Source organism: Yimella sp. RIT 621 (genome assembly GCF_004146205.1).
GTDB classification, from domain to species: domain Bacteria; phylum Actinomycetota; class Actinomycetes; order Actinomycetales; family Dermatophilaceae; genus Yimella; species Yimella lutea.
This window is the reverse complement of the sequence record NZ_SEIP01000002.1, coordinates 283,335-328,720: the sequence shown is the minus strand read 5'-3', so window position 1 is coordinate 328,720 and position 45,386 is coordinate 283,335. Positions and strand designations below refer to the sequence as shown.

General features: G+C 68.0%; 40 protein-coding genes, 4 pseudogenes, 1 riboswitch and 1 other annotated feature (1 of these 46 only partly in view). Of the genes and pseudogenes, 26 read left to right on the top strand and 18 right to left on the bottom strand.

Translation table 11 applies throughout. The features are described 5' to 3' along the window. Positions 1-620: 620 nt before the first annotated feature. Positions 621-1,487: an AfsA-related hotdog domain-containing protein gene (locus tag EU513_RS03420; RefSeq protein WP_129624485.1), complete on the top strand. Its 867-nt coding sequence runs from the start codon at positions 621-623 to the stop codon at positions 1,485-1,487. A gap of 3 nt (positions 1,488-1,490) precedes the next feature. Here the strand turns inward: EU513_RS03420 and EU513_RS03415 are convergent, their stop codons facing one another. Beyond that, positions 1,491-2,093 carry a ScbR family autoregulator-binding transcription factor gene (locus EU513_RS03415; protein WP_129624484.1) on the bottom strand — a complete coding sequence of 201 codons (603 nt, stop codon included), beginning with the start codon at positions 2,091-2,093 and terminating at the stop codon, positions 1,491-1,493. Positions 2,094-2,744: 651 nt separating this feature from the next. Between EU513_RS03415 and EU513_RS03410 the strand changes: the two genes are divergently transcribed. The 6 genes and pseudogenes from EU513_RS03410 to EU513_RS03380 all read left to right on the top strand — a co-directional run. Further along, complete coding sequence (locus tag EU513_RS03410) at positions 2,745-3,074, top strand: peptidase inhibitor family I36 protein (protein ID WP_168990122.1); 330 nt, start codon at positions 2,745-2,747, stop codon at positions 3,072-3,074. 7 nt (positions 3,075-3,081) lie between these two features. Beyond that, positions 3,082-3,798, top strand: a complete 717-nt coding sequence (locus EU513_RS03405) for an ABC transporter ATP-binding protein (protein WP_129624482.1) — start codon at positions 3,082-3,084, stop codon at positions 3,796-3,798. Next, a complete protein-coding gene (locus EU513_RS03400; RefSeq protein ID WP_129624481.1) occupies positions 3,795-6,257 on the top strand; it encodes an ABC transporter permease in 2,463 nt (820 codons plus the stop codon). Before EU513_RS03405 ends, EU513_RS03400 begins: the two co-directional genes overlap by 4 nt. 71 nt (positions 6,258-6,328) lie before the next feature. Further along, a complete protein-coding gene (locus EU513_RS03395; RefSeq protein ID WP_129624480.1) occupies positions 6,329-6,703 on the top strand; it encodes a hypothetical protein in 375 nt (124 codons plus the stop codon). A gap of 18 nt (positions 6,704-6,721) precedes the next feature. After that, positions 6,722-7,443, top strand: a pseudogene (locus tag EU513_RS16280) (IS3 family transposase); the annotation flags it as partial. Beyond that, positions 6,991-7,122, top strand: a sequence feature (AL1L pseudoknot). It overlaps the preceding pseudogene by 132 nt. A 75-nt stretch (positions 7,444-7,518) precedes the next feature. Then, positions 7,519-7,803, top strand: a pseudogene (locus EU513_RS03380) (integrase core domain-containing protein); the annotation flags it as partial. 102 nt (positions 7,804-7,905) lie between these two features. Here the strand turns inward: EU513_RS03380 and EU513_RS03375 are convergent. From EU513_RS03375 to EU513_RS03365, 3 genes are read right to left on the bottom strand one after another with little or no spacing between them, the layout of a single operon-like run. Beyond that, positions 7,906-8,703 carry a precorrin-2 C(20)-methyltransferase gene (locus tag EU513_RS03375; protein WP_129624477.1) on the bottom strand — a complete coding sequence of 266 codons (798 nt, stop codon included), beginning with the start codon at positions 8,701-8,703 and terminating at the stop codon, positions 7,906-7,908. 1 nt (position 8,704) lies between these two features. Continuing rightward, complete coding sequence (locus tag EU513_RS03370) at positions 8,705-9,391, bottom strand: precorrin-8X methylmutase (protein WP_240795899.1); 687 nt, start codon at positions 9,389-9,391, stop codon at positions 8,705-8,707. After that, positions 9,388-10,482 carry a cobalamin biosynthesis protein CobG gene (locus EU513_RS03365; protein ID WP_240795898.1) on the bottom strand — a complete coding sequence of 365 codons (1,095 nt, stop codon included), beginning with the start codon at positions 10,480-10,482 and terminating at the stop codon, positions 9,388-9,390. The genes EU513_RS03370 and EU513_RS03365 overlap by 4 nt, the downstream gene beginning before the upstream one ends. 66 nt (positions 10,483-10,548) lie before the next feature. Then, a riboswitch (cobalamin riboswitch) is annotated at positions 10,549-10,610 on the top strand. Between the two features lie 77 nt (positions 10,611-10,687). On the opposite strand from EU513_RS03365, the gene cobN reads away from it, so the two are divergent. Both cobN and bluB read left to right on the top strand, forming a co-directional pair. Continuing rightward, a complete protein-coding gene (gene cobN / locus EU513_RS03360; RefSeq protein ID WP_129624476.1) occupies positions 10,688-14,308 on the top strand; it encodes a cobaltochelatase subunit CobN in 3,621 nt (1,206 codons plus the stop codon). After that, positions 14,305-16,074 (top strand): 5,6-dimethylbenzimidazole synthase, encoded by a 1,770-nt coding sequence (gene bluB, locus EU513_RS03355; RefSeq protein WP_129624475.1) that lies wholly within the window; start codon positions 14,305-14,307, stop codon positions 16,072-16,074. Before cobN ends, bluB begins: the two co-directional genes overlap by 4 nt. On the opposite strand, the gene cobF is transcribed toward bluB, so the two are convergent. Both cobF and EU513_RS03345 read right to left on the bottom strand, forming a co-directional pair. Beyond that, positions 16,059-16,835 (bottom strand): precorrin-6A synthase (deacetylating), encoded by a 777-nt coding sequence (gene cobF, locus EU513_RS03350; protein ID WP_129624474.1) that lies wholly within the window; start codon positions 16,833-16,835, stop codon positions 16,059-16,061. The genes bluB and cobF overlap by 16 nt on opposite strands. After that, the gene (locus EU513_RS03345) at positions 16,825-18,279 is read right to left on the bottom strand and encodes a cobyric acid synthase (protein WP_129624473.1); all 1,455 of its coding nucleotides are present in this window, start codon (positions 18,277-18,279) and stop codon (positions 16,825-16,827) included. The genes cobF and EU513_RS03345 overlap by 11 nt, the downstream gene beginning before the upstream one ends. A gap of 25 nt (positions 18,280-18,304) precedes the next feature. Between EU513_RS03345 and EU513_RS03340 the strand changes: the two genes are divergently transcribed. Next, positions 18,305-18,886 carry a histidine phosphatase family protein gene (locus EU513_RS03340; RefSeq protein WP_129624472.1) on the top strand — a complete coding sequence of 194 codons (582 nt, stop codon included), beginning with the start codon at positions 18,305-18,307 and terminating at the stop codon, positions 18,884-18,886. On the opposite strand, the gene EU513_RS03335 is transcribed toward EU513_RS03340, so the two are convergent. After that, a complete protein-coding gene (locus tag EU513_RS03335; protein ID WP_168990120.1) occupies positions 18,876-20,435 on the bottom strand; it encodes an amidohydrolase in 1,560 nt (519 codons plus the stop codon). The two genes, EU513_RS03340 and EU513_RS03335, sit on opposite strands and share 11 nt — an antisense overlap. Before the next feature lie 134 nt (positions 20,436-20,569). Here EU513_RS03335 and EU513_RS15715 point away from each other — a divergent pair, with 134 nt between their 5' ends. The 7 genes from EU513_RS15715 (at position 20,570) to pucL (ending at position 25,465) form a co-directional block, all read left to right on the top strand. Continuing rightward, the gene (locus EU513_RS15715) at positions 20,570-20,878 is read left to right on the top strand and encodes a hypothetical protein (RefSeq protein ID WP_168990119.1); all 309 of its coding nucleotides are present in this window, start codon (positions 20,570-20,572) and stop codon (positions 20,876-20,878) included. After that, positions 20,875-21,072 carry a hypothetical protein gene (locus EU513_RS15710; protein WP_168990118.1) on the top strand — a complete coding sequence of 66 codons (198 nt, stop codon included), beginning with the start codon at positions 20,875-20,877 and terminating at the stop codon, positions 21,070-21,072. Before EU513_RS15715 ends, EU513_RS15710 begins: the two co-directional genes overlap by 4 nt. Further along, on the top strand, positions 21,069-21,521 hold the full coding sequence (locus EU513_RS03325; protein ID WP_129624469.1) for a hypothetical protein: 453 nt from the start codon (positions 21,069-21,071) through the stop codon (positions 21,519-21,521). Before EU513_RS15710 ends, EU513_RS03325 begins: the two co-directional genes overlap by 4 nt. Continuing rightward, positions 21,521-22,300 (top strand): CPBP family intramembrane glutamic endopeptidase, encoded by a 780-nt coding sequence (locus tag EU513_RS03320; RefSeq protein WP_129624468.1) that lies wholly within the window; start codon positions 21,521-21,523, stop codon positions 22,298-22,300. Before EU513_RS03325 ends, EU513_RS03320 begins: the two co-directional genes overlap by 1 nt. A 79-nt stretch (positions 22,301-22,379) precedes the next feature. After that, positions 22,380-23,870: a long-chain fatty acid--CoA ligase gene (locus EU513_RS03315; RefSeq protein ID WP_129624467.1), complete on the top strand. Its 1,491-nt coding sequence runs from the start codon at positions 22,380-22,382 to the stop codon at positions 23,868-23,870. Between the two features lie 3 nt (positions 23,871-23,873). Next, positions 23,874-24,305, top strand: coding sequence for a MarR family winged helix-turn-helix transcriptional regulator (locus EU513_RS03310; protein WP_129624466.1), 432 nt, complete (start codon positions 23,874-23,876; stop codon positions 24,303-24,305). Between the two features lie 251 nt (positions 24,306-24,556). Next, entirely contained in the window at positions 24,557-25,465 is a 909-nt protein-coding gene (pucL, locus tag EU513_RS03305; protein ID WP_129624465.1) for a factor-independent urate hydroxylase, read from the top strand. A 176-nt stretch (positions 25,466-25,641) separates the two neighbouring features. Here pucL and EU513_RS03300 read toward each other — a convergent pair whose 3' ends face one another. Continuing rightward, entirely contained in the window at positions 25,642-26,982 is a 1,341-nt protein-coding gene (locus tag EU513_RS03300) for a hypothetical protein (RefSeq protein WP_129624464.1), read from the bottom strand. A gap of 41 nt (positions 26,983-27,023) precedes the next feature. On the opposite strand from EU513_RS03300, the gene EU513_RS03295 reads away from it, so the two are divergent. Further along, on the top strand, positions 27,024-28,061 hold the full coding sequence (locus EU513_RS03295; RefSeq protein ID WP_129624463.1) for an App1 family protein: 1,038 nt from the start codon (positions 27,024-27,026) through the stop codon (positions 28,059-28,061). Continuing rightward, positions 28,054-28,920 carry an Fpg/Nei family DNA glycosylase gene (locus tag EU513_RS03290; RefSeq protein WP_129624462.1) on the top strand — a complete coding sequence of 289 codons (867 nt, stop codon included), beginning with the start codon at positions 28,054-28,056 and terminating at the stop codon, positions 28,918-28,920. Before EU513_RS03295 ends, EU513_RS03290 begins: the two co-directional genes overlap by 8 nt. Positions 28,921-29,017: 97 nt before the next feature. Here the strand turns inward: EU513_RS03290 and EU513_RS03285 are convergent, their stop codons facing one another. Then, complete coding sequence (locus EU513_RS03285) at positions 29,018-29,338, bottom strand: rhodanese-like domain-containing protein (RefSeq protein ID WP_129624461.1); 321 nt, start codon at positions 29,336-29,338, stop codon at positions 29,018-29,020. Between the two features lie 145 nt (positions 29,339-29,483). On the opposite strand from EU513_RS03285, the gene pdxY reads away from it, so the two are divergent. Beyond that, positions 29,484-30,335 carry a pyridoxal kinase PdxY gene (gene pdxY / locus EU513_RS03280; RefSeq protein WP_129624460.1) on the top strand — a complete coding sequence of 284 codons (852 nt, stop codon included), beginning with the start codon at positions 29,484-29,486 and terminating at the stop codon, positions 30,333-30,335. A 127-nt stretch (positions 30,336-30,462) separates the two neighbouring features. Here the strand turns inward: pdxY and EU513_RS03275 are convergent, their stop codons facing one another. Further along, entirely contained in the window at positions 30,463-31,494 is a 1,032-nt protein-coding gene (locus EU513_RS03275) for a GNAT family N-acetyltransferase (protein WP_129624459.1), read from the bottom strand. A 49-nt stretch (positions 31,495-31,543) separates the two neighbouring features. Continuing rightward, complete coding sequence (locus EU513_RS03270; RefSeq protein WP_129624458.1) at positions 31,544-32,512, bottom strand: triacylglycerol lipase; 969 nt, start codon at positions 32,510-32,512, stop codon at positions 31,544-31,546. A 277-nt stretch (positions 32,513-32,789) separates the two neighbouring features. Here EU513_RS03270 and EU513_RS03265 point away from each other — a divergent pair, with 277 nt between their 5' ends. Both EU513_RS03265 and EU513_RS03260 read left to right on the top strand, forming a co-directional pair. Beyond that, positions 32,790-33,995, top strand: coding sequence for an ATP-binding protein (locus EU513_RS03265; RefSeq protein ID WP_129624457.1), 1,206 nt, complete (start codon positions 32,790-32,792; stop codon positions 33,993-33,995). A 1,038-nt stretch (positions 33,996-35,033) separates the two neighbouring features. After that, positions 35,034-35,957 carry an esterase family protein gene (locus tag EU513_RS03260; protein WP_240795897.1) on the top strand — a complete coding sequence of 308 codons (924 nt, stop codon included), beginning with the start codon at positions 35,034-35,036 and terminating at the stop codon, positions 35,955-35,957. 421 nt (positions 35,958-36,378) lie between these two features. On the opposite strand, the gene EU513_RS03255 is transcribed toward EU513_RS03260, so the two are convergent. The 3 genes from EU513_RS03255 to EU513_RS03245 all read right to left on the bottom strand — a co-directional run bounded on the left by EU513_RS03255 (position 36,379) and on the right by EU513_RS03245 (position 40,478). Next, complete coding sequence (locus EU513_RS03255; protein WP_129624456.1) at positions 36,379-36,681, bottom strand: hypothetical protein; 303 nt, start codon at positions 36,679-36,681, stop codon at positions 36,379-36,381. Positions 36,682-37,049: 368 nt separating this feature from the next. Continuing rightward, complete coding sequence (locus EU513_RS03250; protein WP_129624455.1) at positions 37,050-38,261, bottom strand: hypothetical protein; 1,212 nt, start codon at positions 38,259-38,261, stop codon at positions 37,050-37,052. Positions 38,262-38,411: 150 nt separating this feature from the next. Then, complete coding sequence (locus tag EU513_RS03245; protein ID WP_129624454.1) at positions 38,412-40,478, bottom strand: MMPL family transporter; 2,067 nt, start codon at positions 40,476-40,478, stop codon at positions 38,412-38,414. A gap of 139 nt (positions 40,479-40,617) precedes the next feature. Here EU513_RS03245 and EU513_RS03240 point away from each other — a divergent pair, with 139 nt between their 5' ends. After that, on the top strand, positions 40,618-41,124 hold the full coding sequence (locus EU513_RS03240; RefSeq protein WP_129624453.1) for a DUF6328 family protein: 507 nt from the start codon (positions 40,618-40,620) through the stop codon (positions 41,122-41,124). A gap of 195 nt (positions 41,125-41,319) precedes the next feature. Further along, positions 41,320-41,655: a rhodanese-like domain-containing protein gene (locus EU513_RS03235; RefSeq protein WP_129624452.1), complete on the top strand. Its 336-nt coding sequence runs from the start codon at positions 41,320-41,322 to the stop codon at positions 41,653-41,655. A gap of 156 nt (positions 41,656-41,811) precedes the next feature. On the opposite strand, the pseudogene EU513_RS03230 reads toward EU513_RS03235, so the two are convergent. Continuing rightward, a pseudogene (locus tag EU513_RS03230) lies at positions 41,812-42,318 on the bottom strand (aldo/keto reductase); the annotation flags it as partial. 92 nt (positions 42,319-42,410) lie between these two features. On the opposite strand from EU513_RS03230, the gene thpR reads away from it, so the two are divergent. Further along, a complete protein-coding gene (thpR, locus tag EU513_RS03225; RefSeq protein ID WP_129624450.1) occupies positions 42,411-42,959 on the top strand; it encodes an RNA 2',3'-cyclic phosphodiesterase in 549 nt (182 codons plus the stop codon). Here the strand turns inward: thpR and EU513_RS03220 are convergent. Further along, a complete protein-coding gene (locus tag EU513_RS03220; protein WP_129624449.1) occupies positions 42,920-43,405 on the bottom strand; it encodes a tRNA (cytidine(34)-2'-O)-methyltransferase in 486 nt (161 codons plus the stop codon). The two genes, thpR and EU513_RS03220, sit on opposite strands and share 40 nt — an antisense overlap. Positions 43,406-43,618: 213 nt before the next feature. Here EU513_RS03220 and EU513_RS03215 point away from each other — a divergent pair, with 213 nt between their 5' ends. Then, the gene (locus EU513_RS03215) at positions 43,619-44,053 is read left to right on the top strand and encodes an SRPBCC domain-containing protein (RefSeq protein WP_129624448.1); all 435 of its coding nucleotides are present in this window, start codon (positions 43,619-43,621) and stop codon (positions 44,051-44,053) included. A 64-nt stretch (positions 44,054-44,117) separates the two neighbouring features. On the opposite strand, the pseudogene EU513_RS03210 reads toward EU513_RS03215, so the two are convergent. Together EU513_RS03210 and EU513_RS03205 are read right to left on the bottom strand one after the other, a co-directional pair. After that, positions 44,118-45,083, bottom strand: a pseudogene (locus EU513_RS03210) (TerC family protein); the annotation flags it as partial. A 171-nt stretch (positions 45,084-45,254) separates the two neighbouring features. Continuing rightward, positions 45,255-45,386 carry the final stretch of a discoidin domain-containing protein gene (locus EU513_RS03205; protein ID WP_129624446.1) on the bottom strand. 2,058 nt of this gene lie beyond the right edge of the window, so only the last 132 of its 2,190 coding nucleotides appear in the window; its start codon lies beyond the right edge, outside the window; the stop codon is at positions 45,255-45,257.

Genomic DNA, 45,386 nt, shown 5'->3' with positions numbered 1-45,386 from the left:
CACGTCCACAACCAGGACGATCACAGCGACCGCGCTACACCACTATGCGGGACTCAACTTTCCAGTGACGAGGCGTAACCGGTCTTGAGCCGGCAGGAGCCTCAGGGTGGCGCCGGGGGAGAGGGTTGTGAGGCGTTCGCGGACATCGCGCAGCGCGACCCCGTTGACGAGGACGGCGGCGACAAGGGCGAGTTTCAGATCGGTGAGGGCACTAGCTAGGTCCGGTTTGAGGAGGGACCCGGTGACGATGAGGCCGGTGAGGCCAAGCCATATGAGCGATTCGAGGCCACCGGCAACGCCGGGCCGCAACTTCCGGTAGTCGCTGGCGTCCGGTGAGCCACGCGAGCCCGTACCAGTCGACGCTGAGGACTGCGCCGAGTCCAACAGTCAGGCTGATGACGTGGAGGGCGACGACACCGGGACGGAGATAGTCGCTGACGGGAATGAACCAGCACCATTGGCCGCCATTGGCCGCGGCCCGCCCCGTAGCAGGCACGGGCGTCGTCTCGCTTGCCTAGCGCGTCATCGCGGGCGCAACCGCGCCCGGCTCCACGACCCGGCCTCAAAAAACCGACCAGTGCGTATACTTCCGCCACGGTCAGGAGCCACAAGGGGAAATCATGCGCGAAGCGCATCAGGCAGGCGGCTGGCATGGGGTGGACCGTCGACTGGTCCACCGCAGCGCCAACGCGGAAGTGTTCGTCACCGGCACGCGGGCGAGTGAGGACCACATCATCGTCACCGCGCAATGGCCGAGAACACATTCACTGTTCATCGGCGACGGCGAGTACGACCTGTCGATCCTGATGGAGACATTCCGGCAGGCGGCGATCTTCGCAACGCACACCCACCTCGGCGCACCCGCGGCGTCATCGTTCGTGATGGCCGCCATCCGCGTCGACCTACACGCTCGGGATGCGCTGGCGGTCGGGGTTGCCCCGGCCGAGATCGACATGGTGATGCGGGTTGACGGCGCCCGCACGGGCGACCGGTGGCGACGGTGGGTCGACTGGGAGGTGAGCTACCTGCGTGACGGGGCACCGTTTGCGACGGCTTGGGGACGGTGTCGAGCGCATCGAACGGAGGACTTCCGACGACTCCGCCAACGGATGGCGTGCATGTGGAGCTCGGATCTTCCAATACCCGCCGGTGATCCGACCCGGTGCATCGTCGCTGCTGGTAATCGGTACCGCCTGCGGGTCGACCTGGCGGACCCGGTCCTTTTCGACCATCCCTTGGATCACGTGCCCGGGATGCTGCTGATCGAGGCGGCGTTGCAGATTGCGGCCGACCGTGGGCTCAACCGGCGCACCGTGGGGCACGTCGCCGCGGACTTTTCCGGTTTCGTGGAACTATCCGACGTGTGCGAAGCGAGCGTCACAGCGACCGACCCAGGCATCACCGTGCACTTCGAGCAAGCAGGGGTTGTCCGTGCGGAGATCGCTGTCCGGACGATGACCGCAGGCGATGTACTGCGTGATGGGTAGGTGTTAGAACCTCAGGGCAGCGAAAGCGTCGGAGGTGAACAGGTTCGGCCCGATCATCGTCCAGAACGACCGGAGCCGATCGGTCATGTCGACGTAATTGCTGTAGATCAGTGACGACAACTGGATCCCGTTGGCGCACGCGGTGAGGGTCGCGGCGACTGCGTCTGTCGTCCACGTCGGTTGCACGCTGCCGTCGGCGACCGCTCCCGTTGCCAGCATCTTGACGGTGCGCAGCCATGCGTCGAATGCTGCGCGTTGTTCGGCGTCGAAGCCGTGTCCTTCAGTGGTCATCCGGACGGAGGCGCGGACGAGCTTGTCGTGTTGGAGGGCTTGCGCGAAGGTGTTGCCAAGGTCGACGAGTTGTTGTGCGCCACTCGTGGTGGGGTCGAACGTCACGGTCTCCAACCAGTTCGTCTGCAGGACGAGGATGGTGCGCCCGAGGTCCTCTTTGGATTCGAAGTGGAAGTACAACGCTCCACGGGTGACGCCGGCCGCTTTGAGGATGTCGTTGATGCTGGCCCCTTCGTAGCCGGTTTCGGCGAAGACGTCGGCCGCACCATGGAGGATTCGATCACGCGTTTCGATTGCGCGGGCCTGCTGTGCCATGTGAGGTGGCGGCTCCTTCGGGCTGGTCGACTGGCTCGTTCGGGCTCGCTGGCGAAGGCATCACAGACCGCGTGGTCGCTATGTTCGAGCCCTACGGGTGCCGTTTGGAGCAAAGCCGTAGGAACACCTTGCCATAGGCCGGGACCCGCCGGACCACCTTGGTCCTGTGCTCGAAGATGCCGGGTGACCGCCCAGGATGCGTTCGATGACGCGCTGGCACGGAAGGATGGCGACGCGACCTGTTTTCACTGGCCGGTGATTCGCACGGTGGACAGTCGACGATGGATTGGGCGGCTCCGATTCGACAATGTGGGCGGTTCCCTGGCTGGCGCCGCGGATCCACGCGGGGCAAGGGGAGTTCGCCCGTCGGCGTCGGGTCGCGAGGGTACGCGCGCTTCTCTGAGGGGCTTGGTCGGTGGGCCCCAGCGGGACACGCGGTCCTGACCGTAAACTCGTAGTCGTTAGTGAAAATCTCCCATCGCACAATAAAGACCGATCGGTATTATTTAAGGTAGGTTTGCGTCGCTGAACCGCACGCCTGGGTCACCCGGACGGATGCGGACCGGCACACGAGGGGACGCACTCGGCGGACCTCAACACAGGGAGGACAACACGACCATAAAGGCAGTACGACTCGCGATCGCGACAACCATGATCGCCGCTGCAACCGGTGTCACCGCAATTACGGCGGCCGACGCATCCGATGCGTGCGGTGCAAACCGGGCGTGCTTGTACGGTAACAACGACTACAAGTGGAAGCTCAGCGAGCGTGCCCCCGGGTACGGTCTGTACAACCTGACCTCAGGGGTGAATGACGAAATGGACTCCTGGATCAACCTGACCCGCACCAACGCTGCAGGCTACGAGCACGCCAACGGTGGCGGCGACTGCCAGACGTTCGCTTGGGGCTCGCGTGACAACAACGTGAACTTCGCCAATTCGGACGAAGTGTCCTCGTGGCGCACGAACCGGGGCTGCTGAACCAGTAATGAGCGACGCGCCCGACCCGTTGTCGACCGACGTTGTCCACGCCGTCGAACTGACGAGACGATTTTCGTCCGGACCCGATGTGGTCACCGCAGCGGACGGCATTAACTTCGTCGGGAAACGCGGAGAGTTCGTGTGCATCCTCGGAGCCAGCGGGTCGGGCAAGTCAACCTTCATCAACCTCATCGCTGGGCTGGAACAACCTGACCACGGCGCCATCACCGTTCATGGTGAGCGTGTCGATCGCATGGACGAAGCCGGACGAGCCCGGTTGCGGATGGAGACGGTCGGTGTTGTCTTCCAGGAGCACAACCTCATCGAGGAGTTCACCACCCTCGAGAATGTTGCGCTCCCTTTGGAGATTCAAGGGATCAGTGAGACCGACGCGCAGGACCGTGCGGCGAGCGAACTGGCGCGGGTCGGCCTGTCCGCCCAACGCAACCGCTTCCCACGTGAACTGTCGGGTGGGCAGCGGCAACGCGTCGGGATAGCCCGCGCACTGGTGGGAGACCGGAGCGTCCTGCTCGCCGACGAGCCCACGGGTGCCCTCGACACCACCAACTCTCGAGCGATTTTCCAACTGCTGCGCGACCTCGCCGACTCCGGCGTTCTCGTTGTCGTCTGTACCCACGACCTTGACTGCACCACCTACGCCGACCGTGTTCACGAAATCCGCGACGGTCACCTCGTGGTGGCGGACCGTGCCGCGCTGCGATGAACCTTCCTCTGCGCCTTGCCCGCCGTTTCAGCCGGGCAGCGTTCATCCGGTGGGTCCCGACGATCGTCGCAGCGGCCATGGTTTTCATCGTCACCATCACCCTGGTCGTCCAGGCGTTGACTCTGACCGGAGAGCAACGCACCCAGCGCGATCACGGTCGCATGGGCTGGCGAACGGACTTGAGTCAGATCGAGCAGAAGGGTCATCTGCCACGGCAGTTCGCTTCGATGGCGGCCGCGCTGCGGCACAACGGGGTTTCCGACTACGACATCGAATGGGCGACGTTCGACATCAAACCGTCGGGTGCTCCGACCGAGTTCACCGAGTTCCTCGAACGGGACTGGAGGTCGAACCCGCTGCCGGGCCGATTCGTCCTGACCAGTGGCCGGATGCCACAGGCGCCGGGTGAAGTGGTCGTCACACATGCCACCAGCGGACACGTCGCCAACGGGACGTTAAGTGTCCTGTCCGGGACGGCGCGCCTGTCGGTTGTCGGGATCGTGGATGACAGGTACACGCGAAAATCACAGATCCTTGCAGCACCCGGCACGGCCGCGCGGTTCAGCGACGCAACCTTGGCGGCGTTCCCAACACTCAGCGGCCTCACCGCCGTCTACTGGGACGGTGATTCGATCGATCGGGTCACCTCAGCCCTCGCACCGATCGTCGCCCGCGTGACCGGCCAACAGCGCCCGGCTGTGGTTCGTAACTTGTCGGCAGCAACAACATCACGGGCCGAGTCCGTGGCTAGGCCAGCGCCAACGTTCACACACCGCTTCCCCCTGATCGGGTGGGTCCTGGTAGCCGGGTTGCCGCTCGTCGCCGGGATCGCAGCCGCCGGTTCAGCGCGCCGACACCTCCACCGGCGAACCCTCACCCTCCGATCGGTCGGGGTCGACCGGCGCACCGCGATCACCGGCCTAGGTGTTGCGCTCACCCTCAGCACCCTGCTGTGGGTCACCGTCGGAACAATCATCGGCGTTGCACTCGCAGCGTTGCTGCGGGTCGTGATCGCACAGACCTGGGCCTACCAACCGCTCGCGCCGCTGCGTTTGCCGACCGGGTCGGTCCTGGTCGCGGCGAGTTGCGCCGTCGCAGGCGTAGTCATGACCGCACTGCCCGGGTTGGGTGCCACACCCGCGCGTCGAGCGAGTTCGGCCGGTGCCTCGTGGCTGACTTTCCTGCGGCGAGTCACGGCGGCAGCAGGGTGCGCCGCGGTGATCGCGTTAGCGGTGTCGACGAACACGACGAAAGAGTCGATGATCCTGGTCGGTGCGTGTCTGGGGGTGGCAGTGTTGGTGATGCCGGACCTCGTACCACTCATTCTCCGACGGGTACCCGAAGGTGCCCCCAGTCAACGCCTCGCGGTGCGACAACTACGCGCGGACAGCAGCCGCGCCCAAGCCGCAATCCTCACGTTGGTCGTCGCTGTCGCTGTCCCGGTCGCGTTCTTCACCCTCGTATCGACCGTCACCCACGCCGGCAACGACGCTCGTGTTGCGACTGTGCCCCGCGGGCAAATCATGGTGAGCGACGGTCAGAGCGGCATCGGCGCACCGAGCACCGACGTCGTCAACGTGGTCAGGGCGAACCTGCCGGCCGCGCGGACCGTGGTCCTTGGCGCCGCGTCCGGCGCGGCGGGACCAGTCGCGATCGAGAACGCACCCGCAATGGGTGTGTGGACGGTGAACGGGCCCGCAGACGCGGAACGGCTCATTGGTTCGCCCTTGACCGAGGCGCAACGCGTCACTCTGGACCGGGGCGGGATACTCGTGTGGGACGACAAACCGGCCGGAACCCGCCGCCTCACATCTTGGGCGCAAACCACTTCGGGTCCGGACGGTGCGCATGTCGCGGCTGTCGTGGACGCGACACCGGCGGTCATCGACCCGTCGTGGCAGCGAAACGCGTCCGGGCTCATCACCCGTGCGGGCCTTGAGCGGCATGGGCTGCGTAGCGACGGTGGGCTGGTCGTGTTCACCGGTGTGTCAGACGGTGACGCGCAAGCGGTCGCGCGGGATGTGGTGGCCCGCGGGATCGACATCAGCCAGGTCGTTGTGCACGAGGAACCGAACAGTGTCGTCGTGCCGTTGGCGTTCACTCTCGCGGCCATCATGCTCGCTGCGGTCGTCGGGTTCACCGCCTTGGTGCTGTTCCGGGGCCAAGCCCGCACGATGAGCCGGTACCTCGCGAGTCTGGTTGCGATCGGTTTGACGCCGGTGTGGGTTGGCAGGGTGCTGCTGCGACAAGCGGTGATCATCTGCGTCGTCGGCACCCTCATCGGCGCTGCGATCGGTGTCGCCAGCGTCATCGCATTCAGCCGAGCCCACCAAGGCCTTCCACTTGTCGTCCCGTGGGTGCCGATCATCGCGACGACAGGGTTGGGTGTGAGCGCCGCATTGCTGTCCTCGGTGCTGTCCGGACGGCGCGTCCGTGCCACCGATCGGTTCACCGACTGATCTAGCCCTGCACGTGCACCGCGCACTGCGCCGCGCATCAACATCACGCACCAACAACGTCTGCTCGGGGAATGGAGACACATGCACCGCCGGATCGTCGCGACCTGCTCAATCGTTCTTTCGGTCTCGTCGCGGTCATCGGCAGCGTCCTCACTGTCTTCAACGACCGGTCGTTCCCGACGAGCCTCGGCGCGACCACCAGCGTCCGACTCGACTTCGCCCGTTCATCACTCAGCGACGGCGACGCGTTCCACCAGCTGCAAACCATGGACCGGCAGAGCCACCTCGGACTGATGCGCGTGGCACCCGACCTCGCCGGGCGCGGACAAGACCGGGTTTACATCACCGTCGGAACCCGACACGCGCCGCGGACCATCACCGCGTTCGACCCGAACGTCCGCAGCCAAGTCCTGAAGCGCCCCAGGTTTGATGCCGCATCTTTCTGAGTTGGAAGGATGTTGTTCATGCCGAAGAAGGTTGATCCCAAGTTGAAGGCTCGGGCTGTGCGGTTGGTGCTGGAGCACCGCCGGGAGTACCCGTCGTTGACTGCCGCGGTAGCGGCGGTCGCTGGGCAGCAGGGCGTGGGCCAGTCCCTACGCCGGTGGGTCGCCCAGGCCCAGGTCGATACCGGCGACCGGCCCGGGGTTACCACGCACGAAGCCGACGAGATCCGACGGTTGCGTGCCGAGAACCGGCGGTTACGGGAGGACGTCGCGGTCTTGAAGGCGGCCACGACTTTCTTCGCGGGGGAACTCGACCCCCGCAGTCGATGATCATGAGGTTCATCGAGGACATGCGCGATCAGGGCTACGCGGTCGAGTCGGTCTGTCGAGTGCTGCGTGAGCAGGGCTGTCAGATCGCCGCGCGCACCTACCGTGCCTGGATCACGCGGCAGGCACCGTCGCGACGGACGGTCGGGGACGCGTTCGTGATCGACGCGATCCGATCGATCGTATGGACCACGGACGAGGACACCGGGAGTGTGCGGATGACTCCCGAGGGGTTGTACGGGCGCCGCAAGATGCTGGTCGAGGTGCGTAAGACTTATCCGTGGGCCACGCCCGGCTCGGTTGATCGTGCGATGAAGTCGTTGGGACTCAACGGTGTTCGCCGCTCGAAGGGAGTACGAACCACGATCCCCGCCGCCGATGGAGTGCGTGCAGGAGACCTGCTGAACCGGGACTGGGACTGCTGAAGGTTCGGTTGACACCTAATCTGTGGGGACATGAGGTCCCCGCTGGAAGGATATCGACATGCCTGCCAGTTCCGTGCTCGGCCCTACGTCGCCGCTTTGCACCGGGCCGGACTGGTCGGGTCGATGGGACGGGTGGCCTCCAGCGCGGACAACGCCGCGATGGAGTCCTTTTTCGCCCTCCTGCAGAAGAACGTCCTGAACAGCCGCCGGTGGAGCAGCCGCGCTGAGTTGCGGCTGGCGATCGTCACCTGGATCGAACGGACCTACCACCGCCGACGCCGGCAGCGCGCCCTCGGCAAGACGACACCGGTCGAGTTTGAGACCATCTACTGGCCGACGAAAGCGGCCTGAACCACCACACCGTGTCAACCGAACCTTCAGCAGTCCCCTGTGACTCTGGAAGAGAATGACTTCGCGTGCCTCACGCCATGCCCACAGGGGCGGCAAGCCAGATCAGCGGTCAACTGTGCGTGCATCAGTTCCGGCGCCGACGGCCCGACCCGCGGAGTCAGCCCGACGGTCGAGCCCGGGCACCACGATGAGCGACATGTACGGCACGGTCGCCGGGTCGACGTCGGCCACGGGCAACACCCGCTGGCCCTCGCGGGAAGCGCGTTCGACGTAGACGGCGCGGTCGAGCACTCCCGCCTGTCGCAGCGCTTCGCGCACTCCGGCGAAGGTGCGGCCGAGCTTCATCACCACGGCTGCGTCGCTGTCGGCCAAGCGTCGCGCGAGCTCCGGCACGGGGAGGGTGCCGGGCAGCACGGTGAGCACGTCCTCGTGGCGCGAGATCGCCTCGGCGGCAACGGCAGTCGCGGCGGCGAAGGCGGGAACGCCGGCCACCACCTCGGTCGGGTAACGGTCGGCCAGCCGCTCGTGCAGGTAGGTGTAGGAGCCATAGAGCATTGGATCGCCCTCGGCGAGCACGACCACCGACCGACCGGTGTCCAGGTGAACAGCGAGGCGCGCGGCGCACTCGTCGTAAAACTCCGCGAGCTGCGCGTGGTAGCCGTCCGGGTGGGTGGCCGCGCCGGTGGTGACCGGGTAGCGCAACTCCTCCTCGATCGCCTCGGCCGGGATGAGCTCGGCGGCGATGGCGCGCGCGTTGGAGGAGCGGCCGGTGCCGGCGTGATAGACGACCACCTCGGCCGACGCGATGAGCTCGGCCGCGCGGCGGGTGATAAGACCGGGGTCGCCCGGCCCGACGCCGACGCCATACAGGTGGCCGGATTCAGCTGTGGCGGAACGCATGTCAGATCTCCGAGGTCGAGGCGAGAGCGTTGACGGCGGCTGCGGCCATGGCCGATCCGCCACGATGACCGTGCACGGTGATCCAGGGCACGACGTGACCGTCGGCCAACCGGTGTTCGGCCAGCGCAACCTTCGACTCGGCCGACCCGACGAACCCGACCGGCATGCCGACGATCGCTGCCGGACGTGGCCCACCGTCGTGCAACCACTCGAGCAGGTGGAACAACGCGGTCGGCGCATTGCCGATGGCGACGACCGCGCCGTCGAGTCGGTCGCCCCACAGCGACACCGCAGCGGCCGCGCGGGTGGTGCTCCACCGCCCCGCGAGAGCCGGCACCCGCCCGTCACGCAGGGTGCACACCACCTCGTTGTCGGCGGGCAGGCGGGTGCGGGTGATGCCGGAGGCGAGCATCACCGAGTCGGTGAAGATCGGCGCACCAGAGCGCAGCGCGTCGCGGGCCGCGCGCACGACGTCGTCGTGGGCGGCCACACACTCGGCCACCGCGGGGTCACCGGCCGCGTGCACCACCCGCGCGACGACCGGCTCGGTCTGCACCGGGAACGCCGACAGGTCGGCGAGGTCGCGGATCATCGCGAACGACCGGCGGTAGATCTCCGGTCCGTCGGTGAGGTAGTCATACCGGCGCGCCGGCGGAAGTGGCTGCGGCTCAGGCAAATCGAGGTTCACGGCAGGATCTCCTGGACGGTTCGGGGCGCGATCACGAGGCGGTGCTCACCGGCGGGTCGGCCACAGGCGCGCTCGCACCCCACCACGTGGGTGCGCGGACTGTCGATCGGCAGTGAGGCCGCCGCGGCGGTGGTGAGCTCGACGGTTGGGGTGTCGGTGCGGCGGCACCACGGCGCGCCGACACACGCGGACAGGGTGGCCCACGGCGAGAGCGCCGCGACCGCGAAACCACCGGCCTCGAACACGTCGAGACCGATGTCGACGGCGTCGGTGCGCACGACGATCGAACGCCACGGCGTCACCACGATCTCCTCGGCAACGCGTCGCAGCAGCTCGATCTGCTCGATCGTGAGCATTCCCAAGGGAACTCCGAGCACGACGGCGTGCTGATTAGCATCATCCGGCGTGTGGCGACCGGGGGCCGGCGGCGGCGCGGCGTCGACGTCGACGGGGGCGAGGCCGGCGAACACCGGCGACTCGGGCGGCAGGTCACGCACGTTCCAGTGCGACTCGTCGTCGCGAACCCGCAGGAAACACCGAGCACGGTCGAGCATGGCTGCGACGGCGTCCTCGGGTGCGCAGTCGACGCCCATGCCTCCGACGAGCAGCCGGCCGCTGGTCTCCGACAGCCGCTGGAACGCGACGTCGTAGGGCTCGCCGAGCACCTGCCCCTCGCGACCAGCCACGGCGAACAGCCAGCGGCCGGAAAGCCCGGCGAGCAGCTGGCCGGCGATCAGCGCCGCATCGAGTGCGGCGACCAGTGGCGGCAGCGTCTCGTCGAACGGGTCAGCGATGATGTTGCGCACCCGCTCGTGACTCGCCGACGGCAACAGACCGGTCGCTTCGATCTGCGAAATCAGCTGTGGTGTCAGTGGATTCGGCAACGAACGCAACTGCAGGTTGCCTCGGGAGGTGAGCTGCACGAAGGGCGCGCCGTGCTGAATGCTGATGTCGCCGAGCCGGTGCAGCGTGGCGGTCTTCAGCCGTCCACCGGGCAGGCGTAGACGCACCAGGGCGCCGTCGTCGGCGAGGTGCGGACGCAGCAGGCCGGGGCAGCGGTCGGCGCCGGAGCGATCGGAGGGCACGGTCACGCCGTGGAGGATACGCAAGTCGACCGCCGCGACCGTCGGGGTAGGGTCGTCCCGGCCCCAGCAGACGGAACCCGGTGCGAATCCGGGACGGTCCCGCCACTGTGAACCCCGAAGGGTGAGTCAGGAACGCCTGCGGAGCCGGCCGATCCGATCGTGATCGGTCCCGATCGTTCCGGGGCGCGGACCCCGCGAAGGAGTTTCGCCGATGGCGCGTATCGCCCTGCTGTCCACGTCCGACACCGATCTGCTGAGCGCGCGCGCCAGCGGCTCCGAGTTCGCCTGGGCCAACCCCGCCCGCACCCCGATCGGCCCCGCGGTCGAGGGCGCCGACATCGTGATCGCCCGCATCCTCGGCAGTCCCGACGACGTCGCCGACGAGATCCGGGCGCTCGGCGAACGGGTGCCGCTGATCGTGCTCGGCGGCGAACTCACCCCGAACGCCGCGATGATGCAGCTGTCGCGCCGGGTGCCCGCCGGAGTCGTCAACGAGGTGCACCGCTACCTGGTCAACGGCGGCCCCGACAACCTCACCAACCTGCACGCGTTCCTGTCCGACACCCTGCTGCTCACCGGCGACGAGTTCGCCGCGCCGCAGGAGCTGCCGACCTGGGGTGTGCTCGATCGCCTTGCGGCACGGGAGGATTCGGGCGCTCCGCGGGTAGGGGTGCTCTTCTACCGGGCGCAGTACGCCGCCGGAAACACCGACTACGCCCACGCGCTCTGCGACGCCATCGACGCCGCGGGCGGGGTGGGGGTGCCGATCCACGCCGCGTCGCTGCGCGACGCACCGGACGACCTGCTCGCCAAGCTCGGCACCCTCGACGCCCTGGTCACGACGGTGCTGGCGGCCGGAGGCACCAAGCCGGCGCACGCCCAGGCGGGCGGCGAGGACGAGACCTGGGACGTGCGTCCGCTCGCCGCTCTCGACATTCCGATCATCCAAGGGCTGTGCCTCACCTGGAGCCGCGAAGTGTGGGCGGCCTCCGACGACGGCATGTCGCCGCTCGACGTCGCCACCCAGGTGGCCGTGCCCGAGTTCGACGGACGCCTGATCACAGTTCCGTTCTCGTTCAAGGAGATCGACGCCGACGGGCTGCCCGCCTACGTCGCCGACCCCGAGCGCTGCGCACGGGTGGCCGGCATCGCGGTGAAACACGCGCGCCTGCGGCACACCCCACCGGAGCAGCGCCGCATCGCAGTCATGCTGTCGGCCTACCCGACCAAGCACTCCCGCATCGGCAACGCGGTCGGGCTCGACACCCCGGTGTCGACGATCCGGTTGCTGCGGGCCATGCGCGAGGCGGGTTACGACCTCGGCCCGCGCGGCGCGCTGCCCGGGCTCGACGACGTGACCGCTGTGGAGGGCGAGGCGCTCGACACCACCGCCGGCAACGCGCTCATCCACGCGCTGATCGCGGCCGGCGGACAAGACCCCGACTGGCTCACCCAGGAGCAGGTGAGCAGCGCACAGGTGCGCATCCCGGCCACTCGCTACCGCAGCTGGTTCGAGACGCTTCCGGCCGACCTGCGGGAGTCGATGACGGACACCTGGGGCGAGGCGCCCGGCGAGCTCTACGTCGACACCTCGCGCGACCCCGACGGCGAGATCGTCTGCGCCGCGATCCAGGCGGGCAACGTCGTGCTGATGGTGCAGCCGCCGCGCGGCTTCGGCGAGAACCCGATCGCGATCTACCACGACCCCGACCTGCCGCCGACCCACCACTACCTGGCCACCTACCGCTGGATCGAGCAGGAGTTCGGCGCCCACGCGGTGGTGCACGTGGGCAAGCACGGCAACCTCGAGTGGCTGTCGGGCAAGAACCTCGCGATGTCGGCGTCGTGCGGCACCGACGCCGCGCTCGGCTCGCTGCCGCTGATCTACCCGTTCCTGGTGAACGACCCGGGCGAGGGCACCCAGGCCAAGCGTCGCGCCCACGCCACCGTCGTCGACCACCTGGTGCCGCCGATGGCGCGCGCCGAGAGCTACGGCGACATCGCCCGACTCGAGCAATTGCTCGACGAATACGGCAACGTGTCGGTGATGGATCCGGCGAAGGCGCCGGCGCTGCGCGGCGAGATCTGGACGCTGCTGCAGGCGGCCCGGATGGACCAGGACCTGGGAGTGAGCGAACGCCCCGACGACGACAGCTTCGACGACTTCGTGATGCACCTCGACGGCTGGCTGTGCGAGATCAAGGACGTGCAGATCCGCGACGGCCTGCACGTGCTCGGACAGGCGCCCGAAGGCGACGAACTGATCAACCTGGTGCTCGCGATCCTGCGCGCCGGGCAGGTCTTCGGCGGACGCGGCGACGGCATCCCCGGGCTACGGCACGCGCTCGGGCTCACCGACGACGCGACGTCGCAGCAGACCGACCGCGTCGAAGAGCTGGCCCGCACCCTCGTCACCCGGGTCGCCGAGGCCGGCTGGAACGCCGCGGACGTCGAGCGGATCGTCGCCGAGGTGACCAGTGAGCCGAACCCGGCGGCGACCGCGTCCCTGCGGTTCGGGTGCGAGGAGGTCGTGCCCCGGCTGCAGCAGACGACGCGCGAGATCCCGATGGTGCTGCACGCCCTCGACGGCGGATACGTGCCGGCGGGCCCGTCGGGTTCGCCGCTGCGTGGACTGGTGAACGTGCTGCCCACCGGCCGCAACTTCTACTCGGTCGACCCGAAGGCGATCCCGTCGCGACTGGCCTACCAGACCGGGTCGGCGATGGCGGAGTCGCTCGTGCGGCGCTACCGCGACGAGCACGGCGAGGTGCCGGAGTCGGTGGGCCTGTCGGTGTGGGGCACCTCCGCCATGCGCACCAGCGGCGACGACATCGGCGAGGTGCTCGCGCTGCTCGGCGTCGTGCCGGTGTGGGACGAGCAGTCACGCCGGGTCGTGGGCCTGGAGGCGCTGCCGCTGCAGGAACTCGGCCGCCCGCGCATCGACGTCACCGTGCGCATCTCCGGCTTCTTCCGCGACGCCTTCCCGCACGTGATCTCGATGCTCGACGACGCGGTGGCGCTGGTGGCCGGGCTCGACGAACCCCACGACCAGAACTTCGTGCGCAAGCACGCGTCCGCCGACCTTGCCGAGCACGGCGACGAACGTCGTTCCCGCACAAGGATCTTCGGCTCGAAGCCGGGCTCCTACGGGGCGGGCATCCTGCAGGTGGTCGAGTCGGGCACTTGGCGCGACGACAAGGACCTCGCCGAGGTCTACGCCACCTGGGGCGGTTACGCCTACGGACGCGGACTCGACGGTGCACCGGCCCGCGGCGACATGGAGCGCAACTACCGGCGCATCCGGGTGGCGGCCAAGAACGTCGACAACCGTGAGTCGGACATCCTCGACTCCGACGACTACTTCCAGTACCACGGCGGCATGGTCGCCACCGTCCGCGCGCTCACCGGCGCCGATCCCGAGGCGTACGTGGGCGATTCGACCTCACCCGACAACGTGCGCACCCGCACGCTGCAGGAGGAGACCAACCGGGTGTTCCGGTCGCGGGTGGTCAACCCGCGGTGGATCAAGGCGATGCAGCGGCACGGCTACAAGGGTGCCTTCGAGCTCGCCGCGACCGTCGACTACCTGTTCGGCTTCGACGCCACGGCCTCGGTCGTGCCCGACTGGATGTACGAGTCGGTGGCCACCGAATACGTGCTCGACGACACCAACCAGGCCTTCATGCGGCACGCCAACCCGTGGGCGTTGCAGTCGATCGTGGAGAAGCTCGCCGAGGCCGCCGATCGCGGGCTGTGGCAGGAGCCCGACCCCGAGCTCATGGCGCAACTGCAGCAGGTCCACCTCGACGTGGAAGGCGACCTCGAGGAATGAGCGAGCAGTCAGCGCCGCAGCGTCCGGTGCCGCTGGTCGGCGACACGACCTCGGCCCAGCAGCGCCGCGACGACCCCGCCGGCTGGGCGATGCCGCCCGAGGTGGTCGACGCCCTCGCCGCAGTGGTCGGCGGACGGCGCGACATCCGACGGTTTCGGCCCGACCCGGTGCCCGACGAACTGCTGCGGCAGGTGCTCGAGGCCGCGCACAGCGCGCCGTCGGTGGGCCACTCGCAGCCCTGGCGCTTCATCGTCGTGCGCTCGCCGGCCACCCGAGATCGCGCCGCCCATCTCGCCGACCGGGCCCGGCTCGAGCAGGCGTCCGAGCTGACCTCGGAGCGGGCCGCGCGGCTGCTCGACCTCAAACTCGAAGGGCTGCGCGAGGCGCCCGTGGGAGTGGTCGTCACCTGCGACCGGCGCACCCCCGCGGCCGGGGTGCTCGGGCGCGCCACCTTCCCCGACGCCGACCTGTGGTCGTGCGCCTGCGCGGTGCAGAACCTCTGGCTCACCGCCCGCGCGCTCGGCCTCGGCGTGGGCTGGGTGACGCTGTTCGACCAGGCCGAACTCGCCGACCTGCTGCACCTTCCGGACGGCGTGGTGACCCTCGGTTGGCTGTGTGTGGGGTGGCCCGACGAGCGTCCGCCCGCGCCCGGGCTCGAACGCGCGGCGTGGTCGCGCAAGGCCCCGCTCGACGACGTGGTGTTGCAGGAGTGCTGGCCCGACGATTCAGCCCCGCCGATGCCACCGACCTCGCATCTGCGCGGGCCTGAGCCGGGGCGCCGGGTCGACGGCACCGACGACACCGACCGGCTGCTCAGCCCGCCGGAGGCGCTCGGCGCCCTCGATCGCGCGCTCAACCTCGTGCGCGCTGCGGCCGGACCCGACCTCGACACGGGCCAGCTCGTGCTCGTCGGCGCCGATCATCCGGTGACCGCCCACGCCGTCAGTGCCTACGACCGGTCGGTGACCCAGGACGTGCTCACCAGCGCGGTCGGGGGCCGTTCGCTCGGCACCGCTCATGCCCGCGCCGCCGGACTCGACGTCGTGGTGGTTGATGCCGGAGTTGATGAGGCGCACGTCGAGGGCGCTGCCGACGTGCGCCCGCACGACCCGCGCGGCGACCTGGTGACGACCGACGCGATGTCGGCCGCCGACGTCCGCCGATTGATGGACGCCGGACGCCGGCTCGGTGCCGGTGTCACCGGAGCCGGCTCGCCCGGACTCGTCGCTCTCGGCGAGGTCGGGGTGGGCAATACGACGGTGGCCGCCGCGCTCACCTGCGCGCTCACCGGCACACCCGCGGCCGACGTGGTGGGGCTCGGATCGGGCGCCGACGCCGACATCGTGACCCGCAAGACGGAGGTGGTGGCCGCGGCGATCAACCGCCTGGGCGACACGGACGACGTGCACCGGATGCTCGCCGCGGTCGGCGGACCGGAGTTCGCGGTGCTGACCGGGGTGGTGCTCGGCGCAGCCGGCGCCGGACGACCGGTCGTGCTCGACGGTCTCGCCACCAGCGTGGCCGCGCTCGCGGCTGTCGGCATCGAACCCTCGGTGCAGGCGTATCTCATTGCGGGGCAACGCAGCCGGGAGAAGGCGCACGGACTGGTGCTGCAGCGGCTCGGCCTCGAACCGTTGCTGCAGCTGCGGCTGCGCGCCGGCGAAGGGGTGGGTGCCTGCCTCGCGGCGGGGATGGTGCTGCAGGGCATGGCCGCCCGGCGGACGACGGTGCGAACCAGCGCGCGAACGGCTCAGCGCAACGCGTAGACGTCCATGATCCAGCCGTGCTGCTCACGCAGCCGAGCCCGAGTGGCGACCAACTCGTCGATGACGTCGGCCAGCCGGCCTGAGCGCAGCTCCTGCTGCGGCATCCCCAGGTAGGCGCCCCAATGGATCTGCAGGTCGGGTGCCCGCTCGACCAGCTCACGGCAGGCGAGCGCGCCGTCCAGCATCACCACGACGGTGCCGAGGTCGGGCGACCACTCGCCCGCCAGGCGGCGTCCGGTGGTGATGTGCACCGGCTCGCCAATCTCGTGCAGCACGATGCGGTGCGCGGCAGCCAACTCCTGGATAGCGCTGATTCCGGCAAACACGCTGACCTGCAACGACATTCGGGTGGCAACGGCGTCGACCACCCGGATCGTGCTGTCGTAGAACGCCGGGTCGCCCCACACCAGGAACCCGACCACGGTGCCCTCGGGCAACTCGCCCAGCACGGCGGCGTACGCGTCGGCGCGGGCGGCGTGCCAGTCGCGCACCGCGGCGCCGTACTGGTCGCGATCGCGCCCGGCGTCGGGCCCGCGCTTCGGGTCGGGCACCGCGACGAACCGGTAGCCGCCCTCGGGCACGAACCGGTCGAGGATCGCGCGTCGCACCTGCAGCAACTCGTCGGTGGCGGACCCCTTGTCGGCCACGACGAACACGTCGACCGAGCGCAGGGCGTCGGCCGCGTCGGCGGTGACGTGGCCGGGCGAGCCCGCACCGATGCCGATGATCTTGACCTGCAACGGAATCGGGTCAGTGCACATGAGATTCCCGTCGGGCGAGATCGAGCAGCCGGTCGAGGTCAAGGTGTTGCTCCACGGCGTCGGCGAGCGTGTCGATCATCGCCGTCCGGCGGTCGGCGAACCCCGGGCCGGGCTGCGGGCTCCAGGTGGAGCCCGCCTGCTGCGCAACCACGGTGAGCCAGGCCCGGCGGAAGGCATCATTCTCCAGGGTGCCGTGCCAGATAGTGCCCCACACCGGGCCGCGGACGCCGCCGCCCGGGAACGACCCGTCGTCGACCACGCCCTCGACGATGCCGTGGTGAATCTCGTAGCCGGACACCGCATTTCCCTGCCAGGTGGAGTGCGGCCGGGCGAGCACCTTCTCCGGCCGGAAGTGCACCGAACCGGGCAGATGGCCGAGGCCCGCGATCACGCCTTCGCCGCTCTCCAGCGAGTCGTCGATCGACTCCAGCAACATCTCGTAGCCGCCGCAGATGCCGAGCACCGGACGTCCCTCGCGCACCCGCTCATCGACCACTGCGTCGAGCCCACGCGAACGCAACCAGGCGAGATCGCTGACCGTCGTCCGTGAGCCGGGCAGCACCAACAGGTCGGCTTCGCGGCACCAGGACGGGTCGGTGGTCACGCGCACCTCGACACCGGGCTCGGCGGCCAGTGCGTCGACGTCGGTTGCGTTCGAGGTGCGCGGCAGGCGGACGACCGCGACGGTGAGCGAATGTTCCTGTGGCGCAGCGGGTTTCCAGCGGCCGATGGAGAGGGCGTCTTCACCGTCGAGCCACACGTCGTCGAGCCAGGGCAGCACGCCGACACACGGCATGCCGGTGCGTTCGACGATCGTGTCGAGGCCGGGGTCGAGCACCGAGCGGTCACCACGGAACTTGTTTACGCACCAAGCCTGCAGCACCGCGCGGTCGGCGTCGTCGAGCAACGCCCAGGTGCCGTAGGTGGCGGCCAGCGCGCCGCCGCGGTCGATGTCGGCCACCAGCAGTGCCGGCAGGCTGAACTGCCGTGCCAGACCGAGGTTGACGTAGTCGCCTGCGCGCAGGTTGATCTCGGCCGGCGACCCGGCTCCCTCGCACACCACCACGTCGACGGACGCGGCCAACTCCTCGTACGCGGCGAACGCCGCCTCGCGCAGGTGGGCGCGTCCGGTGGCGTACTCGCCCGCCCGTAACTCGCCGGCCGGGCGGCCGCGCACGACGACGAACGCGCGCCGGTCGGACCCCGGTTTCAGCAGCACCGGGTTGTGCAGCGAGGTGGCCTCGACGCCGGCCGCCTCGGCCTGCAGGTATTGCGCGCGGCCGATCTCGCTGCCGTCGGCACAGACCATCGAGTTGTTCGACATGTTCTGCGCCTTGAACGGGGCGACGCGCACTCCGCGTCGGGCCCAGGCACGCAGAATTCCGGTGACCAGCAACGATTTTCCGGCGTCCGAGCTCGTTCCCGTCACCAGCAGCCCCGACATGGGGCACGAGTCTACGATCGGCCTCATGCCCTCCGTCCACCTCGTCCGCCACGGCCGGTCGACGTGGAACGAGCAGGGGCGCATTCAAGGGCAGACGCCGCACCCGCCGCTCACCGAACTCGGCCGCACCCAGGCGCTCGCGGCAGCCCGAACGCTGCGCGCAGCGATCGGCGCGCAGTCGGCGCAGATGCTCAGCAGCGACCTGGTGCGCGCGCAGCAGACGGCCCAGATCATCGGCGCCGCGCTCGACCTGCCGGTGCGCACCGATGTGCGGCTGCGGGAGCAGGCCCTGGGGGAGATGGAAGGGCGGCTCGCCCGCGAACTGACCGCGCAACCCGCACCTGAAGGCGTGCCGGTCGAGGAGGTGCGCTGGGGCGGGGGCGAGAGCCTGCTCGACGTGCACCGCCGGCTGAGCGCGCTGATGGCCGAACTGGCGACGGCGCCCATCGAACACCTCGTGCTGGTCACCCACGGCGACACGCTGCGGATGGCCCTCGCGGTGCTCGCCGGCCGCACTCACCGGCAACTCGACTGGCGCCTCACGATCGACAACGGCAGCGTGCACACCACCGAACTCGACCCCGCGGCCGCTGCGCTCAGCCGCTGAACCGCACCTGGCCGCCGACGACCGTCGTCAGCGCCCGCGCTTCGTGTGCGCGCTCGGGCGTCGCGATGAGATCGGTGTCGACCGCGACGAAGTCGGCGAGCATGCCGGGGGTGAGCGTGCCCACGTCGTCCCAACCGGCTGCGTAGGCGGCCCCGCGCGAGTGGGCGGCCAGCGCCTCGATCATGCTCACCCGCTCGTGCGGCTGCCAGCCGCCGGCGGGAGTGCCGTCGACGCGCTGTCGGGTGACCGCCGCGTGCAGGGCAACGAACGGATTCGGGTCTTCGACGGGGGCGTCCGACCCGAACGCCAGCGGCACCCCGGCGTCGAGCGCCGACCGCCAGCCGTACGACACGATGTCGTGGCCGTCGAGCAACGCATCCACGAGCTCGAAGTCGGTGGTGCAGTGCACCGGCTGCATCGAGCCGACCACACCCAGCCGCGCCATGCGGGCCAGATCGGCCCGGCGCAGGTGCTGGGCGTGTTCGATGCGCAGCCGAAGGTCTGAGCCGGTCGCCCCGAGCACGTGCTCGTACGCGTCAAGCACCTCGGTCGCCGCACGGTCACCGATCGCGTGGGTCGCCACCGCGATGCCGGCCCGCACCGCGAGCTCGGTGTAGACCTTCAGCTGCTCCTGGGTGAGCGTCGGCACGCCATGCCCGCCGTCGTGCCCGTCCTCACCGGCGAACGCCTCGGTCATGTGGCAGGTGTGCGAACCGAGCGCGCCGTCGGCGAACAGCTTCAGCGGCCCCACCCGGATCCAGTCGTCGCCCTCGCCGGTGCGGCGCCCCTGCTGCATCGCCAGCGGGAGGTCTTCGTGTCGAATCGCCTTGCTGACCCGCATCTTCAGGGCACCTTGCTCGTGCAGCGCGCGCAGCGCCACATGGGCGTCCTCGTGATCGATCTCGGTGATGCCGGTCAGCCCCACCGCGAGCAGGTCGTCGATCGTCTGCGCCATCAGCCCGGGCAGGGCGTCGGCGTCGTCGATCGGCAGGTCGTCAAAGGCGGTGCAGGCCGTCTCTCGCAGCACCCCGGTGAGCTCACCGTCGGCGTCGCGTTCGAGGCGTCCGCCGGCCGGGTCGGTGGTCTCCGGGCCGTAACCCACCAGCCGCAACGCGGCGGAATTCGCCCACAGCGAGTGGTAGTCGGCGCTCGCCAACACCACCGGACGCGGCCCCGTCACGACATCGAGGGTGCGCCGGTGGGGCTGCCGACCGCCCCACTGGTTCGCGTCCCACGCGCCGCCCCACACCAGACCGGTGCCCGGATTCGCCGCGAGAAAGCGCGCCACCCGCTCGGCCGCTTCGAACTCGTCGGCACAGCCACGCACGTCGACCTCGGTGCGCACCCGCGCCAGCGACGCGGCATGGATGTGCGCGTCGTGCAGACCCGGCACCACGAGCGCACCCGGCAATGTCTCGATCTGCGAAACAGTCTGTGCGGCAAGGGATTCGGCGTCGCCGGTCGCGACCACGCGCCCAGCCTCGACCAACACGCCGGTGACGAATTCGGTTCCGGTCCAGATCTTCTCGCCACGCCACAGGGTGCTCACCCGCACAATGTAGTGCGGGCCTCCAACCCTGCGGACGGCGCGGGCAGGCGGCCGGCACCGGCGCCGGCGACCGTCCGGACGCTGGTTCACCGGGTAGGTTCAGGACGGCCCGATCCGAACAGGAGCAGCACGAAGTGACATCGACAACCGGCGCGCGCGTGCGCCGCACCCCGGCGCCGTGGTGGATCGCCGCGTTGTGCGGCATCCCGTTGATCTTCGGGTTCGTCGGAGCCCAGGCGAGCAAGGGCGCGATCCAGGACGACCTCACCGAACGCGCCCAGCAGGTGCTGCAGGGAGTCGGAGCGAGCGACGCCACGGTGAGGTTCGACGGACGCGACGCGACGCTGCGCACCGCCGACGGCGCCGACACCACCCGGGCACGCGACGCCTTGGCAAAGATGTCCGGAGTGCGCACGGTCGTGGTGCAGGGGAGCGCGCAGTGACCTGGTTGACGATCCAGACCATCGCTTGGTGCCTCGTCGGGTTCGCGGTCGGTGCGCTCGCGGCCTGGTTGGTCGCGGTGATGTTGTTCCCACATGAGGCGCAGGTCACGGCGCCGGGTGCCGGCGAATCGCAGGTCGACGGGTCGTCCGCGGCCGACGGCGCCCCCGCCGGCGAAGCGGGAGACGGCGCATGACCTGGCTGTTCCCGCACATCTGGTTGTGGGTGCTGATCAGCACGCTTCTCGGGTTCGCGATCACGCTCTACGCGACGATCGGCGGTTCGTCGCGCCCGCAAACTCCCCGTGCGTCCAGGGCCACTCGCCGGAACCGGGCCGACGCGCCGACGCCGGACGAACCGGTCGGCGAACGTACCCGCCATCGCGCCGCGATCGCCGACCAGGCGAGCCCTGCGGCCCCCGCTGGCAGTGCGGCTGCGGCTGGCAGCGGTGCTCGCCGGCGTCGGCGCTACGAAGTCGAAGACGTCGAGGTCGAGGAGTGGGGGCCTGGGCAGGTGTTCCCGGTCGAGCCGTCGGTCCCGTTGCGTGACGCGGCGGCGCGGGGGTCCGAACCGAAATCCGGCACCGCATCCGGCGGCACGTCCGAGATCGCACCGGACACCCCCACGGGCACCGGCCAGCGCTGATGCGCCTGCCTGCCTACGACGTGCCGGTGACGCCACTGCGTCGTCGCGCGCTCGTGCACGAGACCGTCCTCGTCCTGCTCCTGAGTCTCGGCGCGTCGGCGATCTACTCAGTGCTGTCGATCATGCGCAGCCTGTCGACCGACGTCGCGCTCAACAAGCAGACGACCACGATGAACCGCAGCCAGGCGAGCGCGTCATGGCTCGACCTGGTCTACCAACTCGTCGGCGTCGGTCTCGCAATCGTGCCGGTGCTCCTGGTGATCCATCTGCTCAACCGTGAAATGTCCTCTGCGACAACGTGGCTGGGGCTCGACGGGAGACGCAAAGGACCCGATCTCGCGCTCGGCGCAGCCCTTGCTGCGGTGATCGGCATTCCGGGTCTGCTGCTGTACCTCGCGGCTCGAGCTTTCGGACTCAATACGACACTCGCCGCGTCGGGTCTTGGCGAGCACTGGTGGGCGATCCCTGTGCTGGTGCTGGCAGCACTGCAGAACGGACTGCTCGAAGAGGTCATCATGATCGGCTACCTCTTCACCCGCTGGACGCAAGCCGGCTGGTCGTGGATCCAGGTGCTCGTCGTGTCGGCGCTGATCCGGGGCACCTACCACCTTTATCAGGGCTTCGGCGGGTTCGTCGGAAACGTCGTCATGGGGCTGGTGTTCGGGCTCGTCTACCGCCGCACCAAGCGGGTGATGCCCCTGGTCATCGCGCACACGATCCTCGACATCGTCGCGTTCGTGGGTTACGCGCTGCTGAAGTCGCACGTCTCCTGGCTCTGAAGGGTCGCACCACCGTGAAGTCGTGGTCGGTTTCGACCGCACCGCCCCGAACGCCGGGAACGCGAACTAATCTCGGCTTATGACCAATCTCGCCTGCAATCTGCAGAACACCGCTGCCCAGCACCCCGACAACGTCGCACTGCGGATGGGCGAGCACTCGATGACCTTCGCCCAGCTGGCCGACGCGGCCGGACGCGTGGCGAACCTGTTGAAGGACAAGGGGATCCAGCCGGGCGATCGGGTTGCCATTTCGCTGCCGAACGTCTTCGACTTCCCGGTCATCCTCTACGGTGCGCTCCAGGCCGGCGCCGTGGTCATCCCGATGAACCCGCTGTTCCGTCCGCGCGAGGTGGAGTACTACCTGTCCGACTCCGGCGCCAAGCTGATGTTCGGCATGCCGGGCGACGCCGCCGCAGGGGCGGAGGAGGCCGGTGTCCCGTTCATCGAGGTGCCGTTGCCCGCCGGCATCGGTGAGTCGATCAAGCAGTACGAGCCGAGCACCGAGTTCGTCGACCGCGACGACAGCGACACCGCCGTGATCCTCTACACCTCCGGCACCACCGGTCGTCCGAAGGGCGCCGAGCTGACCCACTTCTCGCTGAACAAGAACCAGGAGGTCGTCGCCCGCACGCTGATGGCGATCACCGCGGACGACGTGATCGCCGGCTGCCTGCCGTTGTTCCACGTCTTCGGCCTGACCTGTGGCCTCAACACCTCCGTCGCCACCGGCGCGACGCTGGCCATGGTCCCTCGTTTCGAGCCCGGCGCGGTGCTGGAGATGCTCGACAAGGCCGGCGTCACGATCTTCCAGGGCGTGCCGACGATGTACCAGGCGTTGCTGGCTGCGACCGCCGATCGGGAGGTCAACTTCCCCAAGCTGCGGGTCTGCGCCAGCGGCGGATCGGCGATGCCGGTCGAGGTGATGAAGAAGTTCGAGCAGAAGTTCGGCTGCGTCGTGCTCGAGGGTTACGGCCTGTCCGAGACCTCGCCCGTCGCGTCGTTCAACCACCCGAACGCCGAGCGCAAGGCCGGCTCGATCGGCACCCCGCTCGAGGGCGTCGAGATGCGCCTGGCCGAGCCGGACGGTTCGGACACCGCCAAGGGCGAGATCGGCGAGATCGCGATCCGTGGCCACCTGTTGATGAAGGGCTACTGGAAGCGTCCGGACGCCACTGCCGAGGCGATCCGCGACGGCTGGTTCTTCTCCGGCGACCTGGCGCAGATGGACGACGACGGTTACTTCTTCATCGTCGACCGCAGCAAGGACATGATCATCCGCGGCGGTTACAACGTGTACCCGCGCGAGGTCGAGGAAGTGCTGTACGAGCACCCGGATGTCGCCGAGGCCGCCGTCATCGGCGTCCCGCACGAGCACTACGGCGAGGAAGTGATCGCCTACGTCGTCCGTACCGGCGACTCGCAGCTGACCGAGCAGGAGATCCAGGACTTCGCCAAGGAGCGCCTGGCCGCCTACAAGTACCCGCGCGAGGTGCGGTTCATCGGCGAGCTGCCCAAGGGAGCGACCGGCAAGATCCTGAAGCGTGAACTGCGGGATTCCTCAGAGGGCTGAGCGATGAGCGACATACCCGCGGACGACCTCGGTGCTCAGTTGTTGTCGGCGGTGGCCAAACTCAACCGCTGGGCGACCAAGCATTCGGAGTTGCCGATCCCGACCGGTCAGGCACGTCTGTTGAGCCTGGTCGAGGCGCACGACAAGGCCCGGGTGGGTGAGCTCGCCGCGGCCGACCACTGCAGTCAGCCGACGATGACCGCTCAGGTGAAAAGGCTCGAGCAACAAGGGTTGTTGGTCCGTGCGAGCGACGAGGACGACGCCCGTGCGAGCCTGATCTCGCTGACGGACGCCGGACGCCGGGTGCTCGACGAAGCGCGGCGGGCGCGGTCGGCGACGATCACTCCGGTGCTCGCCGGACTGTCCGAGCAGGATCGCGAAGTGCTGGTGCGGGCGAACGAGTTGTTGCGACAGATCGCGTCCGAGCGTCCCTGACAACCGGTCGCGATAACGACCACCTCCCTTGAATACGCCAGTAATAAGGAGACCGGCCGTTATGACGACCGCCGGGCGAGGCGCCGTGACATCTGTCATCGAGGCGTGGACCCCACCCCTTGACAGGGTGTGATGTGCGTCCCTACGGTTCCATCAGTCGGTATCAAAATTTCGCATTGCGAAATGCACCGCAGAACCTAGTCTTTGGGTGTCCTGGCCGCGGAGGGCGCCCCTACCAAGGAGCAGAACCGATGGCGATCTCTCTCGGAAGCAACCAGTACGGCAAGGCGGAGAACCGTGTGATGCGGGTCTACCGCGACACCGACCGTCACTCGATCCGTGACCTCAATGTCTCGACCTCGCTGCGTGGCGACTTCACCGCCGCCCACCTCGAGGGCAACCAGGGCGACGTCCTGCCGACCGACACCCAGAAGAACACGTCCTTCGCGTTCGCCAAGGAGGTCGGCATCGAGTCGCCGGAGGCGTACGGCGTCGCGCTCGGCAAGCACTTCCTGACCGCCGCTGCGAAGGCGACCGGATCGCAGATCCGCATCGAGGAGTACGCCTGGGACCGCATCCAGGTCGACGGCCAGGGTCACGACCACTCGTTCGTGCGCCGCGGCACCGAGACCCGCACTGCGATCATCACGGTCGAAGGTCGCGGCGCCGACCAGAAGGTGTGGGTCGTCTCCGGCCTGGAGGACCTCATCGTCCTGAAGTCGACCGGCTCGGAGTTCAAGGGCTTCCTCAAGGACAAGTACACGACGCTCGAGGAGGCCGACGACCGCATCATGGCAACCAGCCTCACCGCGCGCTGGCGCTTCAACACGATCGACGGCGTGAACTTCGACGAGGTCTACGATGACGTCAAGAAGCTCTGCCTGGCCGCGTTCGCGACCACGTACAGCCGCGCGCTGCAGGAGACCCTCTACGCGATGGGCCGCGACGTGCTCGAGGCGCACCCGGAGATCGACGAGATCAAGTTCTCCGCGCCCAACAAGCATCACTTCCTCTACGACCTCGACCGGTTCGGCCTTGAGAACAACGGCGAGGTCTTCATTGCCGCCGACCGCCCGTACGGCCTCATCGAAGCGACCGTCATCCGCGACGGTGCCGGCGAGCCCGGCGAGGCGTGGACCGCGGTTCCGTCGTTCATCTGAGTTCCGACACGACTGCACCGCTCGCCGAAAGGGATGCGGCACAGTCGTTTTGGTTTCACCCGTGACATGAAGGCGCGACAGTCGTCCGTTACGCCGCGGTTCGGACGTGCACCAGGGCGTAACGCGCGACTGTCGCGCTTTCGTCGTCCCAGGGCTGTTCGCCGGGAAGTGGGAAGTCAACCCTCGAGCCCCTGGATCGCGAGCAGCACCGCAGCCCCGGTCCAAGCGAGCGGCGCCACCGCGGCAGGCTCGCCCGTCTCCAGCACCTTCTCCGGGTACGAACCACCGATCGTGCGATGTTCACCGAGCCACTGCACCATGTCCCTGGCCCGCTGCGTCTGACCAGATGCACCCAGAACAGCTGCGACAGTGGCGGTTTCGGGCGTCCAGCTGATCCCGTCCCGGTGCCAACTCGAACCCGGTGCCAACCCGCCGGCCGGTCGTCTCAGCCGGGGCAACAGCGAGACCAGGCCTTGCAGCGCATGCTCGTTCATCGCGTCCCGGAAGGGTGGAAGCAGGAAGGCAGCGCCGATGTCCGGGTTGCTGCGTCCGGGGTGGCGCGGGTAGCCGTACCGGCCGTAGGCGCTCATGATCGTGGCGTCCAACCGAGTCAGCGCACGGCTGGCTCGCTCGGCTCGCGCAGTGTCGCCGAGTGCGGTCAGCAGACGCACCGACGCTTCGAGGCCGGCGGCGAGCACCGCGCACGTGGCCAGGGTCGGTGACCGTTCGGTCACCTCCCAGTAGTCCGGGGTCGCCGGCGGCAACCCGGACGAGGTGTTCGTCGCGGCGACGATCCGGTCGGTGCTGCGCACGATCAGCGATCTCCAGGACGCGACCTCGACGCGAGCCCGGTCCGCCGGCAGACGCGCTCGTACCTGGTCGGCCGCCCACAGTGCCCATCCCGAACCGTCCAACTGCCGTGCCCGGCGGTCGGGGCTGCGTGAGGTGCCGGGCACGTATCGAGCCTCGAACCAGCCGTCGTCCGATTGCGCCGACCGCAGGAAGCGGATGACTCGCACGGCGGCATCGGGCTGGCCGGTCATCGCCTGAGCCACCGCGACGAACGCGCTGTCGCGAGGCCAGCTGAACCGCCAGTACGGCGTCCACGCGGCGACCGGACTCGGCAGACCGTCGGAGAGCACGAACACGTCCTGCAACGCCGAGCGCGCGAACTCCTTGAAATCACCGGTGCGCGACCACTCCGGAGCGGCAGCGAGCATGATGTTCTCGGTGGTGAGCAGGGCGGACGCGTCCGGTGCCGTCTGCAGGACTCGGCTGTCCCGGATCAACAGGCTCACTTCCCCGGACTGGACGAGCGTGCGGTCTTCGCCGGGCACCGGATCGCCTTGCGGTGCAGGCCCTTTGGCAACGGTTGCGGAGTACAGCGGCACGTGGCGGGGGTACTCGCGGCGGGGCCAGGCCTGGTAGCCGAGCAGGCCGCCGGCGCCGGCGGTGGTGGCGACGGCCGCGGCCACGAAGGTGCGCCGGGTCGGACGCGCTCGCTCGCCGTTCACCACGCGTCCAGACTAGGCGGGACGGTTCGCCTAGGGTGTTGCCCATGGGTTCGATGCACCCCGCCGCCCGCGCCGAGGACGCGTTCAACAGTGTGCTGGGCAGGTTGCTGTCGCGACGTGGATTCGTCACGCGCGTGTTGGCCTATTCCGGCTACGCCAGCAGTACCCAGGCACGGGTCATGGGACGCATCGTGCTCTCACGCGTCGACGCCGCCGACCAACCGATCGACCCGATGTACGCCAGTGTGCGGCGCGGCATCCGGGTCTTCATGGCCGCCCCGCAATCCCGGCAGCCGGTACAGGTGCGACTCGGAGATGCGGTCGTGGACACCCACTCCGATCGCGGTGGCTACTTCGACGTCACTCTGCAGGGCCACGGACTCGAGCCGGGTTGGCACCACGCCCGGGTGCGCTGCGGAACGGTCGAGAGCACTGCCCCGGTGCAGGTGATCGGCGACGACATCCGGTTCGGGATCATCAGCGACATCGACGACACCTGCGTCGTCACCTCGCTCCCGCGTCCGATGCTCGCCGCGTACAACACGTTCGTGCTGCCGGAGACGGCCCGCCGAGTCGTGCCCGGGATGTCGGCGCTGTATCGGTCGCTGCTCGCGCACAATCCCGGATCGCCGATGTTGTACCTGTCGACCGGAGCCTGGAACACCCAGCCCATCATCAATCGCTTCCTGCAACGCCACGGGTTCCCGACCGGCGCGTTGCTGATGACCGACTGGGGTGCCACCGAGACCGCCGTCTTCCGGAGCGGACGCGAACACAAGCGTTCGCAATTGCGCCGACTGGCAGTCGAATTCCCGAACATCCGGTGGCTGCTGGTGGGCGACGACGGGCAGCACGATCCGGAGATCTACGACGAGTTCGCCGCCGAGATGCCCGACAACGTCCGGGCGATCGCGATCCGACAGTTGACCGTCACCCAGCAGATGCTGTCGCACGGTCACCCACTGTCGCGCGACGACGGACGCGAGTCGCCGACCTTCAAGGTCGAGGGCGGCGACGGGTACGCCCTCTTCCAGGAACTCTCCTGCCTGCGCACCCTCGATACCGGCGTCTCCCATGCCTGAGTTGCCCGAGATCGAGTCCCTCGTGCGCTTCCTGCGCTCGCGGGTCGAAGGCGTCGCGGTGGCCGACGTCGAGCTCGCCTCGTTCAGCGTGCTCAAGACCTATTCACCTGCGCCGCAGGCACTCTGCGGACTTTTCGTCACCGACGTGCGCCGGTTCGGCAAGTGGATCGACCTCGACGTCGACGGCATCCACCTCGTCTTCCACCTGTCCCGCGCGGGCTGGTTGCGTTGGTATGAGAAGGCACCGGCCACCCGGCTACGTCCGGGCGGCAAGTCCCCGGTGGCGCTGCGGGTCTCGTTCGAGGACGGCTCGGCGTTCGACCTGACCGAGCAGGGCACGCAGAAGCGTCTGGCCGCGTACATCGTCAAGGACCCCACCACCGAGGTGCCGCAGATCGCCTCCCTCGGGCCGGACGCGTTGTCCGACGAGTTCACGCTCGAGGTGTTCGCGCAGTTGCTCGCCGCGAAGAAGGGGCAGATCAAGGGCGTGCTGCGCGACCAGTCGGTGATCGCCGGCGTCGGCAACGCCTACTCGGACGAGGTGCTGCACGTCGCGAAACTGTCGCCGTACGCGAAGGCGGATTCCCTTGATCCCGAAGCGGTTTCGCGGCTCTACAATGCGATGCGGGATACCCTCAACGGCGCGATCGAAGCCTCCGCAGGCAAGCCCGCCGCCGAACTCAAGGACGCCAAGCGCTCCGGGATGCGGGTGCACGGACGCGCGGGCGAGAAGTGCCCGGAGTGCGGCGACGTGGTGCGCGAGGTGTCCTTCGCGGACCGCTCGATGCAGTACTGCGCGACCTGCCAGACCGGCGGCAAGACGCTCGCCGACCGGCGCATGTCCCGCCTGCTCAAATGATGCTCACCTGACGCCGAGTGGCCGGGCTGTGAACCAGCGTCCGGGCTATAGCCCGTCCACCAGTTCACAGCCCGGCCACTCGGTGAAGGTCTGTGTGTCAGATGACCGTGGGTTCGACGTTGTGCTGGGTGACGACGGGCTTGCCGTCGAACTCCCACTGCTTCATCCCGCCGACGACGTTCGCGACCTCGAAGCCCTGCGCCTCCAGCCACTGAACGGCGCGGCTCGACCGGTTGCCCGAACGGCAGACCACGGGCAGCGGCTCGCCCTCGGGCAGGTCACCCAGGCGCTCCGGAATCTCTGCGAGTGGAATGTGTACCGAGTTGGGTGCGTGGCCCGCGTCCCATTCGTCCTGCTCGCGGACGTCGAGAATGACCGCGTCGTCGGCGATGTCCTTCGGCTGCAGTTCTTCGCTCATGGTGACCAGCGTAGGGATCGTCGTACACCCGTGCTGCAGTTCGGCGCGGCCCAGAATCCTGGGTCCGGGATTGCACGGGTGTGACGCCTGCGCACCGACGAACTGCAGCACAGGTGTACGGCACGGCCGTACTAGCATCGCGGGAATGAAGATCCTGTCGATCCAGAGCTCGGTCGCCTACGGCTACGCCGGTAACTCCTCCGCCGTCTTCCCGTTGCAGCGCCTGGGGCACGAGGTCTGGCCGGTCTACACCGTGCACTTCTCCAACCACACCGGTTACGGCGAGTGGCGGGGACCGGTCTTCGAACCCGAGACCGTGCGTGACGTGATCACCGGCATCGAGGAGCGCGGCGTCCTGCCCGAATGCGACGCCGTGTTGTCGGGCTACATGGGCGCCGACCCGATCGGCACCGTGATTCTGGACGCCGTCGCACGGGTGAAGGCGGCGAACCCGAAGGCGATCTACTGCGCCGACCCGGTCATGGGCGACGTCGGACGCGGGTTCTTCGTGCGTCCGGGGATCCCCGAGTTCATGCGTGACAAGGTCGTGCCGGCCGCCGACGTGATCACCCCGAACCAGTGGGAGTTGCAGTACCTCACCGGTGAGCGCGAGATCCACTCCGTCGCCGAACTGCTGGACGCCGCGCGCTCCATCCGTGATCGCGGACCGGAGACCGTGCTGGTCACCTCGGTGCAGACCGACGAGACCCCGGCCGACTCCGTCCAGCTGGCCGTCGTCAACGGGGACGGCGCCTGGATCGTCACCACCCCGTTGCTGCCGATGTACGTGGTCGGTGCCGGTGACGCGACCACTGCGATCTTCCTGGCGCACCTGCTCACCGAACCCGCCGAGCAGGCGCTCGCCGCGACCGCCGACTCCGTGTTCGGCGTCATGGAGACCACCCACACCGCGGCCACGCGTGAGATCCAGATCGTCGGCGCTCAGGAACTCATCGCCCACCCGACGGGGCGGTTCGAGGTCACCCGGCTCGACTGACGGATTCGCCGAAGCCCCTCCCGCATTCGCTCGGCCACTGCCACCATGGACGCTTGACCAAGGAGGCACGTGATGTCTTCCGCTAGCGGCGTCTAGTCGAATTGCTAGATAGGCAGATAAGACCCGATCAGAAGCGTCGAGCCATCGCCACGTCGTCGACCTCGCCCCAGCTGAACCGCAGACCTCCCGGCAGGCGCCCGGTCTCGACGTAGCCCAGTTGTTCGTAGAACTTCTCCAGTCCGGTGCCCCCGCGGTAGCTGATCTCGCAGATCTCGACGCCGTCCCGGCGTGCCTGCCCGTGCAGGGCGCCCATCAGGATGCGTCCGAGATTCCGCCCGCGCTCCTGCGGGTCCGTCATCACGCGGTAGAGCGTGGCGCGGTGCGCGGTCGAGAACCACGTCGCGCGCTGGATGAAGCCGAACCCGAGCAGCGGGCCGACCTGGGACGGGTCGTTCCAGGTCTCCTCGTTCGGCGCGTGTAGGCGCAGAAGTGTGCTTGCTTCGGCGGACAGGTGACGGTCGAGCACCGTCGCCACCTCGTCGCGGGGTGCGGCACCCTCCCAACCGACCGCACCACCGTCCGCGTTCACCCGGCACCACAGGTCGAGCACCTCGTCGTAGGCCTCGCCGATGCCGATCCGCGCGGTGGGCGACTCGAAGAGCAGGTTGTCGGGGAGGTGCTCCGGGTCTTGGGGCATCCGGAATGGGCCGAGGTCTTCCATTCCGGCGCGCTCGGCGATGCGCAGGGACGGCTCGTTGGCCGGTGCGATGCGGGTGATGACCGGTCCCGCCGTATAGAACTCCTGCGCGTATGCCGTTGCCGCACAGGCTATCTCGCTGCCGAAGCCGCGGCGCCACGACTGCGGGTCGAGCCGGTAGTAGAGATTGAGGTGCGGGTGGCTCTGGTAGTTCATAGCGCACACCCCGCCGATGCCGACCGGCGTGCCCTCGTGCTCGGCGATCCAGTAACTGATGCCGTCGGCGTCCCACCCCTCCCGCCAGGTCTGCAGCGACTCGACCGCGTCGTCACGGGTGCGCGGCGCCTCCGACATGAGCTCGTACCCGGCCGGGTCGGTGTGCCAGCCGATGATCCGTTCGTCGGCGACATCGGCGTCGGTGATCGGCCGCAGGGTGAGGCGGGCGGTGTGGATCGTGGTCACCGCACCATCTAATCCCGTCGCCGCGCGAGACGGCGACGGGATTGCGGTGTCAGACGACGGGCAGGCGCGGCACGCAGGGCACGTAGACGTTGCCGGCCGGGTTGAGCGCTTTCTTTGTGAGGCCGATCAGGCGCCACGAGTAGATCATCGACAGGTGGTCGCTGAGGTCGACCGCGCAGCCGTCCTGCAGGGTGATGTTGTTGACCGTCGCGCCAGGTCCGGCGGTGAGGAAGGTGCGGGTGTACGGCGTGCTGACCTCGTCGTACTTCGTGCCGATCACCGTGTAGTTGACGCCGGGCACGGTGTCGCCGTTGGCGTTGAGCTGCTGCTGGAACGGCGAGTCGATGGTCTGGTCGACGGCGGCCTGGCCGAGTGCGGCCGGCGTGAGGTTGAGGATCCCGAGCTGATCGGCGAGCGTCGCCAGACCACTGAGGGTGGTGCCGTGGTTGGTCGCGCCGTACTGGATGAGGTTCTTCACCTTGTTGGCGGCGGGATTCGAGGCGTTGGCGCCGCCGTAGAACTGCAGGTAAGAGCGGGCCGCGATGCCACCCTGCGACCAGCCGACCATGTCGACTTGCGCCGCACCCGTGCTGCCGAGCACCTGGTCGACGAACTGCGAGATCTCGGCGCCGGACGGCTTGATCGCGGCAGTTGCGTAGACGCCGGGCAGTTTGCCGGCGATCGAGTCGTTCTCGTCGCCGTAGTTGAGGCCGAACACGCAGTAGCCGGCGCGCTTGAGTTCGGGCGACAGAAGCGCGAACGAGGCGTAGCGGTTCGCCCAGGTGCCGTGCACCAGCACCACCGGACGCGGGTGTGCGGCGCTGGGCTTGCAGTCCCATTCGTTCATGCCGGGCGCTACGGCGTTGGGGGAGAAGGCCGACCATGCGAGGGCAGCGGGGAAAGACAGCTGGGTCGGTCCGACCGGGTCGGACGCGGCCTCGGCCTGCTGCGGAAGGGTGATCGAGAGAGCGAGGGTGGCGGCCACGGCGGCGCTCACGGACAGCATGCGCTTGGACATCGGAGCACTCCTTGTCGGCGGCAGCAGGGGGCGTGCCGGCTGCGGCAGACCGTTGCGCACTCTCGGAAATGTGTCAAGGGTCACATTCATCAGGTGAACAAACATGCTCTTTGTCACTGCGCGTCAGTGCTGTGATGAGGTCGACTAGGCGACTATCGCAACTGCAATAGATTTGATGAGACTTCCTGATCGGGGGATTGCGACCACCTCTGGTGGATCCATCGGACTCGCTAGCGAAATATCGGGTGTCCGGTAGAGATGCGCATACAGTCCTCGCATGGACCCGATCCGTAACCCGTACGCGCCCGGCGCCGGCCAACGTCCGCCCGAGCTCGCCGGTCGTGACGAGCAACTCGACCAGTTCAAGGTGGTGCTCCAGCGCATCGCGCGCGGTCGTCCGGAGCGGTCGATCGTGCTCACCGGACTGCGCGGTGTCGGAAAAACGGTGTTGCTCAACGCACTTCGCTCCGAGGCGGTGCGGGCGAAGTGGGGCACCGGCAAGTTCGAGGCTCGGCCCGACCAACGGCTGCGCCGACCGATTTCGAGTGCGCTGCACCAGGCGGTGCGCGAGCTCGGCCACCCACAGAGTGAAGACGTCGACCACGTCCTGGGCGTCATCAAGGCCTTCGCCCAGCGCGACGCGGCACCCAACGCGAAGCTGCGGGACAAGTGGAGCCCGGGCATCGACGCGCCGGCCGTGAGTGGGCGCGCCGACTCCGGCGATATCGAGATCGATCTGGTCGAACTGCTCTCGGACGCAGGCGGATTGGCTGCCGACATGGGACGCGGTATTGGCATCTTCATCGACGAGATGCAGGACCTGCACCCCGAGGACGTCTCTGCATTGTGCGCGGCGTGCCACGAGATCAGCCAGTCCGGTCTGCCGGTCATCGTCGTCGGCGCCGGCCTGCCGCACCTGCCGGCCGTGCTGTCGGCGTCCAAGTCTTACTCCGAGCGGTTGTTCCGTTACGCACGGATCGATCGCCTTCCCCGCGAGGCGGCCGACCGTGCACTCCAGGGTCCGGCGCAGGACGAGGACGCCGAGTTCGAGCAGGGCGCTCTCGATGCGATGTACGAGGTGACCGGCGGCTACCCGTACTTCATCCAGGCGTACGGCCAGGTGGTGTGGGAGTTGGCCCCCAAGTCGCCGATCACCGCGTCCGATGTGGCCGTCGCTGCCCCACAGGCCGAGGCCGACCTCGCTGTCGGATTCTTCGGTTCACGCTACGAACGTGCGACGCCGGGGGAGCGGGAGTACCTACGCGCGATGGCGGAGGCCGGCGGCCGGCTGCCCGATTCGGAGAAGGACGAGGTCGGCTCGGTGCTCACGTCCGATGTCGCCGACGTCCTCGGCCGCAAACCCCAATCGCTTTCTCCGGCAAGGGATGCGCTGTTGAAGAAGGGGCTCGTCTACTCCAACGAACGCGGACGTGTCGCGTTCACCGTCCCGCACTTCGGCAAGTACCTGCGCAGCGTGAGCTGAGATGTCCGGCGCGGGTGTCCGGATGAACTGAAAATAGGACCGGGGCCGCGAATATGAGCGACGGTGAGACAGACCGCCCATGGTGGTTGAGACGTTGAGACAGATCTCGTCAATGAACTGAGACAGCTGCTACCTCGCTGAGTCAACCGGCAAGCGGCCGGTGGAGGCCGTGCTATTCGTCGCGTGGTGCCGGATAACGGTTCAAGATCCAGCGGCGATGTGCGAGTTCTCGCCGGAGGCGCTTCTGCTGTTCTGAAGATCCAGCGCTGATGGCCAACACGCGTTCGATCACTTGGATGTCGGCCAGCAGTCGGTCGCGGGCGCGGCTGAACCGTTCGTGGCAACTTCGACTACAGAAGAGGGATGGTCGCCCTCGGGTATGGGTCCATTCGCAAGCTGCGTTGCAGTCAGGGTGAAGCCGGTCATCCATACCGTCCTTGGCGCCGCGGTTCGGCCTTCGCGATGTCATCGTTGTCGTCGCGACGACGATTGCGTTGATGCTCTCGCAACAGGTGAGTCGGCACAGCTTCGGCGACGGTCCCGGGGTCGATGGTCACGGCGCACACGCGCTCAACCGGGCACAAGCACCGCTGTGCTCACTGTCTTTCCGTGGACCTGCTTGGTGCCCCTGTGCGGTAGGTGCCCACGACCGTCTCCCGTTCGATGACGAGAGTGTCGAAGCCGCGCCCACCAACAACGAACACGCGTTCCGGACCGGCAAATACGCCGACGCCGAAGCCCACCAGGAGAGAGAGGAGACAGGGATGCGGTAGCTGCCTGCCGGTCGGGCTGTACCTCTGGGATGCGGCCCGCTTTTCGTGCTCGGCGGATGGTCGCCTCGGACACGCCGCACGCGGCGGTTGCTTCTGTCTGGGACAGCAGAGCTCGGGAGGTGACAGGGGTGTCACCCGGGGGTGCCATGACCGGACAGACAGGGGTGATGTCAGGGGTACTTGGGTGACACGCAGCCATGCTCCTATCGAGACCCCGTCATCGCCCTGTCAGCGGCTGAGCGCGCGTGCCCGGTGAAGGTCGGTCGTGGCTCCGAAGCCTTTTCCGTTGCGGGTCGGACGTATGCGTTGGGAGGATCGCGGGGTGATCACCCGAGTGCCCTTCAACGCGCTGCCGCTCGATCAGTCCGAGGTGTTCTACGAGCACGGCCCGGACTCCTCGCGTCAGCCCGGGGTCGTCCCGGGGCGCACGATCGCGCTGACCATCGACGGCCCCGCCGCATTCCCCGGCACGACGCGTGGGGTGTGGATCCACGTCCCGGCGGGCCTGCGGGTGGACTGCCCCGTGCGGGTCACGATCTTCTGCGACGGCGCTTGGTACCTGGACCCTGCAGGTGACATCCGCGCCGGCATCGTGCTGGACAACCTCGTGGCCGCGGGCGTGATCCCACCACAGGTCGGCGTGTTCGTCGACCCGGGTGTGTTCCCGGACGCCGTCGACGAGGACGCCCGCAGGAACCGCAACGCCGAGTACGACGCCGACGGCCCGGGCTATGCCGACTTCCTGCGCGACGAGGTCCTGCCCCGTGTCCGCGATCACGTGACCCTCGGCGACGACCCCCGGGACCGGGCGCTGTGCGGTGGGAGCAGCGGCGGCAACGCGTGTTTCACCGCGGCCTGGCACCGGCCCGAGGAGTTTGCGCGGGTCGTCGCGTTCAGCGCGAGCTTTGCGCAGATGCCGGGCGGGAACCCCTACCCGGTCCGGATCGCGCGCGAGCCGCGTAAGGCGTTGAGGGTGTTCCTGGTCGCGGAGCACCGTGACCTGCAGTGGAACGAGCCGCGGATGAACTGGTTCGCGGAGAGCCTTGAGACTGCTGCCGCGCTGGCCCGAAAGGGATACGACGTCCGCCTCGTCCTGGGTGATGCGGGCCACGGCCCCCGCCACGGGGGCGTGCTGCTGCCCGACGCCCTGCGCTGGGTGTGGCGCGAGGACCCCGGCCCCACCCGCTAGGAGACCGCGCGAAACACTTGGCGCACCCTCCCATCGATGGTCATCCCGCCCACGTGCGGGTTGCGGCCGATCCTGGCGAGCGTACCCGCCCTGACCGCGGCAGGAGCGTGTGGAAGGTACGTGCTTACCTGGTCGCGAGGTGGTCCTGGATCATCGGCGTCTCGATCGCGATCAACTTGTTCAGCGGCATGGTGGACAGTGGGGAATCTGTCCGATGTGGCGGGCGATGGCGGCGCCGAGCAGGTGGCTCATTGCAGGGCGAGCCCGGCCTGTCGGGTGGAGTCGGGCACGGGGCCGAAGGCCCCGAGGGGCTGTCCGCGGAACAGGTGCATGGCATGGGTCGTTCTCGGTGGCTGCGCGGACGGTGGCGAGCCGCAGCGTCCACGTCCGGGGGTCTTCCATGCGGTCAGCCGCGGCCTGGTCAAATTGACAGTGCAAGCCGGTCGTCTTCATTGACCATCCAAGCGGGGATCGAGCCGCCGGGGTACTCGCTCGTGCCAAAGCTGGAGTCGAGTGGCTTGTCGGGCGTGACGACGGTCCACGCGTGGATGCCGCCGTTGCTGACGCGTCCGCCGATGATCGCCCGTCCGTTGTCGAGATTGAGGCGGACCGTCGCTCGGCTTTCGTCGACGTGCAGACGGTCGGCCAGGTCGGGGCGGCGTCCCAGGACGGTGAGACCAAACCAAATCGGCGTGAGTTTCTGCCCTTCGCCAGGGACGGCCAAGGGCAGAAACTCACGCCGATTCGACAGATGCTTGATCGGCGACGAAGACGGCGGTCGGCGCCCCCACGCCTCCGACGAGCGTTGCGGCCAGTGCGAACTTGGCGATCTTCTTCATGATCTCCCCTCAATCTCTGTGTGTGACAACGCCTTTTGCGCTGCCTCGAGGGTCCGGCGAACCAGTGCCGAACCGGGGGAGTGACGTCGAGCCTGCCCGGAGCCGTTCCGTAATGGCGATGAAACCCGGACAAATTACATCGTTGTAGTTTTATCCACAGTTGTGAACAACGCTGTGGATGAAGCGGATTCGCGGTGCAGACAGCGGTGCCCACGAACCGAGGTCCGTGGGCACCGTGCGTGGAACGACCAGGTCAGCCGGCGTCGGGGGCCACGAACTGCGGCAGCTTCGCGTCGAATGCTCGCGCGAAGTCCATCGAAAGCATCACGTTGGACCGCGGCTTGGTCGCCAGAGCGAGGTCGGACGCCCAGTTCGCAGCGCTCAGACGCTGGTTCGGGGTGCCGTGGTGGCCGTCGGAGGCGAACTGGCAGTCGCCGACGTTGTAGAACGCCATAGCGTCCTGCACGACGAGGTGCTTGTTCAGCGCTTGACCCTTCTTGTGGGTCATGAAGTACGAGCCGTAGCCGTCGGCCATCAACTCGGTGCGACGAGTCGCCTCCGGTCCGGTCAGCGGTGAGTCGAACAGGTTGTTCTCGTACTGCACGTGGTGCCCGAACTCGTGCGCGAGGATCGAGCGGGGCGCGGTGCGGCCCAGGCCGATCGCTGCCATGCCGGCGAAAACGCCGTCGCCCATCACGATGCGGTCGGAGATGCCGAGCTGCTCGTTCGCAGGCGCGCCGTCCTCGGTGGCCGCGAACGCGTTGAAGGTGAAAATGGGGTGGTCGCCGCTCTTCAGTGCCGGGTCGGCGGCGAACAGGATCGGGTAGAGCGCGGCGATCGCGTCGCCGGTGGCGGGCGAGACGCCGAAGGCCAACTGCACGGTAAGCGACACCTGCTTCTGGTCGGTGAACGAGGCCGCGCCGTGCATCGGCATCAGCGAGATGTCGTCGCTCTTGATGTCCCAGAAGCTGCGCAGGTCGCGCATCGTGCGGTTCATCTCGTTGGTGTACTCGCCGTTGTAACCGAACCGGTCGCCCTTGCCGGCCTGACCGAAGATCAGCGTGCGGTACGCCGGGATATCGAGCGCACCGAGGCTGTTGAGCGCGATCAAGTTCGGCATGTTCACGTTCGCGAGCTGACCGTCGAGCCAGCCGCTCACCGGGGTGTCGGCACACTCGTACTGGGACGGGTCGATCGCGCCGTTACGCGCGGTGTGCCACTCCGAGTCGGAGGCGGCCGCAGCAGCGCCACGCGGCGTCAGGGTGAGGCCGGCGGGAAGCTTCGCAGCGAGCGCACGGGCCCGGGTCTTCTGCGCCGGCGACAGCGAGGACGCGGCAAGGTGGGCCTCGATCGCGCTGCGCAGGTCGGTGGTCCGGACCGACGAAGGGGCGGACGTGGCGGCCTCGGCCGACACCGCCGGCGCGGCCAAACCGATGGCGAAGGCGGCTGCGGTGGCGACGGACATGAGCTTGTGCATGGGATTCCCCCGGGTGTCGTGGATGTGCGATGCGACCGTGAAACGAACAGTGGTCGCGACGTGGCCGACTTTAGGCGCACGCGCCCACAACGGGAGGAATTTTACGAACGTACGTCCGAGACGTAACCGTCCGGGTGCTCAGCTCAGCTTCGAGGGCCACCACACCTTCGGGCCGACGATGCTCCACAACGCGGGGATCACGACCGTGCGCACCAGGAAGGTGTCGAGCAGGATGCCCAGGCCGACCACGATGCCGAGCTGGGTGAGCACGATGAGTGGCAGCACCCCGAGCACCGCGAACACTGCGGCGAGCACGACGCCCGCACTGGTGATCACCGCACCGGTCGCCGACACGGCACGCACCATCGACTCCCTGGTGCCGTGGTTCGCGTTCTCCTCGCGCGCACGAATCACCAGGAAGATCGTGTAGTCGACACCGAGTGCCACCAGGAACAGGAAAGCGAACAAAGGGACGCCGTCGTCCAGCGCCGGGAATCCCGCGACATTGGTGCTGATCCAGCTGCCGAGACCGATCGCTGCGATAGCGCTGAGCACCGTCGACAACATCAGCAGGACGGGTGCCACGAGCGCTCGCAGCAGCACCACCAGCACGATGAACACGACCAGCAGGATCAGCGGGACGATCAGCTTCAGGTCACGTTCGGCACCGGTCGACTGGTCGAGCGCTTCGGCGTCCGGACCGCCGACCATCGCCTCGGCCTGCGGAACACCCTTCAGCGCACCCCGGATCCCGCGGATGCTGCCGGCGGCTCCGTCCGTGCCGGGAGGCGCATCCAGCACCACCGTCCAGGAGGAGAGTCCCGCCTCGGAGCGACCGCTCGGACGCACCGAGCGGACTCCGTCGACGCCCTGAACACGCTGCTGAACCTGCTGCGCTGCAGCGGTTTTAGCAACGATCCGGGTGGGGTTCGCCTCACCGGCGGGGTAGTGCTTCGCCATCGTCTCGACCCCGTCGGCGGACTCGGCCGCGACACGGAACTGCTCGGTCTGCGACAGGCCGACCTTCACCCCGAACAGACCGGCGGCGCAGATCAGCAGGACGAGCACACCGGCTCCGCCGTAGATCCACGGTTTGCTCGAGACGCCGTCGGCGAGGCGGTGCCAGATGCCTTCCTTCTTGTCCTTGTGGTCGCCCGGCTTCGGAACGAACGGCCAGAACAGCTTGCGTCCGCACAGCGCGAGGGCCGGCGGCAACATCAGCATCACGAACACGAGGGCGACCAGCAGGCCGAAGGCGGCGCTCAGACCGAGGACGCGGTTGCTGGGCAGGATCGCGAACAACAAGGCACCCAGGGCCAGCACGACGGTGAGGTTGGAGGCCAGGATCGCCGGACCGGCATGTCGGACGGCGGTGCGCAGGGCGACTCGGTGGTCGGTCTCGTGACGCAGTTCCTCGCGGTATCGCGAGACGAGCAGCAACGCGTAGTTCGTGCCCGCTCCGAACACCAGGACGCTGGTGATACCCGACGTCGAGCCGTCGCTGACCAGTCCGAACGCTTCGACGACACGGCCGGAGACGATGGATGCGACCCGGTCGGCGAGCGCGACCACGATCAGCGGCACCAGCCACAGGATCGGGGAACGGTAGGTGATCAGCAGCAGCACGGCGACGACGAGCGCGGTGATCAGGATGAGCCGAAGGTCAGCTCCGGCGAATGCGTTGGCGGTGTCGGCGCCGAAGCCCGGGCCGCCAGTGAACTCCATCTTCAGTGCCTGGGGCAGACCGGAATTGGCGGCCTCACGCACCCCCTTGACCGAGTCGACCAGGGGGAAACCGGTGACCGAACCGTCGAACGGGACGAAGGCGATCGCGGCCTTGCCGTCCGGCGAAGGCACGACCGGCGGGCCCGAGGATGGTGCGTTCTTGACCGCGTCCCCCCGGTCGACGGCGAGCATCCGCTCACGCATCTGGCCGATCGCCGAGAGGTCCTGGGGGGACAGCTTGGCGCCGTCCTCGCGGGTCACGACGGCGACGCCTTGGGACAGTTCACCGCCGGGAAAGCTCTTCAGGGTCTCGCGAACCATGGCCGACTCTGCTCCGGCGGGCAGCGACACCGGAGCACTCGAACTCGAGGTAGCGCCCATCGCGAAGGCGAGACCCGCCAGCAGAACGGCCAGGATCAAGGACCACCAGGACCGACGACCGGAAAGTGCGGAGGCGATGCGATCCAAGAGGGGTCCCATCGCGCGATTCTTTCACGATGCAAGTATTCGGCGGCGACGGGTGTTCAAGGTGGGACGCCCTCAAAGCCGGACGTGCGGGTCGCCGGTCGCCGGACCGAAAACCCCCCACCGGCAGATTCGCGACCAGTACGTTGAACGGATGGGACACCAGGACGTCAGTTACGACCAGGGGGACGACGAGCGCGGCGAGTCACCCGGCGAACGGCTCGATCGCAACTGGAACGAACTGCTGCAGGAACTGCGTGTCACCCAGACCGGCATCCAGATCCTGTTCGCCTTCTTGCTGACCCTCCCGTTCCAGGCGCGGTTCGACATCCTGCAGGGGCAGCAGATCCATCTTTACGTCGCGATCGTCGGCCTGATCACGGCGTCCACGTTCTGCATCATCAGCCCCGTCGTCATCCACCGCATCCTGTTCCGGCGCCGAGCGAAGGATGAACTCGTCAAGGCCGCGAACAAGCTCACGATGGCCGGCCTGATGATGCTCGGGCTCGCGCTGGTGTGTGCGACCGCATTGATCGTCGACGTAGTGATCGGCCGCACAGCCGGCTACATCGCGGCCGTGCTGTGCGTCCTGCTCGTCATCGCGTTGTGGGTGGTGCTGCCACGAATCCTGTTGCGCCGCAGCGACGACCAGTACGAGTGAGGTGATTCAGGCGCGGAAGCCGGCCAGGTCGATAGTCGCCCAGTAGCCGGTGAATTGATGTGCATGCCGGGCCCCCGCCCCTTGAACCTGAACCCTGATCACTGCGCTGGAGGCTCGGTCGATCCGCGCAGTTGGGCCGACGGTGATCACGGTGTGATTACGGTTGTCCCCGGCGCAAACGGTTACTCTCGAGGAATGAGCCGATTCCCGGACGTCCCTGTCACCGACCTTCCCGACGATGCGGTGTTCCTCGACATCCGTGAACAGCACGAGTGGGACGCCGGGCACGCACCCAACGCCGTCCACATCCCGCTCGGTGAGTTGTCACAGAACCTCGACCACATCCGCGACCTCGCCGGCGACCGCCAGCTGATCGTCACCTGCAAGGGCGGCGGACGCGTCCGGCGCACGTTGCCCTCGCTCGCCGAGTTCGGTCTCGATGTCGCCAACCTCGAGGGCGGCATGAAGGCCTGGCACGAGGCGGGCAAGCCGATGGTCTCCTCGGACGGATCGGAACCCACCGTCGCCTGAGCGGGGTGTTGCTCAGAGCGTTCCTGGACCGCCTGACCCGCTGAGCCCACGCGAATCCGCGCGTTCCGCTGGTCGAGCCATGCGGATGAGGAACGAATCCGCATGCGCCGAAACCGCGGGACCTTGAACGCAATCGCGGGCACAAGCCGGTGTGGTTCAGCTGTCGCTGGACCGCTTCCAGATGTTGATGCCCGAATCGACCGCGTGTTTGTCGATCGCGCTCAGCTCCTTGTCGGTGAAGTCGAGGTTGTCGAGTGCCCTGAGGCTGTCCTCCAACTGCCGGACGCTGGACGCACCGATCAGCGCCGAGGTGACCCGCAGGTCGCGCAGCACCCACGAGAGTGCCATCTGAGCGAGGGTCTGGCCACGCTTGCCGGCGATGCGGTTCAGCTGCAGGATCTTGACCGCCTCACGCGTCTGCTGCCCGCTGTAGGAGGAGATGCCGACGTACAGCGCCTTGCCCGACCGGACGATCAAGTCCAGCGCGCCCATCGTCTCTTCCAGCGGCGTGGTGTCGTCGAACCGGTGGCTGTAGAAGATGTCGCCGTACTCGACGCCCATGCGCTTCAGCCACTGGTCGAGTGAGGAGATCAGGTACTTCCGGCTGCCGCCGCCCTGGCCGTAGGGCCCGGGCCACATGTCGTACCCGGCCTTGCTGGACAGGCTTGGTAATCGTCCGCGTGCATCGTCATTGCTCCATCCTGCTCTTCGCCTAGGCTCGAATGCATGACTGCACCCGATTTCTTGAAGCAGGCGTGAGCGCGCGGATGTTCGTGGCGGTGGTGCCGCCGGAACCGATCAAGGAAGAACTCAGCGAGTTTCTCGCGCCCCGCGACGGCATGCCGTGGATCGACCCCGAGCAGTGGCACCTCACGCTCGCCTTCCTTCCGCAGGTGGCGCAGCACAGGGCCGACGATCTGGTCGAGGCGCTGGAACGCACTGCCGCCAAACACGAGTCCTTCGAGCTGTCACTGGCCGGAGCGGGCGCCTTCCCGGACGAGTTCACCGCCAAGGTGCTGTGGCTGGCACCTGCTGCCGACATGAGTCGCCTCGCCGCCGGCGTCCGCAACGCGTGCAACAGCGCCGGTGCGACCCCGGACGGTCAGCGCTTCGTCGGTCACCTCACGATCGCACGGCTGAAGCGATCGCTGGACGCGCGCAAGTGGCTGCAGGTGCTCGACACCTTCCGGTCCGCGCCGTGGCTGGTCGAGGAGGTCGAACTGGTGCATTCCCACCTGCGGGAAGGCCAGTCGGGCAGGCCGCGCTACGAGACGGTCGCGTCCGTTGCGCTCGGCAGCGCGTAGTCCCATTGCCGCCATGCCTCGTACACAGCGATCGCCGCGGTGTTGCTGAGGTTCAAGGATCGGCGTCCCGGCATCATCGGTACCCGCACCTGCGCGGTGATGCGCGAGTGCGACAGGACCTCCTCGGGCAGGCCGTCGGCCTCTCGTCCGAACAGCAGCACATCACCGGTCTCGTAAGCGATCGAGCTGAAGACGGTGTCGCCGCGTCCGGTGTAGGCAAAAACCCGAGCGCCGGGCAGATGCGACCAGAAGGCATCCAAGTCGGGATGGACGGTGACGGTCGCCAGGTCGTGATAGTCCAGACCGGCGCGGCGCAACCGGGCCGACTCCATCGAGAAGCCCAGCGGCTCGATCAGGTGCAAATGCACCGGCGTGCACGCAGACAGGCGAATCGCGTTTCCGGTGTTGGGCGGGATCTGCGGCTCGAAGAAGGCGACGTGCAACATGCTCGTGAGTCTGACGCACCGAATGGTTCATCGGCGAATTGGATATGGCGACTCCCCAGAATTGCGCGTCTTCGCGTGACTGGACGACTGTCCAAATCGGGCGCTCGACTATCCGATGAAGAAGGTAAAGGTATCCCATGAAGAAGGTCAAGACTTTTTATAGAACGCTCGCGCGATCTAAAAAAAGAAGGCGGATCTGGCTAGCTTGGTGGCGTGAACCTGGACTACATCTTCCACCGGCGACTGCGGATGTCGGTCAGCGATGTCGTCGTTGCATGGACTGACCCCCGCGTCATGAGTGAGTGGTTCTGGCCCCACATCGACGACGTCAGCTACGACCTTCCGCGCCGCGGACGCGGTGACGCCTACCGCATCTCCAGTGCGTCCACCGGTGTCACGATCTCCGGCACCTGTCTGCACTGGGATCAGCACGGTTTCGACCTGACCTGGCGCGTCGACGGTGCCGACTTCGTCCAGGAGGGCCTCGACACGCTGTCGGTACGACTGCTGCCCATCGAGGGCGGAGGGTGCGAGCTCGTGCTCACCTACGCCGTCAACAGCAACGTCGCGGAGCACCTGACCCGCATGTGGGACCCGACCCTCGACCGGCTCGCGGCGCTGCAGATCACGACGAAGCGGGTCGCCTGATCACTGCGTGCTGATCACTGCGTGCTGATCACTGCGTGGGCCCGGCCTCGCTGAGCTCCTTCTTCTCGGCCTTCTTGCGCGAAGCGATCAGAGATGCGACGACGGTGATCACGAGGACGCCGACGATCACGCCGAGCGAGACCGGTGTGGTGAGTTCGATGACGTCCACTGGCTTGCCGTCGTTGATGAACCCGAGCGAGTTCTTGTGCAGGGCGTGCAGGAGCAACTTCACGCCGATGAAGCCGAGGATGACGGCCAGGCCGTAGCTGAGGTAGATCAGGCGGTCGAGCAGTTCGTCGATCAGGAAGTACAGCTGCCGCAGACCGAGCAGGGAGAACGCCGTCGCGGTGAACACGATGTACGGCACCTCGGTCAGACCGTAGATCGCCGGGATCGCGTCGAGGGCGAACAGGATGTCGGTGCCGCCGATGACGATCATCACCAGCAGCATCGGGGTCATGACCCGCCTGCCGTCGATCCGGGTGAACAACTTGTCGCCGTCGTACTCATCGGACGCCTTGAAGAACTTCTTGGCGATCCGGCTGACGATGTTGTCGGCGGAGTGCTCCTCCTCGCCTTCGGGCTTGAGCATGTGGCCGGCGGTGACCAACAGGACGAGGCCGAAGAAGTAGAACGTCCAGCTGAACGTGTTGATCATCGCGGCGCCGACGAAGACGAAGGCGGCACGGGCCACCAATGCGATCGCGATACCGACGAGCAACACCTTCTGCTGGTAGGCCCGTGGCACCTTGAAGCTGGCCATGATCACCAGGAACACGAACAGGTTGTCGACGCTCAGCGCCTTCTCGGTGATGTAGCCCGCGAAGTAGTCGCCGCCGTGGCCGCTGCCTGCGACGAACCAGAGGCCGGCGCCGAACACCAGGGCGACGCCGACGTACAGCGCCGACCAGGTGGCCGATTCGCGCAGCGTGGGTTCGTGCGCCTTGCGCACGTGGAAGAAGAAGTCGAACAGCAGCAGACCGATGATGCCGGTGATGGTCAGGGTCCAGACGAGCGGGGTGACGTTCAAGCGGGGTCCTTGTTCGGGGGTGGGCCTCGGGTGACGGTTGTGGTTTCAACGTCCCGGACGCGCAGCATTCTCCCCGATGTGAGGTGGCCGGCGTCACACGGCCCGGCACGCACTGACCGACACGAAGGGTCCCGTCCGATCGGACGGGACCCTTCGTCGTGCTGCGAATCCTCAGTCGGTGAAGACCTGCAGCTCCTCGATCGAGTAGCCGTAGTTCGTCGCGCGCTCGGTGGCGTGCACCCGGATGTACCGTGCCGCCGGCATGGTCTTGCCCGGTTCGTTGAACACATGGACGTCCAGTGC

Excerpts from the sequence above, each read along its gene's own strand:
- EU513_RS03395 (WP_129624480.1), top strand. The coding sequence starts at position 6,329 with ATGGAGACACATGCACCGCCGGATCGTCGCGACCTGCTCAATCGTTCT.
- EU513_RS03245 (WP_129624454.1), bottom strand. The coding sequence starts at position 40,478 with ATGGGACCCCTCTTGGATCGCATCGCCTCCGCACTTTCCGGTCGTCGG.
- EU513_RS03310 (WP_129624466.1), top strand. The coding sequence starts at position 23,874 with ATGAGCGACATACCCGCGGACGACCTCGGTGCTCAGTTGTTGTCGGCG.
- EU513_RS03250 (WP_129624455.1), bottom strand. The coding sequence starts at position 38,261 with ATGTCCGTCGCCACCGCAGCCGCCTTCGCCATCGGTTTGGCCGCGCCG.
- EU513_RS03295 (WP_129624463.1), top strand. The coding sequence starts at position 27,024 with ATGGGTTCGATGCACCCCGCCGCCCGCGCCGAGGACGCGTTCAACAGT.
- EU513_RS03265 (WP_129624457.1), top strand. The coding sequence starts at position 32,790 with ATGGACCCGATCCGTAACCCGTACGCGCCCGGCGCCGGCCAACGTCCG.
- EU513_RS03340 (WP_129624472.1), top strand. The coding sequence starts at position 18,305 with ATGCCCTCCGTCCACCTCGTCCGCCACGGCCGGTCGACGTGGAACGAG.
- EU513_RS03415 (WP_129624484.1), bottom strand. The coding sequence starts at position 2,093 with ATGGCACAGCAGGCCCGCGCAATCGAAACGCGTGATCGAATCCTCCAT.
- EU513_RS03290 (WP_129624462.1), top strand. The coding sequence starts at position 28,054 with ATGCCTGAGTTGCCCGAGATCGAGTCCCTCGTGCGCTTCCTGCGCTCG.
- pucL (WP_129624465.1), top strand. The coding sequence starts at position 24,557 with ATGGCGATCTCTCTCGGAAGCAACCAGTACGGCAAGGCGGAGAACCGT.
- EU513_RS03315 (WP_129624467.1), top strand. The coding sequence starts at position 22,380 with ATGACCAATCTCGCCTGCAATCTGCAGAACACCGCTGCCCAGCACCCC.
- EU513_RS03410 (WP_168990122.1), top strand. The coding sequence starts at position 2,745 with ATGATCGCCGCTGCAACCGGTGTCACCGCAATTACGGCGGCCGACGCA.
- EU513_RS03405 (WP_129624482.1), top strand. The coding sequence starts at position 3,082 with ATGAGCGACGCGCCCGACCCGTTGTCGACCGACGTTGTCCACGCCGTC.
- EU513_RS03345 (WP_129624473.1), bottom strand. The coding sequence starts at position 18,279 with ATGTCGGGGCTGCTGGTGACGGGAACGAGCTCGGACGCCGGAAAATCG.
- cobN (WP_129624476.1), top strand. The coding sequence starts at position 10,688 with ATGGCGCGTATCGCCCTGCTGTCCACGTCCGACACCGATCTGCTGAGC.
- EU513_RS03220 (WP_129624449.1), bottom strand. The coding sequence starts at position 43,405 with ATGTTGCACGTCGCCTTCTTCGAGCCGCAGATCCCGCCCAACACCGGA.
- EU513_RS03375 (WP_129624477.1), bottom strand. The coding sequence starts at position 8,703 with ATGCGTTCCGCCACAGCTGAATCCGGCCACCTGTATGGCGTCGGCGTC.
- EU513_RS03270 (WP_129624458.1), bottom strand. The coding sequence starts at position 32,512 with ATGTCCAAGCGCATGCTGTCCGTGAGCGCCGCCGTGGCCGCCACCCTC.
- cobF (WP_129624474.1), bottom strand. The coding sequence starts at position 16,835 with ATGTGCACTGACCCGATTCCGTTGCAGGTCAAGATCATCGGCATCGGT.
- bluB (WP_129624475.1), top strand. The coding sequence starts at position 14,305 with ATGAGCGAGCAGTCAGCGCCGCAGCGTCCGGTGCCGCTGGTCGGCGAC.
- EU513_RS03235 (WP_129624452.1), top strand. The coding sequence starts at position 41,320 with ATGAGCCGATTCCCGGACGTCCCTGTCACCGACCTTCCCGACGATGCG.
- EU513_RS03320 (WP_129624468.1), top strand. The coding sequence starts at position 21,521 with ATGCGCCTGCCTGCCTACGACGTGCCGGTGACGCCACTGCGTCGTCGC.
- EU513_RS03240 (WP_129624453.1), top strand. The coding sequence starts at position 40,618 with ATGGGACACCAGGACGTCAGTTACGACCAGGGGGACGACGAGCGCGGC.
- EU513_RS03400 (WP_129624481.1), top strand. The coding sequence starts at position 3,795 with ATGAACCTTCCTCTGCGCCTTGCCCGCCGTTTCAGCCGGGCAGCGTTC.
- EU513_RS03420 (WP_129624485.1), top strand. The coding sequence starts at position 621 with ATGCGCGAAGCGCATCAGGCAGGCGGCTGGCATGGGGTGGACCGTCGA.
- pdxY (WP_129624460.1), top strand. The coding sequence starts at position 29,484 with ATGAAGATCCTGTCGATCCAGAGCTCGGTCGCCTACGGCTACGCCGGT.
- EU513_RS03325 (WP_129624469.1), top strand. The coding sequence starts at position 21,069 with ATGACCTGGCTGTTCCCGCACATCTGGTTGTGGGTGCTGATCAGCACG.
- EU513_RS03285 (WP_129624461.1), bottom strand. The coding sequence starts at position 29,338 with ATGAGCGAAGAACTGCAGCCGAAGGACATCGCCGACGACGCGGTCATT.